Below are 56,829 nucleotides of genomic sequence, written 5' to 3'. Positions count from 1 at the left end.
GCACCATCCGGCACAGCGCATCGAGACTGCTCACGCGCATTCGCACGTCGAGCTGCCGGCCCGCGCTCGCCGCCTGTTGCGCGAGCAGACGCGTGAGCGCGCTTTCGCTGCGCAAGCCGACGAAGCTGTCGTGCAGCAGATCGTCGAAACCTACGCGCGCCGCGCCGGCGAGCCGATGCCCGCCCGGCACCAGCACCGCGAGCCGGTCCTGCCGGTACGGCAACTGCTCGAACGCCTCACTGCCCGCGACCGGATTGCAGATGCCGAAGTCCGCGCCGTGTTCGTCGACGATACGCAGCACGTCCGCGCTGTTTTCTTCTTCGAGTTCGATCGATACATCCGGAAACGCGCGGCCGAACGCGGCCACGTCTTCAGGCAGAAACTGCACGATCGACGACAGATTCGCGACCACCCGCACGCGCCCTTTAACGCCCGCCGAAAAGCGCGACAGCTCCGCGCTCATCTGCTCGATATTGCCGATGATCGCGAGCGCGTAGCGCAGCACGGTTTCGCCGACCGGCGTCACGGTTATGCCGCGCGACTGCCGCTGAATCACCGGCAGGCCGATCAGCGCCTCGAGCTCGGCAATGCGCCGGCTCACCGCCGACGACGCGATGAACTCGCGCTCGGCCGCGCGCGCGATATTGCGCTCCTGGCATACGGCGACGAACAGGCGCAGCGAAGTGAGGTCGAGTTTCTTGAGCAGGTTTTCCATGGGACGAAGCGACGGGTCTGACGACAATGGCGGCGGCTCGCCGCAATCGTGGCCGTTATCGTCTCACGGCGGCCAGGGTTGCGCCATTGCCCCGACCGCGGTCCTCACAACGCATCATGAAAGATGATGCCGATCGTATGCCGATGCCCCGAGCGCAGGCGGCTCACACCATGCCGCAGATTCACGCGATACGGTCCGCGCGTGCCCTGCACGGGCCGGCTGTTCACGGTGAACACGACCGCGTCGCCCTTCGCGAGCGGCACGACTTCAGCGCGCGACTGCATGCGCGGACGCTGCTCGGTCATCACGAACTCGCCGCCGGTGAAGTCGCGCCCCGGCTCCGACAGCAAGACCGCAACCTGCAGCGGGAACACGTGTTCGCCGTACAGGTCCTGATGCAGACAGTTGTAATCGCCCTCGCCGTATTGCAGGATCAGCGGCGTCGGACGCACCTGGCCGGCGTCGTGGCAGCGTCGAATGAAGTCCGCGTGCTTCGGCGGATAGCGCACGTCGATGCCCATTGCCAAGTTCCAGCGGTTCGCGATCGGCGCGAGGCGCGGATACAGTGCGCCGCGCAAGCCGCCGACGAGCGGCGGCAGCGGATACGCAAAGTACTTGTATTCGCCGCGGCCGAAGCCATGGCGCGCCATCACGATGCGGCTGCGATACAGCGAGTCGCGTGCATAGAGCGCGCTCAGCGCGTCGCATTCGCGCGACGTCAACAGTTGCGGCACGGCCGCGCAACCGTACTGATCGAGATCGTGTTCGATCCGCGGCCAGTCGAGTGCGTCGACGCGTTGGTGGATCGTTTGGGTCGGAGCGATTGCGTTCATCGTCGATCGGGGGCGGCCGGGCTCGTTGCCCGCGCCGTGAAAGTGGCTCGATGAGCTTAGTGTACGAGTGTGGTGGCGGGAAAACACTCCGGGTCTTGCGGTCGAATTCGGCCGCGCTGCACGGGCGAACGATTCACGCTACGCTGTTGGTATTGTGACGGCCGCATTTTTTAGGCTGCATCGCAGTTCATTTCGCCAGGGACAACCATGAAACAGCAGCTCACCATCGATTTCGTTTCGGACATCGCCTGCCCGTGGTGCGCGATCGGCTTGTCGTCGCTGCAGCTCGCGCTCGCGCGGCTTCAGGACAAGATCGACGCGCGTATCGTCGTGCATCCGTTCGAACTGAATCCACAGATGGGACCGGACGGCGAAGACATCGTCGAGTATCTCGGCAAGAAATACGGCCGCACGGCCGCGCAAATCGCCGAAACGCAGGCGATGATCCGTGAACGCGGCGCGAGCGTCGGCTTCGATTTCGGACCGCGCACACGCACCTACAACACGTTCGACGCGCATCGCCTGCTGCATTGGGCCGGCCTGAAGGGCCAACAGTTGCCGCTGAAGCTCGCGCTATTGCGCGCGTATCACGCCGACGGCAAGAATCCGGGAAATCATGACGTGCTGGTCGAAGCGGCGGAGTCGGTCGGACTCGACGCCAGCGAAGCACGTGACGTGCTGACGAGCGGCGCGTATGCCGGCGAAGTGCGCGAAGCGGAAAAGAACAATCAGGAAATGGGCATTCAATCGGTGCCGTCGATCATTTTCAACCGTCGCTATCTGGTGACCGGTGGCCAGCCGGTCGAGCAATTCGTGCAGGTGATCGAGGAGATTGTGGCGAAGGAGATGGCGTAAGATCCTGTCAATTGTATGGTTTTTTACCCTTCTTTTTTCTCTGTTTTTGAGGCGTTGGCCTTTTCTTGAATTGTTATCGGTCTATTCGCGTTGCCCCTGTGCGGGGCGGCACCTACTTTCTTTGCTGCTGCAAAGAAAGTAGGCAAAGAAGACAGCTCAAACCGCAAATTCTTAAGCGGGTCCCTCGATCCGCGCGTGGCAGTGGTGCATCTGGAATCTGTGCTCCCGCACATTCGGCGCTAGTGACAAGACAGTCATTCTTCCGGCGGCGCTGCGCGCGCCGAAACCCCGTTCCAAAACCACCGGTTGTTTCGGCGCATCGCCGAGGCGTACTCGACGGCCCCTGCCGCGCGGGCAAAACCGTTGGTTTCCCTGGCAGACCCGTCCGCGACGCACGCAGTGCAGAGTGGGAAGGATGACGGCGTTGTCACTAGCGCCGAATGTGCGGGAGCACAGATTCCAGATGCACCACTACCCCCACCAAGCCAAGGGACCCACTTATGAGTTTGCGGTTTTAGCTGTCTTCTTTGCTTACTTTCTTTGCAGCAGCAAAGAAAGTGAGTGCCGCCCCGCACAGGGGCAACGCAAATAGACCGATAACAATTCAAGAAAAGGCCAACCAAATATCCCATCGCACGCGCGTTAAAAACCGCTTACAGATAGCTGCAAACGTAGTCCAGCGTTTCAACCACATCGATATCGAAGCGGCTCTTGCCCGGCACCGAAAACGATTCGCCCGCGCCATAGGTCTTCCACTCGTCGCTGCCGTCGAGGCGGATGCGGCATGTGCCCGCCTGCACTTCCATCAGTTCCGGCGCGTCGGTGCCGAAGTTCAGCGTGCCGGGCAGGATCACGCCGAGCGTCTTGCGCGTGCCGTCGGCGAACAGCACGGTGTGCGACACGCACTTGCCATCGAAGTACACGTTGGCTCGTTTGACAACAGAAACCTGGTCGAATTGCGTTGCAGCCGTCATCGCGGTCTTCCTCTGGCTAATCGTAAATGGATGCGTTGCGGCCCGGTGGGCGCGGCAGACGGCGCGCGATCCGCGCAGGCCGCCCGCACGGGGCTCTGGTCCGGGCGCGAGCCCGCCATCATACAGGCGATTGATGGCGCCAATACGGTAAAGTCTGGCAGAACCACATCGACATCCACTCGGCCTCGATCGCATGCGCGGCATCACGCGCTAATGGAAAGACTCGCGCGTGGTTCAACCCAGGCGGTACAGGAGGACATGTGAGAAAAGACAGCGCGCGCACCATAATCGGCGCGATTGCCGCAGCAGTGATTGCAATCGGCACAGCGACCTGTGCGAATGCGCAAACCAATGGCGCGATGCCGAACGATGCATCCGCGCCAAGCCAATCCATCGCGGCGTCGACGGCTCGCAACAGACCCGATAGCGAACTCGCGCGCGACGTGCGGCGCGCGCTCGCACGCACACCGAACCTGCATTCAACGGCGATTCACGTGCAGACGCGCCACGGCATCGTGACGCTGACCGGTTGGGTGCCGCAGCGCGCTCAGGTGCAGCGCGCCGGCAGTGTCGCCAGATCGGTGCGCGGAGTCAGACAGGTGAATAACCGTCTGAATGTGCGCACGAGAGGTGCCAGCGGTCATTAGCGCCACGCGAATAATAGAAAGTACTCAGCCCGACACGAATGCGCCGGGCTGAGTACTTTCTATTGAGCATTCAATCGATGCGCGCGAGTAGTCGCCGCGGCGCCGCAGCGCTCCATTCTTGCGGAAAGCCGCCACGACACGCGTCATACCTCAACGCCACATACGATAGCTGTAGACCGGTGCGCGATACGCATACACGCGCGGCTGCGCCCAGTAGACCGGCGGACGATAAACCTGATAAGTGACAGGCGCGGCGGGTTGAACCACCGTTTCCACGACCGGCGACATTTCATCGTACTGCTGCGGATAAATCGGCACGTATTGCACGGGCGGCACGGGCGGCTGAGGATAGTCCTGCCGTACGTACACCGGCTGGTTGTCGGCATAGACCGGTTGCATCTGCGCGTAGGCCGGCGCCTGCTGGTACTGCATGGGCGGCGGCGCGTATTGCGGCTGCTGGTACACCTGCTGATATTGCTGTTGCGGCGGCGGTTGCGGCACCTGACGTTGCGCGTACTGGGCCGGCTGCGGCTTCCGAGGTTGCGGCGGAATGCTCGTGTACTTCGAGTTATCGTCTTCGGGGACGCCTGATGGCAGCGGCGGCACGTCGACCCGCGCGACATCGGTCTTGGCGGGTCGCCGCTGACCGTGATTGTGCGCGTCGATCATTGCCTGGTAATCGGCCTGATCCTGTTTGCCGCGATTGACATAGCCATTGCGATACGCGCGGGCCACGTCCGACATCTTCGCATTCGGATCTTCCTTCATGCCATCCGCATTGACCATGTACTCGTTCGGACTGAGCGAGCCGGCCGGCACCTCGTCGTCGGACGCATACGCCGCTTCGGGTCCGTCGGCCCACGCTGGATAACACTGCAGCGTTAGCGCCGAAGCGACCGTCGTCACCCCGAGCCCCCAAAGCGTCCTTGTTCTCATGATCCACCTCGCGGCCGACTAAGAGTATTGAAAGTCGAATTTTTTACTTGCATGCGTGGCTATTTCTTGTGCGCGTGCAATTGCTATTTTTTAGCACATTCCTTTGACGTCGGCATTATTTTTTCTTTGCAAATGAGCGCTGTAGCGCACGAGTGACACTGCGCGTCCAATGCGAGGCAGGAGAAACCCTGAGAGTCAAAGTTGCCGAATTGGGCCGGTCGGTACGGCGGCGCAACCAGCCGTTCTCTGCTCGCGCGAAAGTCAAACAATTTGCATAAAGGGCGGTTCGCAATCACCCCGAATACCTTCCGAAAAAATTCGCGGATGACGATCCGCTTTATCTTTGCACGCGGCATTCGCTATGCTGAATAAGGACATTTCTATTCTGTGTCGGAGACAGCCCATGAAAGATACCGCCATGCCACGCGCCGCGGACCGGGTTCCGCTGACCGCCGCGCCTGCATCGAGCGCCGGTGACGAGGGCTCGCGGCCACATCTGCGCGAGATTGCGTCGTTCGGGCATCAGGTGACCGGCGTCGCCGTCGCCCCGGACGGACGGATCTTCGTCAACTTCCCGCGCTGGACGGAAGACGCGCCGATCTCCGTCGGCGTACTCACGCCCGATGGCGACGTCCGTCCCTATCCCGACGATCGATGGAATGGCTGGCGCAATGCCAGGCGCGACGAGTTGGACCCGCGGGATCGCTGGGTCTGCGTGCAGGCGATGTCGTGCGATTCGCAAAACAACCTGTGGGTCCTCGACCCTGGCGCGCCGGTCCAGGGGTTCGTCGTACCGGGCGCCCCTAAACTGGTCCGCATCGATCTTGCGACGGATAGCGTCGTCGGCTGCATGGCGTTCACGCTCGAGATCGCGCCTCAGGGCAGTTACCTGAACGATGTGCGCGTCAGTCCCGACGGACGTTTCGCCTACATCACGGACTCCGGTACGCGCGGCGCGATCGTGGTGGTCGACCTCGGCACCGGGCATGCGCGCCGCGTGCTCGACGGGCATCCATCGACGCAAATCGATCCGGGCGTCACCGTCCATGCAGCCGGCGCACCGTTGCGGCGTCCCGATGGACGCGGCGTTGAATTTTCGGCCGACGGCATCGCGCTGACCCGGGATGGACTGTATCTGTACTGGCAGGCCATGAAGGGCAAAACGCTTTACCGCGTGCCGACCGAAGCGCTTCACGATACCGCGCTCGCGGCCGACGAAGTCGGCAGCCGCGTCGAGAAAGTGCTCGAGCATCGCCCCGCCGACGGGCTGCATATCGACCGGGCGGGACGCCTGCTGATTACCGCGGTGGAAGAGCACGCGGTGAAGGTGTGGGACGGCACGACATTGACGACACTGCTGCACGAGCCCGGCTTGCGATGGCCGGATACGTTCGCGGAGGGGCCGGACGGCACGATATACCTGACCGATTCACGCATTCCCGAGATGAACTGGTTCAAGCCGGGCCATCCCGACGCGCTGCCTTCCAGGTTGCTGGTCATTGCCGAGCCCACTTCGTCAACGGGCGCTTGAACAGGCGGCTGAACGCGCATTCGCGCGGTCTCCCGGCGTGCCGATGTCGTCCCGGGAACGCGCCTTGCTAATGGAGGACAAGAAACTGGCGCGTGCCAGCGCGCCTGCCGTGCATTCACGCGTCAAACGGCGCTGGGGGGTCGAGGGGATGATCGGCGAAGCCTCTTTCGCAACACACTGCCCGCCTGAAAACGGACAGCCGATGGAGAACGTCGCATGACGATCGGCTGCCCCGAATGTGGCGCGCTGGAAGACATCCCGCCGCTCGCCGCACATTCCTACGCGCGTTGCCGCACCTGTCACTTTCCGCTCGAGCGGCGTAACGGTCGAAGTCAGGGCGCGGCGCTCGCCTGCGCGACGTCGACCTTCGTACTGCTGTTTCCCGCCAACCTCGCGCCACTGATGTACGTCCACATGCTCGGCGCCGAGCGCTCGTCACTGCTGTCGTCGGGCATCGTCGAAATGTGGAACGGCGGCTGGTTCATTCTTGCGCTGCTGCTCGGCACGTTCGGTATCGTGCTGCCATTCATCCGTTTTGGCGGCCTCGTGGTCGTCCTCGTCGCGCTACGGCTCGGCTGGCGTACGAGGAGAATCGGCGCGCTATTTCGCTGGACCACCTCGCTCGATATCTGGGCCATGCCCGATGTCTACCTGGTCGGCTGCTTCGTCGGTTACGCGCGGGTGACGCAGAATCTGACCGGCACGATCGGCCCTGGCGGCTACTGCTTCATCGCCGCGGCACTGCTGTCGATGCTCACGCGCGCCTCGCTCGATCGAAGAACCGTGTGGCGCGCGATCGCGGCGGACAACCCGTTGCCGGAACACGAAGCGTCGTTGTGCTGCACGGTCTGCGATCTGGTCGTGCCGATGTCGCAGGAGGGGCGTCCCTGCCCTCGCTGCGGATTGATGTTGCGCGCTCGCAAAATCGACGCCGTCGTGCGCGCGTCTGCGCTGTCGCTCGCCGCGCTGGTGCTGACGATCCCGGCCAACGTCTTTCCGATGACCAGTTCGATGCAATTCGGGCAGACCCAGTCGCACCGGATCATCGACGGCGTCTACCAGCTGTTTCATGTGGGCCTGTGGCCGCTCGGCATTCTGATCATCTGTACGAGCATCGTCATTCCGGTGGCGAAGATTCTGGGCATGGCATGGTTCGTCGTCTCCGTTCGGCGCCATTCGCGTCGGCATCTGCGGGTCAAGACGCATCTGTATCGCCTGATCCACGAGCTCGGTCGATGGTCGTTCGTCGACGTGTTCACGATCGCGGCGTTCGTGCCGCTGATCCAGTTCGACAGCATCGCGTCGGCCCGACCCGCCATCGGCGCAACCGCGTTCGCGCTGGTCGTGTTGCTGACCATGGCCGCTTCGCACGCGTTCGATCCGCGCCTGATGTGGGACGTCCAAGGGCGGAGCAAGCGATGAGCGGCACCCGTCCCCGTCGCTCGCAGGCTCAGGTGCGCCGCAGCCCGTGGCCCGGCTGGATCTGGGCGGTGCCGATCGCGGCCTTCGCGATGGCCGGATGGCTCGGTGTTCGCGCGTTGATGCATCAGGGCGAGACTGTCACCGTAACGTTCGACAACGCGTACGGCATGAGGGCCGGCGACACGATCGTCACGCTGCGCGGCGTGAAGGTCGGCGCCGTATCGGACCTTACGCTCGCGCCCGATGGCCAGCATGTGCAGGCCGAGCTCAAGATAGATCGCGCCGAGAAAAAGTATCTGCGCAGCGAGACGAAGTTTTTCCTGCGCGGCGCGCACGTGGACCTCAGCGATCCGACGTCGATCAAGGGCGTGCTGTCCGGCCCCGAGATCGTGATGGAGCCGGGGGCCGGCGAACCGGCGTCGCATTTCGACGGCGTCGATCGCCGCCCGGCGCTCGCGCCGGGACACGGCCCGGTCGTCACTTATCTGGTGCGATTCGACGGCGCCGTCGGCGAACTGAAGAATGGTGCCGATGTGCAATTGCGCGGTTTCGACGTGGGCACCGTCACTAGCGTGCGCCTGAACTACGACGCGCGCACGGGCGCGCTGAGCACTCCGGTGCAGATCGCGCTGAATCCGTCGCAGCTCGGCATCGTCGGCGCGCCGCCGCCGGCCAACGGCAACTGGCGCCCGCTCGTCGACAGCATGCTCACCCGCCTCGTCGCCACAGGATTGCGCGCGCGCTTGTCGCAAGATCCGCCGGTCGTCGGCGCCGACAAGATCAACCTCGACTTCGTGGCGGGCGCGCCGGCCGCGACGCTCGCCAGCGAGGACGGCCTGCCGGTGATTCCCAGCGTCGCGCCCGCGAATCTCGACGCGACGATGGCCAAGGCCAACGAGGTGATCCAGAAAATCGACGATCTTCCGATCAGGCAAACCGGCGAACAGGTTCGCAGTATCGCCGCGCGTATCAACACGCTCAGTTCGTCGCCGCAGATCAAGGACAGCTTGACGCACATCGACCGCTCCGTCGCGCAGATCGATCGCACGTTGCAGCAGGTGTCGCCGCAGATCGGTCCGCTCGTCACGCAGCTGCACGAGACCGCGAACGCGGCCGATCGCACGGTTGCCGCGGCGAACCGAACGCTCGGCGGCGACGCGTCGAGCCAGAACGACCTGCCTGCCGCGTTGCAGGAACTGACCGACACCGCGCGCTCGATTCGGGCGCTGGCCGACTATCTCGACCGCCATCCCGAGGCGCTGGTTCGTGGCCGGCAGCAGGAGGCTCAATGATCACGAAGGTCACGTTTTCCGTCAGACGCGCCGTCGCCGCGTCGATCGCGACGCGCGCCGGGACGGCGGCGCTGGTCGCATCCGTCGCGGCGATGACGCTCGCCGGATGCGGACACAGCATCCCGACACGCTATGTGACGTTGAACCCGATGCCCGCCGACGCGCCCGCAGCCATGGCGCCGATGACACCGATTCAACTGACCGCCGTGCACATTCCCGCGGTGCTCGATCGGCTCGAAGTCGTCACGCTGGTTTCGCCGAACCGCCTGACGATCGACGAAAGCGACCGGTGGGGCGCACCGCTCGCTGAGATGATGCGCAGAACGCTTGCCCAGGACTTGCTCATGCGCCTGCCTGCCGGATCGTTCGTCGTTCCGGATGCACCGGCGCCGCCCGGCACGCGCAGGCTGGTCGTCACCGTGCTGAACGCCACGGCCGACGCGAGCGGCACGCTGACGCTGCAGGCCGAGTGGACCCTGTTGGCCGGGCATTCGGACCAGGCGACGCAGCGGCAGCAGGTGACGCTCAACGCCGCGATCCACGGACACGATGCGCCCGCGCAAGCCGCCGCGTTGAGCGACGTTCTCGGCGAGTTGGCCGACCGGATCGCGGCTTCCGTTGGCGCGCGCTGACCGAACGCATCGAGTTTCCGAACAACCCGAACGGCGCGTCGGAAAGTCAACGCTACCGCCGAACTTCAAATGGATTGCCCAGCGGACCGTGCTGCGTGGATGCGCGCCTTCGACGCCCGGCCTTTAAACAGCGTCGGGCACCTGGCGGGTCTTCAGAAACGCTTCGAGCGTTTCGCCGCGCATACTCGCGTACATGCCGAGATTCGTGATCTTCACCACGCGTGCGAACTTCTCGAGCACGAAGAAAGACACCCCATAACGGATCAGGCCAAGCCAGTCCGTGTTGTCGACCAGCGCGCGTTCTTCCGGCGTCAGGCAGGCCGCATCGTAAGAGGCCGTGCGGTTTTCGAGCCACAGTGCGCGCGCCGACGCTTCGCGCATCTGCCAGAAAAAGCGGTTCAGGCGCATCGCCTTCATGCTCTGGCGGATATCGAAAGGATAGGTGCCGGTCAGTTCTTCGACGCCAACCAGTTGCGGATTCAATACGCCACCTCTTCTTCGTAGATCGTCACGGCCATCGCAGTGCTGGTCGCGAGATAGTAGTTGCGATGCAGTTCGCGGACCTTCCGGCCCAGCGCGCCGCGCATCGCGAGCCACATGATCGTCTCGACGCTTTCGGCGCCGCCGAGGCGCACGTAGTCGACGTGCTTCATCGCGGCAAGACGCTCCGGATCGTTGACGATCAGGTCGAGGAACTCCATGTCCCATTCGGTGTTGTTGAAACCACTGCGCTCGCCATGCACCTGATGCGACAGCCCGCCCGTGCCGACCACCACGACCTTCAGATCCTGCTCGAACGATTCGATCGCGCGACGCAGCGCCTGGCCGAGCCGGTAGCAGCGATTCGCGGTCGGCAGCGGATACTGCAGCACGTTGACTTCGAGCGGCACCAGCGACACCGGCCAGCCGCCCTGATGCGGCAACATCAGCGACAGCGGCGAATTGACGCCGTGATCGAGCGCGCGGTCCTGGAAGACGGTCAGATCGAATTCGTCGGCGACCAGTTGCTCGGCGATATGGATCGCGAGATCCGGATGACCGGCGATGTCCGGCAGCGGACGCTTGCCCGCGCCTTCATCGGCGAATTCGTGGTTGGCCGACACGCCGAGCGCGAAGGTCGGATAGCAGTCGAAGAAGAAGCTGTTCGCGTGGTCGTTGTAGAACATCACCATCACGTCGGGCTTCTGCCCGGCCAGCCACTGCGCCACCGGTTCGTAGCCTTTGAAAAGGGGCGCCCATGCCGGTTCGTCCTGCTTGCCCTTGTCGTACGCCAACCCGATCGTGGGTACATGAGACGTGCCGATACCACCAATGATCCTTGCCATTTTCGTTCTCTTCCGTCACTTCGTGCTGATGCCAATTGGATAGGTCGCCGGGTTCAATGCGCTAGCCAACGCGACCGTCTTGGGATACAAACATAGAAATTGTGCAGCGATTCCGGAAGTGCGGGTATACCGCGAGCGGCACCGGGTTGATGGGTGAAAACCCGGTATCCGGGCGCTCGTCGAGCGGGTGAGCCGCGCCGCGACCCACGCCGCGCAGGGCTTCCTCGGTATCCCAACGCACGTGCGGCAAGCCTTCCGCCGCGCTCCCGCAACTCAGCACGCGATAAATAAAACAGATGGCCGGGAAAACAACTCGCAACGCACTGTTTTAAGGCTTGGAGCGGTGCTGCACGCGTGGCTATACTGCGGTGCTTCCGAAGAGCGACAAAACGATGAACGAGACGACCCAGCAAGCGATTGTGCAGACCTTACGCGAGAAGATCCTGTCGGGCGAACTGTCGCCCGGTCAGCGGCTCGTCGAAGCGCAGCTTGCGCAAATGCTCGGCGTGTCGCGCACGCCGCTCCGTTATGCGTTGAGCGTGCTGTCTTCGGAAGGCCTGCTCGATCGCTCGGGCTCGCGCGGTTACGTCGTGCGCCGCTTCAGCGTGCGTGACGTCCTCAACGCGATCGACGTGCGCGGCGTGCTCGAAGGACTCGCCGCGCGCTCGGTCGCCGAGAACGGCATGAGCCCCGCGCTAGCCGCCGCGCTCGACGAATGCCTGCGTGAAGGCGACGAGATCTTCGAGCAAAAGCATCTGCAGCCGGGCGACGACGTGCGCTACGCGCAGATGAACGGCCGCTTTCACGCGCTGATCGTCGAAGCGGCGCAGAACCAGGCGGTCACAGCCGCGCTCAGTCTCAACGACAAGGTGCCGTTCGTGTCGCCGTTCACGATCGCATTCGACGAATCCGCGCGCGATCGTCAATTGATGATGCTGATATACGCGCATCGTCAGCATCATGCGATCGTCGACGCGCTGAAAAAAGGCGAAGGCGCGCGCGTCGATGCGTTGATGAAGGAGCACACGCATATCTCGAAGGAGAGTCTGAATCTGTCGCTGCCGTCGTTGCATCTGATCGCGGGCGCGGCATGAGCAACGACACGCTTTGCGCCGCAACCAGCCAGGCGGTCGCCAAAGCGCCGCTGTCGGTCAGCGGCAAGGACCTGCTCAATCTCGCGCAGCTGCGCGCATTTCGGCTCGTCGCCGAGATGGGCAGCGCCACGCGCGCGGCGGCCGCGCTGTTTCGCGCGCAGTCGGCGGTCACGCGTTCCGTGCAGGAACTCGAGTCAGCGCTCGGCGTACCGCTGTTCGATCGCGGTCCTTCGGGCATGCTGCCGACCCCGGTCGGCCGCGCGGTGCTGCATCGCTGCGAGCGGATCTTCGCCGAACTCGAAGAACTCACGCAATGGTGCGCCGCGCGACAGACGCGCCGCCGGCCCGTCGCGGAAGGCGCATTGCCGGCGTATCTGCTCAACACGCGGCGGCTGCAACTCTTCGTGGCGCTCGCGCGGCATCGGCATATGCCGAGCGCGGCGAAAACCTTCGGCATCAGTCAGCCCGCGGTGAGCACGGCGATCCGCGTGCTCGAAAGCGGCTCGGGACTGAGTCTGTTCCATCGCAGCCCGCGCGGCATTCTGCTGACCGCCGAGGGCGAAACGTTTCTGCTGCACGTACGCCGCGCGCTGAACGAACTGCGACACGTACCCGACGATATCGCCGCATTGCACGGCAAGATTCAGGGCTCGGTGACGGTCGGCGCGTTGCCGCTCGGACGCACGCTGATCCTGCCGAAGGCGATCGCGCGGATGACGTCCGAGAATCCGGGCGTGCGGGTGGTCACCGACGAAAGCGCGTACGAGACGCTCGTGGCCGGTCTGCGCGCGGGCGACATCGACTTCATTCTCGGCGCGCTGCGCGATAACGACGCGACGAGCGGCCTGAGAAACGAGAGGCTGATGTCGGAAGACATGGTGGTGCTGGTGCGCCGCGATCATCCGCTGACCCACGTGCGTGATCTGACCATCATGGGTCTGCGCGACGCGCAATGGATTCTGCCGCGCATCAACGCGCCGGCGCGTGCGCTGTTCGAAACGCAATTCAGGCGGATGAAGGTCAAACCGCCTCTGCCGACGGTCGAGACCGCCGACCTCGCGGTGATTCGCGGTCTGCTGCTCGGTACCGACATGGCGGCGGCCTTGTCGGCGCAGCAGTTGCACTACGAGATTCAGTCCGGCCAACTGGTGGTGCTCGACGTACCGCTGCACAACACGAGGCGCGACATCGGCCTCACCATGCGCGCGGCAGGCACGCCGTCGCCGGCCGCGCGCGCGTTGATCGACGCAATCCGGCTGTCGGTCGTCGATGTGACGCGCACGGTCAGTATCCGCGCGAGCTGAGCGCTTCGAGCGCTTCAAGCGCTCAGTTTGCTCAACTATCGCTGCCGGGGTCCGGCAGGTTGTCGAAAAACGCGCGCCAGTCGAACGATTGGATCGCCACGCAAGGAACCGTGCCAGCTGCGGCGCGAACCGCATGCGGAAATAGCATAGCGAATGACGCGCAAATAACGCATGGCGATATCCGCTGTCACGACAATGCTCCGACAATAGAGGGCGCGCGAGCCTCGCCAGGACGCGCCTCAACGACACCCGGAGCAAGTGTAATGAACAAACGCCAGTTCCTGACGAGCGCCGCGGTGCTGGGCGCGGCAACCGCGCCGGCATTCGGCGCGAAGCGCGAGCACGCGCAATGCGCGCCCTCTCCCGTGATCCTGACGATCTCCGGCGCGATCAAGCACAGCAATCGCGGCGCGCTCGATCCGGCTTTCGATCAACTGCTGGCGAAACATCAGGTGAAGTTTTCGCAAGCTTATGGCGTCGATCTGCCGTTGCTCGCCAGCATGAAGACCGTGATGATCCATCCGACGACTGAATACGATTCGCGTCTGCATACTTTTAGCGGACCGCTGCTCAGCGACGTGCTCGCACATGCCGGTGCGCCCGACGCGGGCAACACACAAATCGTCATGCACGCGGTCGACGGCTACGCGGTGATGACGACGCTCGATACGGTGCGCGCGTATCGCTTCATCGTCGCGACGCAAATGGACGGCAAGCCACTGGCGCTCGGTAGCGTAGGGCCGTTATGGGCGATCTACGACGCGGACCGAATTCCCGAACTCGCGGGCAAGCCGCTGAAGGACCGCTTCGAATTGTCGCCGTGGGGCCTGTATCACATGCAGATCACAGAGGCGTCATAGCGCGCCACCGAAGCGCTCGACGCAGGCCTGCCGCACGCGCTCGACCGAGTTCGACCAATCCTCGCCCGGCCCACGCCGGAACAGACGCAGCGTATGCGGGTACCACGGCGAATCGTCGCGCTCGTGCATCCAGCGCCAATCGACATCTCTTTCGGGCAGCATCACCCAGCACAGCTTACCGAGCGACGCGGCCAGATGCGCGATCGACGTATCGACGCAGATCACCAGGTCGAGTTGTGCGACGATCGCCGCGCTGTCCGCGAAGTCCGTCACGCTCGCGCCGAGGTCGAGCAGTGGCTGCGTGACTGGCGGATTGCGCGCTTCGTCCTCGCCCTGCCCCTTCTGCAAGCTCACGAAGTTCAGACCCGGCACGCTCCACAGCGGCGCGAGCGTGGCGAGCGACGGAATCGAGCGATTCGCGTCGTTATGATGCCTGGCGTTGCCCTTCCAGACCAGGCCGACTCTGTGGCCGGGCGGCAGCGCATCGAGCGCGGGCCGCCAGCGTTCGACGAGCGCCGCATCGGCGCTCAATCGCACGGGGCGCGGAATCGTCTCCAGCGTCGTACGTAAATACAGCGGCACGCTCAGCAGACTGGTCCAGCAATCGTAGGTCGCGACACGCGCGAGCGCGCCGTCGTGGTCGAGCATCGCATCGACACCGTCCGCGTTCGCGATCAGCCGATGCAATGCCGGCACGCACGCAAACGCGATATGCGCAGCCCCCAATGCCTTCAATAAAGGAACATAGCGGCTGAATTGCAGCATGTCGCCGAGGCCGTCTTCCTGCCACAGCAGCACGGACTTGCCCGCGAGTGGCTCGCCCGACCATTGCGGACAAGTGAGCATCGTCTTCGTCTTTCGATGAATGAAATGCGGCTGCTCATAGCGGCATTCATAGAGGGGCCAGCCCTCCTCGAAGCGGCCGAGGCCGAGCAGCAACACGGCGAGGCTGAAACGCGCCTCGCCATAATCGGGTTTTAAAGCAATGGCCTTCCGATAGGCGCTTTCTGCGTCGGCAAAGCGCCCGAGTTGCGTCAGCGCGTTGGCAATGTTGGAGTGCGCCTCGGCGAGTTGCGGCGACACCGCGAGCGCTTGCCGGAACGCGTCGAGCGCTTCCGGAAAGCGTTCGAGCACGCGCAGCACGCAACCGAGATTGTTGTGCGCATGGGCAAGCGCAGGCTGACAGCGAATCGCGTCGCGGTAAGCCTGCCCGGCTTCCTCGAAACGCTCCTGCCTGAACAGTGCCACGCCGAGGTTGTAATGCGCCTCGGCGTAATCCGCTCGATGCACGAGCGCTTCGCGGTACGCGGCTTCGGCTTCGCTCACCCGATCGAGATCGACTAGCACCGCGCCAAGATTGAGATGCGCTTCCGGGTACTCGGACCGGATAGCCAGCGCGAGCCGGCAAGCCAGCTCCGCTTCCGCGAGACGCTGGGTCGCCTTCAGCACACCGCCGAGGTTATTGAGTGCTTCCGGATACTGCGGCTTCAGCGTCAGCGCCTCGCGAAATGCGGCGTCCGCTTCCGCGAGACGCCCGAGTTCCATCAGCACGCTGCCGTGGTCGTTGTGCGCTTCGGCGTGGTCGGGGCAAATCGTCACCGTCTGCCGATACGCCGCCTCCGCTTCGGCGCGGTAGCCGAGCCCGTACAGCACGTTGCCGAGCTGGTGATGCGCGTTCGCGTCGAGCGGGCGCAGCGACACCAGTTGCCGATAGGTCGATTTCGCGGCCGACAGGCGGCCGAGCGTTCTGAACAGCGAGCCGAGGCTCGCGTAGACGTCCGCGTAGTCGGGCTTCAGATACAGGCACTGCCGCCAATAGTTCTCCGCGTCGGTCCATTGAAGCAGCGCGAACGAGCACGTGCCGGCGATGTTCAACGCATCGGCGCGCTGATCGGTCGGCAACGTGCAATCTTCGAGCAGCGGCGCGACGAGCGGCAATGCGTCGGCGAACTGCCCGGCCGAACATAACGACACGGCCCGCTGGTTGATGTCGGCGATCGAAGAAGCAGGCGTCTGCGTGAGTGTCATGTGTCGTGGCGATGTTTCAGCGGCGTGGTTGTGCAGCGGGTGCGCCGCCGTTGCGCGGTTGCGCTGTTGTTCCGATACGCGCACCTCGCGCGATTTCACAGCATAAGCGACTCGCCTGTGCGTCAGCGCCTCGAAATAAGCGCATTTTTACCGTTTAATCCGCCGCTATAGCCGTCATGACGAATGAAAGGATCGCGCGGTGATGCTAGAATCGCCCCCGCCTTTTCTTCGACGATCATGACTCGACGCTCGCACAACCACCTGACCGCATGGCTTGGCCTCGTCGCCATGTGGCTCGTCGTGTTCGCGCCGCTCGTGAGTCAGTTGCTCGAATCGGGCCGCGCCCACGAGCCGGTTGCCGCGCTGTGTTCGGCCCTGCATCCGGCCGGCGCGAGCGATACGAGCGATACGAGCGTCGTCGCTCAAACCAGCCCCGCGCCCGTGCATCTGAGCCACGACGATGCATTCGGCGCGTGCGGCTACTGTCATCTGCTCGAACATCACGTCGCGATGCCGACGCTTGCCGTCATCGACCCCACGGCCGCGCTGCCGCTGGCCGGCACCGCGCCGCCCACGCTGTCCACCCGCTTCACGCCGCTTGGCGCGTTCCCGTCGGGACGTCCACGCGCCCCACCTGTCGTTTCCTGATCGCTGCCGGTCCTGATCGCGGATTCGTCGCTGATGTCGACGAGGCCTGCGATCGCCTGTTCAATGCATCGAGGAAACGCTCATGTTCAACTTCGCGCTGCGAAGGCTGTCTTCTTGCGTCCGTCGTGACGCTGTCGATTGCGCTCATCGCTCGATTCGTCGTCCCATTCGTTGGCCCGCGCTGGTGCCAGCTTTCGTGCCGGCTTTCGTGCCTGCTTTCGTCGCAACATCCGCGCAAGCCGCCGACGCAAACGCCGACGCAATGCTGCCCGCCGTCAGCGTCAATGCGAGCGCAAGCACGAGCGCCGCACCGCGTGCCGTCGACCCGAATCTCCCCGCCTCCGTCGAAACCGTCATACGCGATCAGTTCGCGAGCTGGAACGTCGTCAACAGCGAGGACGTGCTCAAGTACATGCCGAACCTGGCGGTGCGCAAGCGCTTTATCGGCGACCTGAATTCGATCATCGCCGTCCGCGGCACGAGTAATACGCAGAGCGCGCGCGGTCTCGTCTATGCGGACGGCTTGCTGCTGAGCAACCTGCTCGGCAATAGCTATTCGTTTCCGCCGCGCTGGTCGATGGTGAATCCCGACGAAATCCAGCAGGTCGACGTAATCTACGGGCCGTTTTCCGCGCTGTATCCTGGCAATTCGCTCGGCGCGACCGTGCTGATCAGCACGCGCATGCCGAAGCAGTTCGAAGCGAACGCCGACGTCAAGGCATTCACGCAGCACTTCAGCCTGTTCGGCGTGAACCGGAGTTTCAACGGCAGCGAAGCGAGTGCGTCGATCGGCGACAGGATCGGCAAGTTCTCTTATCGGCTCGGCGTCAATCATCTCGAGAACACGAGTCAGCCGCTGCAATTCGCGACGCTCGCGCAATCGACCATTCCCGCAAAGGCGGGCGACAAGCCCGTCACCGGCGCCTATTTCTACCGCAACCAGACCGATACGCCGACGGCCGTGCTCGGCGTGAACGGCGAAGGCATCGAGCACACGGTGCAGGACCTGTTCAAGCTGAAGATGCAGTATGACTTCACGCCGACACTGCAGGCCGGCTTCACGCTCGGCTACTGGCATCAGACATACAGCAGCGAAACATCGACGTTCCTGCGCGACGCGGACGGCAACGCCGTGTATAGCGGCAACGTGTCGATCAACGGTGATCACTACACGATTCCGGCGGCCGCGTTTGCGCCGGGTCTCGGGCACAGCGAGAACTGGCTCTACGGCGTATCGCTGAAAACGCGCAACGCGACCGGCTGGAACGGCGAGGCGATCGCATCGTATTACGACATCGGCAATAGCGTCGCACGCACCGCGAATGCCGGCGGCCCCGGCAATGGCCCCGGCACCGTGCTGTTCGGCGACGGCACCGGTTGGAAAACGCTGGACCTGCGCGGGACCTATACGCCCGCGATCAACCAGGCAGGACCACGCAATCACACACTGAGCTTCGGCTACCACTACGACAACTACTTCGTCGACAGCCAGACCTACAACACGCTGGACTGGCGTGACGGCGACACGACCTCGTTCGCCAACGCGTTCACCGGCAAGACGCAGACGCAGGCCCTGTATGCACAGGACGTGTGGCGCCTGGTGCCGCGCTGGAAGCTCGTCTACGGCGTGCGCTATGAAGACTGGCAAGCCTACGATGGCGCGCAGTCGCTGCCGGGCACGACCATCGCCTACGGCAATGCCAGTCAGCGTCGTTTTTCGCCGAAGGCGTCGTTATCGTTCGATGTCAGCGACGATCTGACTTTACGCGCATCGATCGGTCGCGCTTATCGCTTCCCGACAGCCAGCGAACTGTTCCAGGGGCAAATCAATGGCTCCGCGATCGTCAACAACAATCCGCATCTGCAGCCCGAAGACGATCTGTCGAAAGAGCTGAGCGCCGAATGGGCGCACTGGAATGGCGTGTTCCGCCTGTCGCTGTTTCAGGACGACGTGAAGAACACGATCTTCAGTCAGACCGACACCACCGTGATTCCGAACGTGACGAACTTCCAGAACATCGGCAAGGTCCGCTCGCGCGGCGTCGAAACGAGCTATTCGGGCGAGGACGTGTTCGTGCACAACCTCGATCTGCTGGCGAGCGTCGCCTACACGCAGTCGAAGATCCTCGAGAACGCGCAGAATCCGGCATCGGTCGGCAAGTACTTTTACCGCATTCCGCTGTGGCGCGCGACGCTCGCCGCGACCTGGCACTTCGACGCGCGCGCCGCGCTGACGCTTGCCGCACGTTACTCGGGTCGCCAGTACAACACGCTGACGAATACCGACACGAATCCCAACGTGTTCGGCGGCACCAGCACCTATACGGTCGCCGACGCGAAGTTCACGTTCAAGCCGACGAAGCTCAGCGAAATCGGCATCGGCGTCGACAACCTGTTCGATGCGCGCTACTTCGTCTACCACCCGTATCCCGGCCGCACGTTTTATGTCGAAGCGAAGCTGCGTATCTGAGTGCCGCGCAACGCGCCGCGAATCGCTTGTCGCACGCAAACACATCGCCCCATTTGCCCCACGAGGATTTCATGTCCACAACTCAAACCGCCGAACGCGCGCGCCCGCAAAACAGTACAACAGTTGCCGCGACGAGCGGCCCGGTACATCCAGGCTATCGAACACTGTGGCGCTGGCATTTTTACGCGGGCCTCTTCGTGATGCCATTTCTACTCGTGCTTGCGATCACCGGCACGCTGTACTGCTTTCAGCCGCAGCTCGAGCCGCTGCTTTATCGACAGCAAATGGTCGTCGCACCGCAAGCAGTGCCGAGGCTGCCCGACAACGCGTTGCTCGCGAAAGCGCGCGCGGCGATGCCGCCCGACTCGGTCGCGACGACCGCCGTGATCACGCGCGATCCGCAACGCAGCGCCGAATTCGTGTTTCGTCTCGCGGACCGCACGCAGCAGAGCGTCTATCTGAATCCGTACAACGGCGATGTGCTGGGCACGCTGAGCGTCGAGCGTCGCTTGATGCAGGCGGATCGCATGCTCCATCGCAAGTTGCTGCTCGGCAAGCCCGGCGAACTGCTGATGGAATTGGCCGCATGCTGGACCCTCGTGATGATCGGCACCGGCATCGCACTATGGTGGCCGCGCGGCAAAACGACCGCGCCCGCCGTGCTGCTGCCGCGCTTGGCGCTGAGAGGACGCCCGCTGTGGAAAAACCTTCACGCAGTGATCGGTATCTGGCTCGCGCTCGGCGCACTTGCATTCGTATTGACGGGTCTGCCGTGGACCGGCTCATGGGGCAAGCAGTTCAAGGCGTTCGCGACCGCGACGAAGCTTGGCGCGCCGCCGGGCGCGTGGGGCGGTTTGCCGTTGCGCTCCAGCGTGCCGGGAGCGCAAGCGGACCACGCCGACCATGCGAGCGCGACGGTCGCGCATGCCATGCACGCCGACATGGACTCGATGCCCGGCATGGTCATGGACGACCTGCCGTTGCCGCTGAAGCCGTGGGCCGCGGGCGACGCGCGTGTGCCGTCTTCCGTGGCCACCGCTGCGGCTCGGCCGCTGTCGCTCGGCCATATCGTCGCGCTCGCCGCGTCGCTCGGCCTCACGAACGGCTACAGCATCGTGCTGCCGAACTCGGCAACCGGCGTCTACACGCTTTCCTATTTCCCTGCGAATCCGCAACATGAACGCACGCTGTACGTCGACCAATACAGCGGCGCGATCCTGCGGGACATTCGCTACGGCGATTACGGCGCGATCGCGAAGGCCGTGTCGTACGGTACGTCGTTGCATATGGGTCGCTTCTTCGGCATCGCGAACCAGATACTGTGCGCGGCCATTTCGCTCGGCCTCGCCGCGCTTGCTGTGACCGGCTTCGTGATGTGGTGGAAACGTCGGCCGCAACGCTCGCTCGGCGCACCGTCGCGCGAGCGCGGCGCGCCGCCGATGCGCGGCTGGAAAACCGGCCTCGTGCTGCTCGGCATCTTGTTCCCGCTGATGGGCGCGACGCTCGTCGCGGTATGGCTGCTCGACCGGCTGGTTTTCGGCCGTGACTCACGACCCGAACCGCACCGCGTGGCGTGAGATCAAGACGAGCCGGGGCGCACCGCTTGTGCCCCACGAGCGTTTACGATACATTTTGCTCGTTTATGATCGATTTATGCGAGAACGGAGACGAGCCCCATGCAGCGAACCAGGGAAGAAGCGATCAACGGGCTACTGCCCGAGCAGCGCGAAGCGCTGATTCTGCAGCGTTTGCGCACGCATGGTCGCGTGCTCGCGGCCGAGCTTGCCGCCGAGTTGCAGACCTCCGAGCACACGGTGCGCCGCCATCTGCGCGATCTCGCGGACCAGGGCCACTGCAAACGCGTGTACGGCGGGGCGTTGCTGATGTCGCCCGCCGACAAACCCGCGGCACTGCGCATGCGCGAAGCCGTCGACCGCAAGGCACGCCTTGCCGCGGCGGCCGTATCGATCGTTCGTCCGAAGCAGATCGTGCTGCTCGACGCCGGCTCGACGAACGTCGCGATCGCGGCGGCGCTACCCGACAACGCCGGCCTGACCGTCGTCACGAATTCGCCCGAGGCCTGCGCGCGCCTGCTGAACCGCCCGGGATTCGACGTGATCCTGGTCGGCGGCCGCATCGCGGGCGGCGCGGCGGGCGCGCTCGGCGCGACCGCGCTGCTGCAGATCCAGCAGATCCGCGCGGACCTCTGTTTTCTCGGCGCCTGCGCGTTCGATCCCGACGAAGGCGTGGCCGCGTTCGACGCAGAGGATGCCGAACTGAAACGCGCGATGGTCAAAGCGAGCGGCCAGATCGCCATCGCGCTGACCTCGGAAAAGCTGATCACCGCGGCGCCGTTCGCGGTAGCGCCGGTGTCGTCGGTCGATCATCTGTTCGTCGAAGCGGACGTGCCGGGCGCTCGTGTCGCGAGCCTGCGGGCCGTCTGCGATAACGTGATGGTGGCACGCCCATGAACTCACTCGCCAGGGAACGCATCGCGACGCTCGCCGTCTTTCTCGCCAACGGTTTCGGCATCGGTGCATGGGCGGTCGAGGTGCCGCGCATCAAGGAAAGCCTGGCGCTCAGCGACACCTCGCTCGGCATCGCGCTGTTCTGCTTCGCGCTCGGCGCCATCGTTGCGATGCCGCTCGCGGGACAACTCGCGCCGCGCGTCGGCAGCGGCCGCGCCACCGCGCTGCTCGGCGCGACGTTCGCCATCGCGCTGCCGTTGCCGGCAGTCGCGCCCGGCATGCCGACTCTGTGCGTGGTGCTGCTTGCGCTCGGCGCGTCGAACGGCGCGCTCGACGTGTCGATGAACGGACATGCGAGCGCGATCGAAACCCGCTGGCGCGCACCGATCATGTCGTCGTTTCATGCCGCGTGGAGCGCGGGCGGCCTGCTTGGCGCGGCGAGCGGCGCGCTGCTGCAGAAAGCCGGCATCGGCGTCGTGGGCGGACTGCTCGCGCCCGATCTGTTCATTGCAGTCCTGATCGTTTTCGCCGCGTCGTTCGCGTTGCGCGATATCGGCCCGCGCGCGGCCGCCGCGTCGAGCGGCTTCGCATGGCCCGACAGCAGCGTGATGAAACTCGCGCTGCTTGCGTTCATGTGCATGCTCGTCGAAGGCGCGGTGGCCGACTGGAGCGCGGTGTACTTGCGCTCCGCCTTGAATCAGGAAGCGAGCGTCGCTGCGATCGGCTACTCCGCGTTCGCGTTTTCGATGGCTGCCTGCCGGATCGCCGGCGATGCGTCGGTGCGACGCTTCGGTTCGAGCAAGGTCGTCGCGCTCGGCGGACTGATCGCGCTCGCCGGACTCGCGCTCGTGCTGAGCCTGCCGACCGTGCTGACCGCGTGCGTCGGCTTCGCGATGGTCGGTATCGGTCTCGCGAATATCGTTCCGGTGATTTTTAGCGCGGCGGGTCGCTCGAGTGCAACGCCCGCGATCGGCGTGTCGATGGCGGCCACGTTCGGCTATGCGGGCTTTCTGGTCGGGCCGCCGCTGATCGGTTTCGGCGCTGGCGTGCTCGGCTTGCGTGCGGCGTTGTGCGTGCTCGTGATGGCCACGCTGATCGTGTCGCTGTTGGGCGGCAAGGCGGTGCGTGGCGCACAACCCGCGTAGCCAGCGCTATTTCGCTTCCTTGTCGAACACGGCAACCGGCTTGCGAGCGGGTAACGCATCGCGTCCCGCGTGCTGCCCCAATGGCCAGCTGAATGCGCCGAGCAATGAGTGCGGTTGCTTGCGGTCGTCGAGACCGGTGGCGGGCCATTCGTGCTTCGCAGGCACCCAGCGCGTGCCGAATACGTGATCCCACATCGGCAATAGCTGCGCGAAGTTGTGATTGAAATGCTCGGCGCGAATCGAGTGATGCAGACGGTGATACTGCGGATTGTTGATCCACGTGACGTAGCGGCCGAGGTCCACGCGCAGATTCAGATGCTCGAAGTAGTTGCCGGACATGAACACGATCGACGTCGCACCGACGATCCACGGCTCGACCTTGAACAGTACGCCGACGAGCGGATAAAGCAGGCAGCCCTTGAGCAGCACCTCAATCCAATGATGCCGCAACGTGATCGTCACATTGAAATCCACCGCGCTATGGTGCAGCGAATGCAGCTTCCACAGGATGGGCCACGTGTGCTGCAAGCGATGAAACGCGTATTCGAGGAAATCGATCGTCAGCAGCACGATCACGAACGAAGCGAGCGCGCCCCACCCGCGCGACACCAGCACCACCATCCCGCCGCCGAGCGCATTCACGATCGCGACGCTCGCGGCCGCCGTCAGCGGCTTGGTGGCTTCCACCAACGCCAGATACAGGCCCGCGTACGCCATGTTCAGACGCTGGCCCGCGCGCGATTGCAGCAACGCGGCCGGCCAGCGACGCTCGAGCAATGCGCCGAGGCCCATCATGACCAGCGCGAGCGCATAGCCTTGCAGCCACAGGCTCGCGTGGTGCAGCAATGCGGGAAATGGGCTCGACGCTAACATGGAATTCCCTGGTGCCGCCGATGCGGACCGTGTCGGGCTGTCTGTGGCAAACAGCAGACGCGCCGCGCCGGATACGACAGGAGCGTTAGCATGATCTTCGCAGTGCGCCGGTCGGCGCGCAAGCGCCCTTTGGCGGGGTCCACCGCGACTTCGGATTCGCCCGCTAGCACGGAAAAAAGGCGGGGTCATCGCTTCACGCTGTCACGATCGCGAGCGGACGGTCGATGCTGCGCATCGTCCGCTCGCGTCGTCGTTGTTTGTCGACATCCGTTTAGTGTTGGCCCCGCCGCACCTCGCAAGCCGCGCCAAGCTCCCCGAGCGCGAATCACGAAGACTTTTGCTGCCGTCGGTATTTATTCCCTGCATGAAATCCCGGCTGCAACATTTGTAGTTCTTGTGCCTTCCTTAGAGCAACGGTTATGCCATGCTGGGTCAAAGCCTTGCCACACATGGACGGATCCGTGCCGATGCACTTCGCCGCGGGCCTGATCGCACGCGATGCATCGGAAATGAGACGCCGCGCGGATGCCCCGACGCCTTCTTGCTGGCTTCGCACACGTCGTTCGACGCGCGCGGGAAAACCCGAACGCGCATTGACAGAGCAAGTTTTGCGACGCGTACCGGCGGAACCGCCGGCGCGTCATGCGACGAAACAGTGCCTGCGTCCTGCGGACTGGCGTGTCGCAAAACTGAGACGGCAAACGGCTCATAGCAGCGCGTTCAATTGCACGACGCGCGACTCGAACTGCCGAAATTCCTCGGCGGCAAGCTAAGACAACGAAGCAAGCATGTTGGACAGGCGCCGCACGTGGGCCTTGAACGCGTCGCTCGTTTCGCGGTTCGTGGTGGGATTCAGATGCGAGCTTTCGGCGAGTTGCGCCTGCTCGTGAAAGTCGTTGGCGATTCTGCGCCTGATATCGTCAGGCAGCGACCGCACGATAGAGACCAGCAAAGCCTCTTCGGCATGCAACATGCCGAGAATCGAATGGGCGTCCATACGAGAACCTCCGGGGGAACATCGTCGATGGCGGCCGGCGGTGGCGCCGGCGCTCCTCATGTTACCCCGTTGGTTCCGCGTCGTTGGCAGTGCGGGTTACTCAGCGATCGAATAGCGCGACGGACGCGCACGCGGCTGTTTCGCCTCACGCTCGACGTGCGGAGTCGCGCCACGGATCAACAGAATCGCGCAAACCGCGACCATCGCCCAGATGCAGAGAATTACGGTCAAAACGCTCATGTCAGCTTCCGGAACGTCGGAACTACGGGTTAGTACGGTGATGCTGCCGCGTGGGCAGTCAATGCAGCGTGGAGCGCTCAGGCGCACCGAACAGCAGTTCGTCGATCAGGGCGGTGGTGAACGTCAGCTGCGTCTCGAGCGATTGGCGCGCGGCTTGCGCGCCCGCTTCGTCGCTGCGAGCGACGGCCGCGTGCGCCCGGGTGGCGAGACGCAGGATGGCTTCGGAACCGCGTTGCAGTTCGCGCATCGCGTCGTCTGGACCGGGCGTCGGCTGATCCCATTCCGAGGTGGCGAGTTCCGGCAGGTCGGCGTCGAGCCGGCGGGGCTTGTTGTGACGGGAAGACATGCGGGGCTCCTGACGGAAAATCGCGATATACGCGACGGGATGAATTCAGTGTGCGCCGCCCCCGCGTGTTTCAATTCGGCGAACAGAAGCCGAATGTGAAGCCAATCCGGGAGCTTCGAGAAAAACAAGGGGTTTTTACCGAGCAATCACCGCTTGCGCGCCGCGAATCCAGTCGCCGGGGGCGGCGTTGGTTCGCGGCAGCGGGGGAAAACGTCCATCTTGGGGATGCGGAAAAAGCGGAATACGACTTTGAGCGGCCTTAAGCTGCCGGAACGACGTCGATGCGCAATGCCTCGCCGCCAGCGGCAATCGCCAGCAGGTGGTCGACGTTCGGATGCGCGCCCGGACGGTTGCGCGCGTCGGCCGTGTGCTCGGCGAACAGCGCGAGGCCGTATACGGCCGCCTTCGCATCGAGCGTGCCGAACGCGCGGCGCAGGTGGTTGTACACCGCGAGCGAGCCCTGCTTGCCCGGCTTGTTCTCGATGCTAGCGACCACGGCGCCGCTGCCATTGACCAGATCGATGCGTGCGATGCCGTCGATCGCCGGCATTCTGACGAGATTTTCCTTGAAAACGTTGCTCGGTTCGATCACTGAAACCACTCCTTCCGTTCTAAAAAATGCATGACGGGCCGTATCTTATCCGATGGACATCGAGCGGGTCACAATGGGTCGATCGGCAACAGTTGACCGAAGGCCCCCTCACCCCTTCGTCGCGCCAAATGTCAGGCCCGCGACAAAATGCTTCTGCATCGCAAAGAACATCGCGACCGACGGCAGCGCCGCCAGAATCGAGCCCGCCGAAACGAGATTCCACGCGGTCGTCCACTGTCCTTTCAGCGCGGCCACGCCAACGGTGATCGGCGCGGCGTCATCGCCTTGCGTCAGACATAACGCCCAGAAATAGTCATTCCACACGAACGTGAACACGAGGATCGCCAACGCCGCGAGCGCGGGACGAATCAGCGGCAGCACGATCCTGAAGAACACGGTCCACTCGTTCGCCCCTTCGATGCGCGCCGCCTCCACCAGTTCGAACGGCAACTGCTTGATGAAGTTGCGCAGAAACAGCGCGCAAAAGCCAGTCTGGAACGACACATGAAACAGAATCAGCGCGCTCACGGTGTTGAACAGCCCGAGTTGCAACGACAGATCGCGCACCGGAATCATCAGCACCTGAACCGGTACGAAGTTGCCCGCGACGAACGTCGCGAACAACGTCGAATTGCCGCGAAAGCGATAGATCGCCAATGCAAAGCCCGCCATCGCCGCGAGTGCGATCGAGCCCACTACCGAAGGCAACGTAATCAGCACGCTATTCCAGAAGTAATGCAGCATCGGCGACGTCGTCAATGCCTCGCGATAGTTGTCGAACATCGCGAAGTGCTTCGGCCATCCCCAGTAGTTGCCCTCGCTCAGTTCTTCGGTTGAACGCACGGACGTGACCAGCACCGCGATCATCGGCAGCAGCCAGATCACGAGTGCGATCGGCAACGTCAGTTTGTATGCGCGGCGTGTGGCCGGCTTCCATTTGTCGATCGGAATCGGAAACATCAGCGGCTCCTTATTGCTCGGCGCGCAGCATCCGCCGCAGATGGTAGACGATGTACACGAGCATGATGCCGAACAGCACCACCGCGATCGCCGCCGAATAGCCGATGCGGTAGTACTTGATCGCCTGGTCGTACATGAAATAGGCGAGCACCGTCGAGCTTTCGAACGGACCGCCGCCCGTCATCACCGAAATCAGGTCGAAACTGCGCAGCGCGCCGATGATCGTCACGACGATCGCCATGAACGTCGTGGGCCGCAACTGCGGCAGAATCACATGCCATAGCATCGACCACCCCTGCGCGCCTTCCATTCGCGCAGCTTCGATCTGCTCGGCGTTCAATGTGGTCAAGCCGGTCAGATACAGAATCATGCAGTACGCGGTTTGCGGCCACAGCGCCGCGAACACGATGCCGAACGTCGCATAGCGCGGGTCCCCGAGCACCGGCACGCCGTGGCCGAGCATCATCGCGAGCAGGCCGAAGGTCGGATCGTAGAACCACGAAAAAATCAGCCCGACCACGACGCCCGACAACACGAACGGCGCGAAAAACAGCGACTTGACGATACGGATACCCGCCACCGCCTGGTTCAGATACAGCGCAACGGCGAGCCCCATTGGCGGTGCGAGCAGGAACAGCACGAGCCAGATCAGGTTGTTCTTCAGCGCCGTATAGAACGTCTGCGTATGGACTAGCTCGATGTAGTTCGCGACGCCGACGAAGGTCGGTTCGGTCATCCCATCCCAGTTGAAGAAGCTCAGGCGGATCGTCGAGAGGATCGGCCACACCACGTACACGGCCACCATGAAGCAGGCCGGCGCGAGAAACAGGAACGCGGCGCGGCGCTGCCGCCGCGCGGTCGGCGTCGGCCCGCGCCGGCGCGATACGACGGACGCACCGCCCAGCGCACCGCCCGACGCCGGCAAGCCCGGCGCGCCGGATTCAACAGGACCGCCGACGCTATGACGGCTGACGGAATGCGACACGATCAATCTCCCAATCCGATGCATCGAACAGCGGCCCTGCGGCCGCCGCCGCTCACTTCTTGTAGATACGCTGACGCGTCTGCTCGAGCTGCGCGAGGATGTCGTCGAGTTTCGACGGATCGGAGACGAACTGCTGCATCCCCTTCATCCCTTCGTCTGCCATTTCCTTCGTCATGTCGCGATCATAGAACTGCGCGATGCCGCCCTTCGTATTCGACAAAATCTGGAAGCCGATCTTCGAAATCGGATCTTCAGGCTCCGGCGACTTGCTGTTCGCGGACAACGAGCCGAGTCCCTTCGCGAGTTGCGCGCCGATCTCGGGCGTCTCGACGAAAGCAAGGAACGTGTGCGCATCGGACTTGTTCTTCGCCTTCGACGGAATATGCAGCGATTCGACCGGCCCATCCTCGGCGGTCGGCACCTTGGCGTCGATGATCGGGAACTGGAAGTATCCCATCTGCGGCTTCACGTTATCGGGGAAACCCGCCGCGATGAACGTACCCATCAACATCATGGCGGCCTTGCCCTGGAACAGGAACGGCTGCACCGCGTCGAGATCGTAGGACAGTGAATTATTGATGAAGTAGCCGTCGTCGATCAGTTGCTTCCACGTCGTATAGACCTTCTTCACGCGCGGATCGGTGTACGGAATCTCGCCGGCCATCAGCTTCTGATGAAACGCGTTGCCGTTCAGGCGCAGATCGAGATAGTCGAACCAGCCGGCAAGCGTCCACGCATCGCGGCCCGCCACCGCAATCGGCGTAATGCCGGCGGCCTTCAGCTTTTTCGCGGCGTCGAGAAACTCGTCCCATGTTTTCGGCTCGCCCTTGATGCCGGCCTTGTCGAACAGGTCCTTGCGATAGAACATTCCCCACGAGTAGTACACGGTTGGCGCGGCATACTGCTTGCCCTTGTACGACGATGCTTCCTTCGTCGACGCATACATGTCGTTCCAGCCGTTTTTCTTCCAGTCGCCGGTCAGATCCTCGAACAGGCCGCGCTGCGCGTAGTACGCCATCCGTTCGCCGTCGTGCCAGTTGACGATATCGGGCGCGACAGTGGAAAGCCAACCCGGCAACTGAACCTTATAGGCTTCCTCATCGATGAACGACACCTTCATGTCGATCCCGGGATGCGCTTTCTTGAACTCATCGACCACCTGCTGCCACACCGCGCGCTGGCTCGCACCCTTGTAGGCGATGTTCAATGCGAGCGTGCTCGCCTGCGCGGTGCTGACGACGGAGGTGCCCGCGGCAACCGCAGCCAGCGCGAGCGCCAGCAGAACCTTGCGTGGTTTCAATTTCATTCTGACTGTCTCCTTTGCTTCATGATTTTTACGTCGTTGTCGCTTGTGGGTCGAATGACTGCGTGGGATTGCTACGGCCAGACTTCTATTGCGAGCGGTACACCGCTACACCTTGCGGCGCCACCTCGCGCGAACCTATCACGAATGCGTCGTCGGCAACGTGATCGAGCGCGTGGGCTTGATCGCCGTAGTTGAACACATACGTCAGTGCGCCGCGACGGCTGATGCGCACGCTGTCGCCGAGCGCCTGCGTTTCGAGGCCCGCTTCCTGCGCGATCCGCGCGAACAGGCGCACGGTCAACGCGTCGTCGAACAGGCTCGCGAAGTAGTGATACGCGCCGCTTCGCACGTACGCCGGATGATCGTCCGCGAAACGCGCGCGCACGTCGAATGAAGATGATGCATCGCTGTCGATGAAATCGCGCCAGTGTCGCGCGAAGCCATCGGCCGTACCGCCCTTCTGTCCGAGCACCACCGCCTCGGTCACGTTCGGCCGCATCGATTCGACGCGCCACACGCGCAGCGGCAGCACCGACGTCAATGCGCCAGGCGGCAGATTCGCCGGAATCCGCAGCTCGCGCGTCTTCGAACCGGTGCGTGGACCGAGCACGACTTGGGCGCCCGAGCGCGCGAGACGTTCGGCGAAATCGTCAGTCACGACCGGCAGCGGCGGCACGACGACAAGACGATAGCCGTCGAACGATGCATCGGCCGGCACGACATCGACGTCGAGTCCGAGCGCGCGCAAAGCCGAGTAGTACTCGAATGAGAACCGCGGATAGTGAAAGTCCGCGCCCTGCGGATGAATCTCGAACAACCACTTCGCTTCATAGTCGTAGACGAGCGCGACTTTCGAGCGGATCGACGCATTGGCATCGGCATTCGCGGCGAGGACCGTGTGAATTTCCGCCGCCACCCGCGATGCTTCATTGCCGCCGACGTCGAGCCGGTTGTCGGGCGTATTGAGCCCCGCGTGCATCTGCTCCTGCGCGAACGGCGCCTGACGCCAGCGGAAATACGACACGCAGCCCGCGCCGTGGGCGAACGCTTCCCAGCTCCACAGCCGCACCATGCCCGGCAGCGGCGCCGGGTTCCACTGCGCCCAGTTCACCGGTCCCGGCTGCTGCTCCATCACCCAGAACGGCAGCTTCGACATGCCGCGATACACGTCGTGATTGAACGACGCGAAATCCGGATGACCACTGCGCAACCAGCGCGCCTTGATGTCCGGCGCGAACCACTGCTCTTCGAGCGCGCCGAGCGGATAGCTGTCCCACGTCGCGACGTCGAGATCGGCCGCGACCTTGTAGTGATCGAACTCGGTGAAGAGCTGCATGAAGTTGTGCGCGACGGGCCGCCCCGGCGAATGTGCGCGAATGATCTCGACCTGCATGCGGTTGTAGCGCGCCACTTCGTCGGATGCGAAGCGCCGGTAGTCGAGCCGATGCGACGGATGCGCCTCGGTCACGGTGCCGACAGGCGCGTCGATTTCTTCGAAGCCGCGGTACTCCATGCTCCAGAACACCGTGCCCCACGCGTCGTTCAACGCCTGAATCGTGCGATAACGCGCCTTCAGCCACTCGCGAAAGCGCGCGACCGCGGCCGGCGAATAGCTGACGACGGTGTGATGACAGCCGAATTCGTTATCGGTCTGCCAGTACGCGACCGTCGGATGCTTGCCGTAACGCTCGGCCACCGCCGTGCAAATACGACGCGACGCCTCGAAATACGCGGGCGACGAGAAATCGTAATGACGCCGTGAGCCGAACGCGCGCGGGCGTCCATCGGCGCCGACCGGCAGGATCTCCGGATGACGATCGATCAGCCACTTCGGCGGCGTCGCGGTCGGCGTGCACATGACGACCTTCAGGCCAGCCGCGCCGAGCACGTCGACGGCGCGATCGAGCCAGCCCCAATCGTATTCGCCGGGCGTCGGCTCAATCCGGCTCCACGCGAATTCCGCAATTCGCACCTGCTCGATGCCGAGCGCTTTCATCCGCCGCGCGTCGTCTTCCCACATCGACTCGGGCCAGTGCTCCGGGTAATAACAGACTCCGATACGCATCCCTATGTCCCCAATGTTCTTCAAGCGTAGTGTTCGACGGATTCGAGCGACGCGGCCGCGAAGCCGTCCTCGGTGAACAGATGACAGGCCGTGCGCGACACGCGCAGGCTCGCGCGATCGCCAGCAACCAGGCGCGTGTTGCCGGGCGCCTTGGCGATCAGCACGGCGCCGCCCGGCTGATCGAGGTGGACGTAGCTGTGTTCGCCCAGCTGCTCGACCAGCGACACGGTGCGCGCGAGCACGCCGTCTTGCGGGGTCGCCGCGTGTGCGTCTGCCGATGCATCGACGAACTCGAGATGCTCGGGACGCACGCCGAACGTGACCGGCTGCGCTGGCTGCAAGCCCGCGCTGCTCACCGGAACGCGCACGTTCTCGCCCGTGTGATCGAGCGTGACGAGCACGCCTTGCGCATCGAGTGACGTCACCTTGCCCGGCAGGAAATTCATTCGCGGCGAGCCGATAAAGCCGGCCACGAAGCGGCTGCTGGGCTGGTGATACAGCTCGAGCGGCGCGCCGATCTGCGCGATGCTGCCGTAGCGCTCGGTGTCCTTGCCCGAATGCAGCAGCACGATCTTGTCGGCAAGCGTCATCGCTTCGATCTGATCGTGCGTCACATAGACCACGCTCGCCTTCGCAAACTGCTTATGCAGGCGCGCGATTTCGACGCGCGTTTGCCCACGCAAGGTTGCATCGAGATTGGACAGCGGTTCGTCGAACAGAAACACCCCGGGCTCGCGAACGATCGCGCGGCCGATCGCGACGCGCTGCCGCTGCCCGCCCGACAGCGCCTTCGGCTTGCGCTCGAGCAGTGCCTCGAGTTGCAGGATGCGCGCGGCTTCGCGCACCTTGCGCTCGATCTCATCCTTCGGGGTCTTCGCGAGTTTCAGGCCGAACGCCATGTTCTCGAACACGCTCATGTGCGGAAACAGCGCGTAGCTCTGGAACACCATCGCGACGCCGCGCTGCGCGGCCGGCACGTCGTTGACGATGCGCCCGCCGATCGACAGGTCGCCGTCGGTCACATCCTCGAGCCCGGCGATCATGCGTAGCAGCGTGGACTTGCCGCAGCCCGACGGGCCGAGAAACACGCAGAACTCGTTTTCGCCGATGTCCAGATCGACGTTGCGAATCACCGGCGCACCGTCGCCATACGCCTTCTGCACGCCTCGTAACGAAATGCTCGCCATTGCATCGACTCCGTGATTTAATCGGCGCGAAGTCGGAGATTAAGCGCTTAATCAGCAAGACCGAAAAATCGATCGCAAGGCGATCGTTGGGTCTGTCTCCGATATCGTTTTGTATGTTGGTGACGACAGATGTTGCCGCGCCTCGCGCCGTGATGCAAATGTCGGACAGCCATCCCAGATATTGACAACATCATGCCCACACTCAGCGAAGTTGCGCGTCATGCCGGCGTCACGCCGGCCACGGTGTCCAACGTGCTGCGCAATCGCGGCCGGGTCGGCGAAACGACCCGGCAACGCGTGCTCGACGCGGTCGCGGCGCTCGGCTACCGCCCGCATCTCGCAGCGCGCGCGCTCGCCGAGGGCCGCGCGCCGACGCTTGCGCTGATGGTGTCGAGCATCGCGAATCCGTTCTATCCGGAGTTCGCGCTCGCGGTCGAACGTGCCGCGCGCGCGAGCGGCCACTTCGTGATCATCTGCAATACCAACGAAGATCCGCTGACCGGCCGCGCGTACCTCGACCAGATCGCCGGCACCTTGTCCGAAGGCGTGCTCGTGACGAACGCGAACCTCGATTTAGCCGATCTGCACAAGACCGAAGCGCGCGGCACGCCGGTCGTCCTGTGCATGTGGGAACGGCCCACCGAGCCGCCCGGGCTGCCGTGCGTCGCGGTCGACTTCCGGCTTGCCGGCAGGCTCGCCGGCGAGCACCTGCTCGAACTCGGCCATCGGCGCGTTGGTGCGATCGTCGGCAGCAAGGCGTCGGGCATTCATGCGGCGCGCTACGAAGGTTTCGTCGACGCGTTGCGCGCGGCCGGCGTGACGAAGAATCGCGTGCGGCACGCGCTCGACACGATCCACGGCGGCTACCTCGCGACGCGCGCGCTGCTCGAAGCCGATCCGCAACTGAGTGCGATCTTCGCGACCAACGACCTGCCCGCGCTCGGCGCGATGCACGCGGCCGCGGATCTGGGCCTGCAGGTGCCGCACGATCTGTCCGTAATCGGCATCACCGACATCCAGCTCGCGCGCGAGTCGCGCCCCGCTCTGACGACGGTGGCCGTGCCGACGGTCGAGGTCGCCGGACTTGCGGTGGAACTGCTGCGCGAGTTGATCGAGACGTCGTACGGACAGGCGGGACGCGCCGCGACAGGCGTGCCGGCGCGCGTGCCGATGCGGATTTCGTCCGAGCCGAAATTGATCGTTCGCGCATCGACCGCCGCGCCGCGTTCGCGTTGAGGTGGCTGTCACCACCGCGACCTGACGTTGCAATCGACGGGGTTCGGTCAGCTTGCGGTGCGTCAACTCGCGTGACGAGGCTCGCGCGCCCCGACCGCCAACGCAATGACGGCCAATACCGCGGAAACCACCGCGAACGCGACGTTCGCCCACAAATGTCCGACCCGGGTCGACAGCAGCGCAATGCCGACCGCCGGCAGCGAGTTGCCGGTGTAACAGCAGAGCAGATACGCCGATAGCATTTCGGCACGTTGGTCCGCGGGCGCGAGCCGGTTGATCTCCTGCAAACTGCCGCGAAACCCGAGCGCCGCGGCGATTCCACACAGCGCCGTCGCCGCGATCAGCACGATGATCGACGCGACGACCTGCGCCGACAGCAGCAACGCGAGGCTCGGTGGCAGCAGCCACAGTCCGGCGAACATCGCGGTGCGGGCGGCGAGTTTCGATGTGACGATCACCGTGATCGCGCTCGCGGCGAACAGTTCGGCGACGAGCGCCCCACTCAGCGCGGGGCTGTGCAGATGCATACTGTTCGCGATCAGATTGGGCAACAGCGCCGCGAAAAAACCGAGCAGTGCGAACGTCGCGAATGCGGTGACAGCAGGCACGACGAATGCGATGCGCAATTGCGCGGGCACGCCGATGCGAGGCGCGAACGACACCTGTGCAAACGACCGGGCGCGCGCCTGCACCGTTTCGCACGCGAGCGCCGCCAAAACCACGGTCGCCACAAGCGTCATCAGATAAACGGCGAACCCCGTGCGCAACGGCCAGGGCGCGAATTGCGCGAGCAGACCGGTCAGCAGCGACCCCACTGCGAGCCCAGCCAGATTGACCGCCGCGGCAAGGCGGCTAGCGGGCGCCTTGTCGGCGCCGGCGTGCAATTCCGCGATCCACGCAGTCGCCGTGGCCGCACCGACACCGATCGCGAGACCGCTCACGGCACGAGCGATGAACAGCCACGCCGCATGCGTCGCGAACAGGAAGCACAGCGTGCTCGCGATCGCCGCTGCGAGCACGACCAGGCTGACCGATCGGCGCCCGGCTTGATCGGACACGCGACCGAATAGAAACAACGCGCCGAGATTGCCGATCACGTAAGTCGCGTACACGAGCGTGATCGTCAGCTCGGACAAGCCGAAGCGGCGTTGGTAGAGCGGATAAAGCGGCGTGACCATCGTGCTGCCCGCGTACAGCACGCCGAGCACAGCGGCGGCGGCGATCAGTGATGCGCGGGCGCCGAGCCGTCGCTGCGACCAGGGCAAATGCATCGGTCTCTCCGACAGGTTGACGTTCTGTCGATGCGAGCAAGTGCTGTTCCGCCGCGCCGTCTCGTCGGCACTCAGCGGTCAGCGAAAAAACGCGGGACGCGCCGCAAATTGCGTGGAAAGCCACTACTAAGCATTCAAATAGCTTTCAATCGAGCCAGGGATTTTCCCGAAGCCGAGGCGCACCATTGCGCACCGCAAGACGGCGTCAAAGCCTTGCCATACAAGGCTGTCAGCCTGCACGTTGTCGCCAGCGCGGCAAATTTCCGCGTTCACATTGCCTTGACGACCGGTCGCGCACCTGCTGTACTAAATCAACCAAAGTGATTTAGGCGATTCCCTTCGAACGAACATTGCGTCGAAGCGTCATCGCCGAACGTGGAGCCCACGGCTTCGCGGCTTCGGTCCATCTGCAGTACCAAAAGTCGTTGCCAATAACCGGAGGAGCGTCTCATGAATCTGAATTCCCGCAGGCGTCCTGTCGCCAGGACAATCGTATCGATGTGCGCCGCGGCAGCGGCGCTGTGGTGCGCGAGCGCGAGCCAGGCCGCCGACCAGCCCGTCATCGGCCTGATCACGAAGACCGATACGAACCCGTTCTTCGTCAAGATGCGCCAGGGCGCGGACGCGGCCGCGTCGAAAGACGGCGCGAAGCTGATCACGGCCGCCGGCAAGTTCGACGGCGACAACGCCAGTCAGGTCACCGCGATCGAAAACATGATGACGGCCGGTGCGAAAGCGATCCTGATCACGCCGAGCGACACCAGAGCGATCGTGCCCAGCATCAAGAAGGCGCGCGCGGCCGGCGTGATGGTCGTCGCGCTCGATACGCCGACCGATCCGCAGGACGCCACCGATGCCCTGTTCGCCACCGACAACTTCAAGGCTGGCGTGCTGATCGGCAAATACGCGAAGGCCGCGCTGAACGGCAAGCCCGCGAAGATCGCGACGCTCGATCTCGCGCCGGGCGTGTCGGTCGGCGTGCTGCGTCACAACGGCTTCCTGGAAGGCTTCGGCGTCAAGCAAGGCGATCCGTCGATCGTCTGCAGCCAGGACACGCGCGGCGATCAGGCGAAAGGCCAGACGGCGATGGAAAACTGCCTGCAGAAAGCGCCCGACATCAACGTGGTCTACACGATCAACGAACCGGCCGCGGCCGGCGCGTATCGCGCGCTGAAGGCAGCGGGCAAGGACAAGGGCGTGATGATCGTGTCGATCGACGGCGGTTGCGAAGGCGTACGCAACGTGAAGGCCGGCGCGATCGCGGCGACCTCCCAGCAGTATCCGCTGAGGATGGCCGCGCTCGGCGTCACCGCCGGCGTCGACTACGCGAAAACCGGCAAGAAAGTGTCCGGCTATCAGGACACCGGCGTCACGCTGATCACCGACAAGCCGATGTCCAGCATCGACAGCAAAGACACGAAGTTCGGCCTCGACAACTGCTGGGGCAACAAGTAACACGCATTGCACAGCGGCCCGTTGCGCGTCGTACCGGGCCGCCATCTGAATTGCCGCGTGACCCTCGTGTCACGCTCATGTATCGAGGATTGCCATCATGTCGACTCCCTCCGCGCCCGCCGGCCGCCCGCGCCAGTCTTTCACCGAGCACCTGCCGTCGCTTTCCGAAATCGGACCGCTGATCGCACTGGTACTGGCCTGCGCATTCTTTATCTCGCAAAGCAGCCGCTTTCTATCGTTCCAGAACCTGTCGCTGATCCTGCAACAGACGATGGTCGTCGCGGTCATCGCGATCGGCCAGACGCTGATCGTGCTGACCGGTGGCATCGATCTGTCCTGCGGCATGGTAATGGCCTTTGGCTCGATCATCATGACGAAGTTCGCGGTCGTGCTCGGCGTGCCGCCGATCCTCGCGATTCTGTGCGGCATCGGCGCCAGCACCTTGTTCGGCTTACTGAACGGTCTGTTGATCACGCGCATCAAGTTGCCGGCGTTCATCGTCACGCTGGGTACGCTGAACATCGCGTTTGCGCTCACGCAGATCTACTCGAACGCGGAAAGCGTGTCGAACCTGCCCGATGCGATCATGTTCCTCGGCAGCACGTTCAGGCTCGGACCGGCGGAAGTCACGTACGGCACCGTGCTGACGCTGCTGATGTATCTGGCCACGTGGTTCGTGCTGCGCGACACGGTGCCCGGCCGGCATCTGTACGCGCTCGGCAACAACGCCGAGGCCGCGCGACTGATGGGCCTGTCGTCGCAGCGGATTCTGCTGTCCGTCTACACGCTTGCCGGCGCGATCTATGGCATCGCCGCGCTGCTGTCGGTGGCGCGCACCGGCGTCGGCGATCCGCAGGCCGGGCAAACCGAGAACCTCGACAGCATCACCGCGGTCGTGCTCGGCGGCACGAGTCTGTTCGGTGGACGCGGCTCGATCGTCGGCACCTTGCTTGGAGCGCTGATTGTCGGCGTATTCCGTAACGGCCTGACGCTGATCGGTGTTTCCTCGGTGTACCAGGTATTGATCACCGGCATCCTCGTGATTCTCGCGGTCGCCGCCGATAAACTCTCGCACCGCGGCCGTTGATCCCGCACAGGAGCCTTGTCATGTTGACCTCCACCTCCTCTTCCACGTCCGCTGCGATGCCGGTTCTGCAGGCACGCGGGCTCGTCAAACGTTACGGCAACGTGACCGCGCTCGACGGTTGCGATTTCGAAGTGCTGCCCGGCGAGATCCTCGCGGTGATCGGCGACAACGGCGCGGGCAAATCGTCGCTGATCAAGGCGCTTTCGGGCGCGACGGTGCCCGACGAAGGCGAGATTCTGCTCGACGGCAAACCGGTCAAGTTCCGCAGTCCGCTCGACGCCCGCGCACAAGGCATCGAGACCGTGTACCAGGAACTCGCCGTCGCGCCGGCGATGAGCATCGCCGAAAACCTGTTTCTCGCCCGCGAATTGCTGAAGCCCGGCTGGCGCGGCTCGCTGTTCAAGATGATCGACAAGCGCCGCATGCTCGACGAAGCGACCGCGGCCATGAAGGATCTGCAAATCGGCATCCGCTCGATGCGCCAGGCGGTCGAAACGTTGTCCGGCGGCCAGCGCCAGGGCGTCGCCGTTGCACGCAGCGCGGCATTCGCGCGCCACGTGGTGATTCTGGACGAGCCCACCGCCGCGCTCGGCGTGAAGGAAGGCAACATGGTGCTCGAACTGATCCGGCGCGTGCGCGATCGTGGCCTGCCGGTAATTCTGATCAGCCACAACATGCCGCACGTGTTCGAGATCGCGGACCGCATCCATATCCAGCGGCTCGGCCGGCGCGCGGCGCTCGTCAATACGAAGGATGTGCACATGTCGGAAGCGGTCGCGATCATGACCGGCGCGAAGACAGCCGACGTGAAGGCGATCGCATGACGCGCCGCTCAATCCGCTGAGCCACGAGGCCGGTACACGACAATGGACACCCCCAGCACCAGCAGGCGTTCGCCGGTCAAACGCACGGTCGGTTCGAATCAGGTCGGCATGCGGCAATTCAACGAGCGCATCGTGCTGCAAACGATCCGCTTGCATGGACCACTGCCGAAGGCCGAGGTCGGCCGCCTCACGCGTCTTTCGATGCAGACGGTGTCGATGATCGTCGACCGGCTGATTGTCGACGGCCTGCTCGAAAAACTGGCGCGCGTGCGCGGCCGCATTGGCCAGCCGTCGGTGCCGATCGCGTTGCGCGGGGACGGCGCCTACACGATCGGCGTCAAGGTCGGACGCCGCAGTCTCGACGTGCTCGCGATGGACTTCGCCGGGCGCGTCGTGTGCCGCGATGTGTTCGAGTATGCGTATCCCGATCCGCGTACGCTGTTCCCCGCGCTCGAACACAAACTCGCGCGCGTGAACGAGATGCTCGGCGCGAAGGCCGGCAAGCTGGTCGGCGTGGGCGTCGCGGCGCCGTTGTGGCTCGGTGGCTGGCGCGATTTTCTCGGCGCGCCGCCCGACGCGCTCGACGCCTGGAACGACATCGATCTGCGCGCGCGCATCGCGACGATGACCGGCCTACCCGTCGAGTTCGCGAAAGACACCACGGCCGCGTGCGCGGCCGAACTCGTGATGGGCCAAGGCCGCGGCATCCACAACTTCCTGTATCTGTTCGTCGGCACGTTCATCGGCGGAGGTCTGGTGATCGACGGCCGTCTGCATGGGGGCCCGCACGACAATGCGGGCGCGGTCGGTTCGATCCCGCTGCGCGACGGCGGCGCACGCAAACCCGCGCGGCAGTTGCTGCACGCGGCATCGGGCTTCGTGCTCGAACAACTGTTCAGCGATGCGGGCGCGCCAGCCGCCGCGGCGCACGATCATCGCGCGCTATCGCCCGAGTTATGGCGGCATACCGAGCAATGGCTCGACGGCGCGTGCCCGGCGATCGCGAACGCGCTAACCAATGCAGCCGCGTTGCTCGATCTCGAAGCGGTCGTGATCGACGGCGAGTTCGACCGGCTATTGCTGCGCGAGATCATTCGCCGCACCGAGCGCGTGCTCGATCGTTTCGAATGGGAAGGCATGGTGCGGCCGCAATTGCTCGAAGGCGCGATCGGCGCCGATGCCCGCGCGATGGGTGGCGCAATTCTGCCGCTGTATGCGCATTTCGCGCCGGTGCATGAACTGTTTCTGAAGCCGGCGGCGTCGGAGGCGGGTTATGACGAGCGGTGAGTCACGATCCCGCTTTTGCCTCGCATGACGAAATGAATCGACTCACTTCGAGGCAAGCTTCGCCGCGGGCGGCGTCGATTCCGCCTGCGGCGCCGTCACCGTTTTCTCGACCGGCCTATCGAGCAACGGCTGCAACGCCGGTGCCATCGACTTCAGCAACTGCACAGCCAGCGCACTCGTGAAGTCGTAGCGCGCGGCATACGGCTCATGCACCCAGGCGGTCAGCGTGCCGTAAAAGCGGTCGCCAAGCGCGAACACAAAGGTCGCACAGCGATTCACCTTGCGTGACTCGATGAGCCGCGCGCCCTTCGCGTACACGTTCAAGCGCTGATCGCCGGTGCCGGTCTTGCCGTAGACGGTGAACGTTTCGCCGTTCGGGAACGTCATGCCTTGCGCAAGACGCCTCGCGGTACCGCCCGTCACGACGTCGCGCAACAGCATCCGCACTTCGCCGGCGATCTCCGGCGACACCTGCTGTTGCGGCGCGACCACCGCGCGCCTGAAATGCGTTTCGTACGGCGTGTCTTTCGCGAAGTCGATTTGCGTCAGCGTTTCGGTCGGCACCTTGTTGCCGTCGTTCGCGATCACGCCGATCAGTTGCGCGAGCGCCGCCGGACGATCGCCCGACGCGCCGATCGCCGCCGCATACGACGGCGTCAGCGACGCGAACGGGTAACCGAGCGCCTGCCACGATTTGCCGATCGCGTCGTACGCGCGCAGCTCGACCATGCGCTTGATGCGGTGATCCTGCGTCACGTGATAGCGTGTCTTGAAGAGCCACGAGTAGGTGGACAGGCGCACGTCCTGGCTCGCGCTTTCGGCTTGCGCGAGCGTCGCGTCGGGATGCGAGCGCAGATAGTTCAGCGTCCACAGTTCGAGCGGATGCACGCTCGAAATATAGCCGCGGTCGTTCAGATTGAAGCGATTGATGCCGTACTTGTCGTAGAGATTCGCGAGGTCTTCGTCGTCGAGCATCGAAGCCGCCGGCGTGTTCTTCAGCGCCGCGTACATTATCTTGTTGAACCACGCATTCGATTGATCCGGCGCGACGCTGCGCAACGCGGTCGCCACTTTCGGCGGCGACTTGCGCACGCCAAGCAGCAACAGCGTGATCTGCTGGTCAGGCGTCTTGCCGTGGTATTTGGTGTAGAAACGCTTCATGTACACGCGGCTTTCCTGATCGGCGAAGCGCGTCAAGTACATCTTGCGGGTCGCCGGATCGCCGAGCCATTGCGACGACGGCCCGGTGGTCTGCACCATTTCGTAGTGCACGATATCGCGCATCAGCCGCACGAACACGAGGTTCACCGAATGCTGGAACGCACGATGCACGGTCAGGATGCGGCTGTTGTCGTCCGACTCGAAGTTCGCGAAGGTCTGCGCGCCGCCGCCGGTAAAGAACGTCTCGCCCGGGCTCGCCGAGTATTTACGCTCGACGGCCGCGTCGAGCATAGGCTGCAGCGAATGATCGCGGGTGTGCAGCAGATAGTCGATCGCCCAGTGCGTCAGCCGATCGTTCGGATCGGGTGTGATCGCCTTCAGCTCGGCCGTGCTCAGCGACGCGTAACGGGTGTGCAATTCGGTGACGATCTGCAGATACGTGATGACGGTGCGTAGTTTCGCGGTCGAGCCGAGATTGAGGCGCGCACCCGAATTGATGTCGAACGGCTGGTTCACGCTGTCGGTCTGCACACGCACGAAGTTCGCGTCGCCGTGCCGCTCGAACAGCGTGAAGCTATAGGCGATATGCGACGGATCGTCGGACGCGCGCAACATTTCATAGCCGACGAGACCCGCGGCCTTCGCGCCGTCTTTGGTCGCGGCGGCGGCGAGGCGCTCGGCAACGGCTTGTTGCACGTCATTGTCCAGCGTGCCCGTCGCCTGCGCATCGAGGCGGTCCAGTTCATAGAAGCTGCGCACGCCGAGCGCGGCGAGCAGATGCGAGCGCATCGACGTGACCGCCTTGCGCGACACGAACGAGCCGATATCCGGTGTGCTGCGCGACGCGCGGTGCAGATCGACGTGCGCCGCCAACGCCGCATCGCGCAACTGCGCGGTGATCACACCGCCACTCGAGAGCAGTCGCAAATAGCTGTCGGTCAGCCGTTCGAGTTCGGGATAGCCGCGCTGCAGGAAATACGAGGGCGCGCGCTGCGCGATCATCAGCGACAGCACTTCGCGAAACGCCAGGCCCTGGTCGGGCAGATTCGCGTCGGTGGACGGCGCTTTCAGCAGCCGGTTGGTCTCGCGGAAATCGCGCCCATACCAGGCGGCGAGGCCATCGCCGATACCGTTGATTTCGCCGACGCCAGGCTGCGCGGCAAGCGGCACCGAGTTCAGATAATGGACCACGATCTGTTCGCGCGCGGGCAGCGTTTGCGGTCCGTTCAGATAAGCGCGCACCGACGCGGACGCGATTTGCCGCAGCTTTTCGGCCGGCGTCGCGGTGCGGCCGCCCGCCGAGTGACGGAATTTCTCGATCTGCGTCGCGAGCGTGCTGCCGCCAGGCGTCTGTTGATGACGATCGAAAACGCGCACGCCCTGGTCGACGAGCGCGCGGCTGAAGCGCCCCCAGTCGATCGCCGGATTGCGGTTCGGTTGAGTCGGATCGAGCAGATAGCGGTCCTCGATGAACAGTAGCGAGTTCACGACCAGCGGCGGAATGGCGTCGAAGCTGTCGTACACGCGGCCTGGAAACCGCACGCTGTACAGCGGCGCGCCGGTGCCGTCGAACAATTGCAGGCCCGCCGTGTCTTTTTCGTCGTAAGGCGGGAACAGGCCGTCATCGGCTAGCGACAGCATGCGTTCGGAATCGCGCGCCTGTGAGCTGATTTCGAAGCCATGTTGCAACAGACGCTGCTGGAAATCCGGCAATAGCGCGTAGCCGAGGCGCGCGTCGTACGGCCCCTTGTCGGCTTGCGGAAAGCGGATGGAATGGCTGGGCCCCTCGGCGATGGAAAAACCGACGTCGCGTGTCAGCTCGGAAAGGTATCGCGCCTGCAGCCGCGAGGTTTCGATCTCGATCTGCACGAGACGCGCGACCAGCGCCGCCGCCAGCAGCAAGAAAACGGCCAGCCCCCATTTGAGCCAACGCCAATTCCGGACGGGCGCGGTGCCGGTCGCGCGGAGCGGAAACCGAAGCGGTGGCCGATTCATGGCTGCTCTCCCCGAGCGATGGCCAGGGCGTGGCGCCTGGCTCACTTCATTTAAATCAGTGTAGCTCGGATCGTGAAACCGTCACTGGTTGCAATTTCTCCGTCAGTGTCGCAACTACAACACCTGCCGGCGGCGGATGACAAAACGCGAACTGGCATGAGATATTGAAGGTCTTTTCAGAGGAAGACGGAGCCGCCTTTTCGGGCGGTTTTGCCGTTTCTGGCGGGCACTGCCGGAATCTAGTCGCTTTTTTGCTGGGTTTCTTACCGGCAACCGCGCGGACGGCTCGACAACCGTTCGGGCCGTGCCTAAGCTCGCGCTTTCGGTTGTGCTCGTTGTGTCTGCGCGCGCAGCAGCGCGATCAACCGTTCCGCCGGCGGCGACAGCACGCCGCCCTTGCGCGTGACGATGCCGAAAGTCTGCGATGGCGATTTGAGCCTGACCGGCACGATGCGCAGCATCTTGTGCCGCACGAACGGCCCCGCAATCGCGCTCGGCAGCAGCGAAACGAGTTCGGCGCTGCTTTGCAGCATGGCGACGGTCACGAAAGTGGACGCCGTCGAAATCGGATTGTCGGGCATGTCGAGGCCGGCGAGATCCAACTCGCGTTCGAGCAGCGCGTGCAGCGGCATGTGCGACGGATACATGACCCAGCGATGCCCGGCGAGATCGTGCAGCGTCATCTCGCGGCGCGGCAACGGCGCATGCTGATAACCGACCACCACCGCCAATGGCTCGTCGCCGAGCGGACGATACTGATACTTCGACGGGTCGGCCGCGACCGCCGCGCGGCCCACCACCAGATCGAGCCGGCCGTCGTCGAGTTGCGCGAGCATCCGCGCGCTGGTGTCCTCGACCACCTCGATCGACAGATCAGGTTGCGCCACATGCAATTGATTCAGCGCGGGCACCACGCAATTGGGAATGGCGCCCATGATCGCACCGAGCGCGAGCCGCCCGCCGCGCCCGGAACGTATTTCGGCGACGTCCTGGCAGAGCGCGGTGAGATCCGTCGTCACGACGCGCGCATAGCGAATCACGCAATGGCCGAGCTGGTTGGGGATCATGCCGCTTTTCGAGCGTTCGAAAAGCGGCGCGTCGAGCATCGATTCGAGCTCCTGCAGCGCCTTGCTCGCGGCCGATTGCGTCATGGCCATCACGCCTGCCGCTTTGTGCAGCGATTTGTGATCGTCGAGCGCGATCAGCAGATGCAGCTGCTTCATGCGCAGCTTCGACAGCAGGACGTTGAGCGTGTCTTTCATCGGTCGGGTGAGTCGCAAAAGCGATCACGATATGGAAACAATTCAATATACCCGCGAGGCCTCGCGCCGTATAGTCAGCAACGGAGACAAGCATCGAATTGCGCCGCTCATCCGCTTATTCGCTCGTTTGCGAGCCCACGCGCAACCCTTCCATTCCAGCACGGACCACATCGCCATGAGCCAACCGTCACATTCCCCCGCCCTGCGCGGCGTCTTCCCCGTCGTGCCGACCATCTTCGACGACGCGGGCCGCCTCGACCTCGAAGGCCAGAAGCGCTGCCTCGATTTCATGATCGACGCCGGCTCGAACGGCCTGTGCGTTCTCGCGAACTTCGCCGAGCAGTTCGCGCTGTCCGACGACGAGCGCAACACACTGATCCATGTCGCGCTCGAACACGTCGCGGGCCGCGTGCCGGTGATCGTCACGACCACGCATTTCAGCTCGTACCAGTGCGCGGAGCGCAGCCGCGCCGCGCAGGCCGCGGGCGCCGCGATGGTGATGGTCATGCCGCCGTATCACGGCGCGACGATCCGCATCGGCGAGCGCGGCATCTACGAGTTCTATCGTACGGTGTCCGATGCCATCCAGATTCCGATCATGATCCAGGATGCGCCGGTCAGCGGCACGCCGTTGTGCGCGCCGTTCCTTGCCCGCATGGCGCGCGAGATCGACAACGTGTCGTACTTCAAGATTGAAACGCCGCAGGCCGCTAACAAGCTGCGCGAGCTGATCGAACTGGGCGGCGACGCGATCGTCGGTCCGTGGGACGGCGAGGAAGCGATCACGCTGATGGCCGATCTCGATGCGGGCGCGACCGGCTCGATGACAGGCGGCGGGTACGCCGACGGCATCCGCCTGATCGTCGATACCTATGCGGCCGGCGATACCGAAGCCGCCGCCGCGCACTATCAGCAGTGGCTGCCGCTGATCAACTACGAGAATCGCCAGGGCGGCCTCGCATCGTGCAAGGTGCTGATGAAGGAAGGCGGCGTGATCCGTTCGGACGCGGTGCGTCATCCACTGCCGCAGATGCACCCGGCGACGCGCGAAGGGCTGTTGAAGATCGCGCGTCGGCTGGACCCGCTCGTGTTGCGCTGGGGTCGATAATGCACACTGAAGCGCAGCGGGGCGCCTGCCGACGGGCGGACTGACGCGGGCTGGACGGCGGCATACGATTGCCGCTACGCTAGGGTCTGTTTACAAGCCCGCGCCCCATGCAAAGTTTCTACGAAGCCACCGCCACCCGTTCGTCCGCTTACGCGCCGCTCCCCGGCCGACGCAGCGCGCACGTCTGCATCATCGGCGGAGGACTCGCGGGACTCTCCACCGCGTTGGGACTCGCGGAGCGCGGCGTGAAAGACGTCGTCGTGCTCGAAGCGCAGCAGGTCGGCTTCGGCGCATCGGGACGCAACGGCGGCTTCGTGTTCGGCGGCTACAGCCTCGATTGCGCCGACCTGCTGAAGACGCTCGGTCCGACTCGCGCGCGCGAACTCTACGCGTTGACCACCGACGCGGTCGAACTGATGCGCAAACGCATTGCGCGCTACCGGATCGATTGCGACGCGACAGATGCCGGCGTGATCCTCGCGAACTGGTTCGACGAACCCGCGCGTCTCGAAGCGCAACGGCGTCTGATGCGCGATTCGTTCGGCATCGACTGGGAACCGATCGCTGCCGGCGAACTCGCCGCGCAACTGAAAACGAGTCGCTATCACGGCGGCCTGTTCGAGCGCAACGCGTTCCATTTTCATCCGCTGAGGTACGTTGTCGGCATCGCTGCGGCGGCCGCGCAAGCGGGCGTGACGATCCACGAGCGCTCCCCGGTCGTGAGCTTGCGGCGCGACGGCGCGGGCTTCGTCGTCGAGACGCCGCAAGGTGCGCTCGATGCGCGCCACGTCGTGATGGCGGGCGGTGGCTATGCGCGCAACGTGTACGCGCGCGTCGAGCGCGCGGTGCTGCCGATCGCCACCTACGTGATGGCGACCGAGCCGCTCGGCGAACGCTTGCACGACGCGCTTGCGACGCGCGCCGCGATCTACGACACCCGCTTCGCGTTCGACTACTACCGCCCGCTCCCCGACACGCGCATCCTTTGGGGCGGCCGCATCTCGGTGCGCGACCGCGAGCCCGCAGCTATCGCGCGACTGCTGCGACAAGATCTGCTGAAGGTCTATCCGCAGCTACGCGACGTGCGCATCGAGCATGCATGGGGCGGCCTGATGAGCTATGCGCGGCACAAGATGCCGCAGATCGGCCGCAGCCCGGATGGCGTCTGGTACGCGATCGGTTTCGGCGGACACGGCATGGCCCCGACTACGGTGTCGGGCGAACTGCTGGCCGCGGCCATCGCCGGTGAACGCCCGCTGCCCGACGCGTTCGCGACCTTCGGCCTCACGCGCACGTACGGCGCGCTCGGTCTGGCCGCCGCGCAACTCACGTACACCGCGATGCAAACACGCGACGCGCTCGCCGCGCGCCGCCGTCCCACACGCCCGGTCGCGTAAGCGTCACGCAAGCTCCGTCGAAATGCCTCCGCCGATGCCCGAGACCCGCGCCAGACGCCCATTTCGCCATGCTAGAATGCGCCGTCACTGCCGCTCGAAATCACAATGAAAAAGGGAAGCAAGGCCGCCGAGCCTGATACCAACGGCGTCGTGTCCAACGCGCCGCGCGCCGAAGGCCGACGTGTCGACGCCCGCCGCAAATACGATCCCGAGCAGACGAAGCGCAATATCCTCGACGTCGCGACGCAGGAATTCTCCGCGATGGGACTGACGGGCGCACGCGTCGATGCAATCGCGGAACGCACGAACACCACCAAGCGCATGCTGTACTACTACTTCGGCAGCAAGGAAGGGTTGTACCAGGCGGTGCTCGAAAAGGTGTATGGAGACATTCGCGCACTCGAACAGGACCTGCACATCAGCGAACTCGATCCGATCGAGGGCATGCGCGCGCTGGTCGAATTCACGTTCGACTACCACGATCGCCAGCGCGACTTCGTGCGCCTCGTGACGATCGAAAATATTCATGGCGCGAAGTACGTCGAGCAGGTGAAGACGTTCAAAGGCCGCAACGTCACCGTGATTCACACGATCGAGGATCTGCTCGCGCGCGGCATCGCGGCCGGCCAGTTCCGCAGCGACATCGATCCGATCGATCTGCATCTGATGATCAGCTCGCTGTGCTTTCATCGCGTGGGCAACCGGCATACCTTCGGCACCGCGTTTGGGCGCGATCCGTCACATCCGCGGCTGCGGGCGCGGCATCGGGCGATGATCGTCGATGCGATCTTGCGGTTCGTGAAGAAGGACGATTGAGGCGGTTGCGTAGCGCCCGACTGAAAAGGAAACGGGCTGCGGTGAAAGCCACATCCCGTTTTTTTTATCGCTTCCAGAAACGAAGCGCGTTCAACAATTTACTGTCCCGGCAAACCGGTGACGGCCGTCGACGTGGTCGCCAACGTCGGCACGAGGTTTGCCCCCGCGGCGTTCTTGATCGTGCTGTTGGTAAAGGTCCAGTTGCCCGCATTGGCGATCGAACCGGCGCCCACGGAGGTGCCCGACGATTTGACGGCCGTGATGTTCACGTTGTTGAACGTGAAATTGGTAAACCGGCCCTTTTCCGCTTCACCCGCGATCGTATAACCCGCGACGCCGAACACCGCGCTCTCGACGTGCTTCATCGTGATGTTCTCGAACCTGAAGTTGCGGAAGATCGGATAGCCGTCCGACGCGTTGGCCGGCATCACGAGAATCGACGGCCAGTACGGCGGTTCCACATACGTCGTGCCGAACGTGGCCGGCACCGTGCCGCCGGCCGGCCAGTTTTCGTTGCCTTGCATGAAGTAGTACGCGTCGTCGACGTTGATGTCGTGGATATAGACGTTTTCCATCACGCCGCCGCGCGTCGGCGCGGATTTGAACACGAACACGCTGTAGACAGCCGGCCCGCCCGTCTTGTAGCCGACGTTGCTGTTGATCTGCGCGGTCAGCGGCGAGACCTGAATGTTCGACACCTCGATATTGTTCGCGCCGCCCGACGTTTCGCTGCCGATCGTAAACGCAGTCGCGCCGGCGCGCACCGTCGAGTTGCGGATCACGACGTTCGCTGTCGGCTTGTTCACGCGCAGCCCGTCGCCGTCACGGCCCGACTTGATCACGAAGCCATCGTCGTTCGCGACAATGTCCGCGTTCTCGACCAGAATGTTCGTCGAAGAGTCCATGTCGATGCCGTCGGTACTCGGCATGATGCCGGTCGCGGCGGTCGGGAAGTTGTAGACGTGGACGCCGTCGAGATGCAGTTGGTCCGAGTAGCACAGGTGGATGGTCCAGAACGGCGAATTCTGCACGGTCACGTCCTTGATCGTTACGTTCGTCGACTTGTACGTTTCGATACCGCGCGGCCGCTGCTCGTCCCAGTTCAGCGCCCATGTGATACGCAGCGACGAATGGAACGTCGTGCCATCGGCGTAATAGTGCGACCACCACGATTGCCCGTTGCCGTCGATCACTCCCTTGCCGGTGATCGTCACGTTGTCGGCGTCGCGAACGTTGATGATCGCGGATGCCCAGTTCATCTCGATGCCCTGCACGCGGGTCGGCACCTGCGGATACAGCGAAAGACCATCGGGATAGAAACCGTTCGTCGCGCCGGACGCGATGGTGGTTTCGATATTCCACCAGCTCTGCGCCTGGATGGCCTTCAGCGTCACGCCTTCATCGATCTGCAACGTCGTGTTCGAACCGACGAACAGCGCGCCGGTCATGAACGTGCCCTGCGGAAATACGACCGTCCCCTTCGCGGCACTCGCGGCATTCAGTGCTTTCTGGATCGCGGCGGTGTCGTCCGTCGAACCGTCGCCTTTGGCGCCGAACTCCGCGACGCTGAACGTCGTCTTGACGCTCGGTGAAGACGCCGGCGTCGCGGGCGCGGCCGTCGCGTCCGAATCACTGTTCGATATCCCACCACCGCCGCAGCCCGCCACCGTCATGCATGCCAGTGCAATCGCCAACCATCCCGTCCTCATGTCCCCTCCCACGGTTTGAAGATACGACTCGGAATTTATGTTGTAGGCATTCTCTTCATTGATGGGATGTCATACAAGATGGTTTATCCTGCGCTCCAGAAAGTCTTTCTGGGTCGCGCAGATGTGATAAGACATCGTATAACGTGGGATGCGACGACCCGGTCACCAAACGCAAAAAATCCCCGGTTGCCGCCGCACTGCGACGACAACCGGGGATTCGAATGGAACAGCGACCGTCAGATGAAACCAAGGCTCAGCAGGAAGACTTAATCCTCCAGTACGATCCGCTTGATATCGCCGACGATGAAGATGTACGACAGCGCACCGATCAACGCGACGACGCCGATAAATACCAGCGCACCCACGAACGAACCGGTGGCCGCGACGACCAGGCCCACCACGAGCGGCGTCACGATACCGGCCAGATTCGCGGCGAAGTTGAAGATGCCGCCGGTCACGCCAAGCAAGCCCTCGGGCGCGATATCCGACACGAGCGTCCAGCCGAGCGCGGCCATCCCCTGCGCGAAGAACGCCACCGACAGAATCGCGATCACCACGACGTTGCTCTCGACATAGTTGGCCAGAATGATCGTCGACGCGAGCAGCAGACCCGCGATGATCGGCAGCTTGCGCGCGACGTTCGGCGATTTGCCACGACGCAGCAGCCAGTCGGACAACACGCCGCCGAACATCACGCCGATCGACGCCGCAATGAACGGCATGATCGCGAAGAAGCCGATCTTCAGCCACGCCATATGACGCTCGGTGGCGAGATACGTCGGGAACCACGTGAGGAAGAACACCAGCGTCGAATTGCCCGCGAACTGGCCGAGGCAGATGCCGGTCAGCTGACGATGCTTGAGCAGCCGACCAATCGTGCGCCATTCGAAGCCAGGCTTCTTCGACGCGGCTGAATCGACCGTAGCCGCGACATCCTTGTTGCGATGCGTAAGACCGCCGCCTGCCTCGATATAGTCGAGCTCTTCCTGATTCGCCGACGGATGATCGCGCGGCTCGCGATACAGCAGCCACCACACCACGCCAAACGCGATACCGACGCCGCCGACCACGAGGAACAGCGAGCGCCAGCCGAACGCGCCCATCAGCATGAACAGAAACGGGCTGAAAAACGCGAGACCGATATATTCGCCGACCGTGTAGGTGCCGGTCGCCATCGCGCGTTCGCTTTGCGGGAACCAGGTGGCGACCACGCGGCTATTGGTCGGAAAGCACGGCGCCTCGGAAACGCCCAGCCCCAGACGGAAAGCGAACAGGCCGCCGATGCCCTGCACGAGTCCCTGCGCGAGCGTGCACAGCGACCAGAACGTCATCGACAGGAAGTACGTGAGCTTGCTGCCGAACCGGTCGAGAAACAGGCCGCCCGGAATCTGCGAGGCCACGTAGCTCCACGAAAACACCGAGAACAGCAGGCCCATCAGCGCGGCGTTGATGCCGAGTTCCTTGGTCAACTGCGGTGCCGCGATGCCGAGCACGGTGCGGTCGAGATAGTTGATCATCGTGCCGACCGCGAGCAGCGCGAGGATCTGATAACGGGCTTTCGAACGGCGCGCGGGGCTCGCCGTCCTGTTCTGTGCGGGTGAGCCCGCGGAACTGGATTGGAATGGTTGCGTCATGTCGTGCTTGTCTCCTCGATCAGCTTGGGTGCCGGTCTTTACGCGGCCGGTTAGCGTTGCAACAGCGATTGAAAGTGGGCGTAGACGCGCTCGGCGTCCGGCTCGAGGCCCGTGAAAATGCGCATGGCATCGACCGCCTGGTAGACCGCCATGCCGCCGCCGCTCAGCGTGCGGCAGCCGAGCGCCTCGGCCGCCTGCAACAGCGCCGTGCGGATCGGGAAATAAACGATGTCGGCAACCCACAGGTCGCGGTGCAGCAATTCGGCCGGCAGCGGCAGGCCCGGCATTTTGGCCATGCCGGTCGGCGTCGCGTGAATCAGCCCTTGCGCGGCCGCGAGCGACTGTTCGAGCGACGTGCCCGCGCTGACCTTGGCTTTAGGGAAACGCGCCTGCAACTCGTCGGCCAGCGACCGCGCACGCGCGGCATCGACGTCGAACAGCGTCAGAGATAGCGCGCCAAGGTTCAGCGCCGCGTGCGCGACCGCCGCGCCCGCACCGCCGGCGCCGAGTTGCACGACGCGCTCCAGCGACACGTCAGGCAGGCCGCGCTGGAATGCGCGCGCGAAGCCGGACCAGTCGGTGTTGTGACCGATGCGCTTGCCGTGCTGGAACAGCACGGTGTTGACCGCGCCGAGCGCGCGGGCGTCGTCGGACAGTTCGTCGAGCAGCGGGATCACCGCCTGCTTGCACGGATACGTGATGTTCAGGCCGTTGTAGCCCATCCGTTCGGCTGCCGTCAGCAGTTCCGGCAGCGCGGCGGTATCGAGCTGTAGCGCATCGAGATCGATACGTCGATACACATAGTGCAGACCGAGCTTGCTGCCCTCTTCCTCGTGCATTGCGGGCGTGAGCGAACCGCTAATGCCGGAGCCGATCAGGCCGACCAGAAAGGAGTGGGGCGTCGCCCGCGAGCAGGCCTGCGCATTGGCCAACGCGGCAATCTGCGCGTCGCTCCGGGTATTTCCCCGAGGGTTCGCTTGAGTGTTCGCTTGAGTGTTCATTTCGCCGCCCTATTCTTAAGAATCGTCGCCATCCGTTCCAGCGCGAGCACATAGCCCTGCGTGCCGCAGCCGATGATGACCGCGTCCGCGACAGCCGACACGTACGAGTGATGCCGGAACGCTTCGCGCCGATGCACGTTCGAGATATGCACCTCGATGACGGGCTTCTCGATCGCGGTCAGCGCGTCGGCGATCGCGACCGACGTATGCGTGTACGCGGCCGGATTGATCACGACGCCGTCGACCTTGGTGCGTGCCGCGTGGAGCCAGTCGATCAGCTGATGCTCGGCGTTCGACTGACAAAAGTCGACCGCGAGGTCGAGGCGCTCGCCCGCGTCGCGGCACAGCTTCGCGACGTCGTCGAGCGTTTCCGCGCCATAGATGGCCGGCTCGCGCGTGCCGAGCAGGTTGAGGTTCGGTCCGTTCAGGACCAGTACGGAGGCAAAGCTCATGACAACGACTCCCGCAGAATAAGGCGCGACTCGAACCGCGGCACCCGCGGCGGTTCGTCGACGCATGGCGAAGTGTGCGCGCATCGGCCGTCGCCGTCATTCGGGGTTTCTACGAATTTGTACCATCTAGTTAGTTTGTATAGACTGTCGAAACTCCCGACTAGCGTGGGGGATTCCGGCCTGCGTCTTGCTGCGGTGCGTAACGAAGTGGCTCATTTTGCGCATCGCAGCAAGTCCGGCAGGCAGCGCCCGCAGGCGCGCCGCAGTGGTTTGCCTGTTCCTTTTCCCTCGTTTGTCTGTTTCCGCAGGAGCCGTTCATGCAACGTTCGATTGCCACCGTGTCGATTAGCGGCACCCTCGTCGAGAAGCTGAGCGCGATCCGCGCGGCGGGCTTCGAAGGTGTCGAAATCTTCGAGAACGATCTGCTGTACTTCGACGGCTCGCCCGCCGACGTGCGCCGCATCGCCGACGACCTCGGCCTGAAGATCATGCTGTTCCAGCCGTTTCGCGATTTCGACGGCGTCAGTCCCGAGCGGCTCCAGCGCAATCTCGACCGCGCAAAGCGCAAGTTCGACGTGATGCACGAGCTCGGCACGGACCGCATCCTCGTGTGCAGCAACGTGTCGCCGGACACCATCTGCGACGACTCGCTGATGATCGACCAGCTCGGCGCGCTGGCCCGCGCGGCCGAGGCGGCCGGCGTGATCGCCGGTTATGAGGCGCTGGCGTGGGGCACGCACGTGAAGACCTACCGCCACGCGTGGAAGCTTGTCGATGCAGTCAACCATCCGAGCCTCGGGCTCGTGCTCGACAGCTTTCATACGCTATCGCTGAACGACACGCCGGACGCTATCGTCGACATTCCCGGCGAGCGCATCGCGTTCGTGCAGATCGCGGACGCGCCGAAGCTCGCGATGGACGTGCTCGAGTGGAGCCGCCACTACCGCTGCTTCCCCGGCCAGGGCGACTTCGATCTGGCGAACTTCACCGCGCAGGTCGTCAAAGCTGGCTACAAGGGTCCGCTTTCGCTGGAAATCTTCAACGATGGCTTTCGGGCCGCCCCCACCACGAGCACGGCCGCGGATGGCCATCGCTCGCTGCTGTTCCTGGAAGAGCAAACCCGCGCGCTGCTGGAAGAGCAACAGCAGCCGCAGAAGACGACGAGCGACCTGTACCGCTCGCCCGCGGCGCCCGCGCACGTCGGCTATCAGTTCCTCGAATTCGCGGTCGATCACACGACGCGCACGCAGCTCGCCGACTGGCTCGGCAAGCTGCGCTTTCGCCAGGCCGGCCAGCATCGCTCGAAGGACGTGACGCTGTATCGGCACGGCGCGGCATCGATCGTGCTGAACGCCGAGCCCGATTCATTCGCGAACGCGTTTTTCCAGCAGCACGGTTTGTCGCTGTGCGCATCGGCGTTTCGTGTCGATGACGCGAGCCAGGCATTCGAGCGCGCGGCCGGCTTCGGCTACGCGCCGTTCTCCGGCCAGATCGGGCCGAACGAGCGCGTGTTGCCGGCCGTGCAGGCACCGGACGGCAGCCTCGACTATTTCGTCGACGAAACACCGGATCAACCCACGCTATTCGAAGCCGATTTCGTGCTCACCGACGTCAACGGGCCGAGCGAGGTCGGACCGCTCGAGCGCATCGATCACGTGTGCCTGTCGGTGCCGGCGAATGCGCTCGATACGTGGGTGCTCTTTCTGCGCACGGCGCTCGGCTTCCTGGCCGAGCCGGGTGTGCTTGTGCCCGATCCTTACGGCCTCGTGCGCAGCCGCGCGCTGCGCAGCCCCGACGGCTCGGTGCGGATCGCGCTGAACGCGTCGGTGGACCGCCATACGGCGGTCGCCGAGGCGCTGCATACGTACCACGGCTCGGGCCTGAACCACGTCGCCTTCAGCACCGGCGACATCTTCAGCGCGATCCCTGAGTTCGTCGCCGATGGCGTGCCGCTCCTGCGCATTCCGCGCAATTACTACGACGACCTCGCCGCCCGCTACGCGCTGTCCGACACGCTGCTCGAAGCGATGCGCGCGAACCATATCCTGTACGACCGCGACGAACGCGGCGGCGAGTTTTTCCACGCTTATACCGAGCAACTTGACCAGCGCTTCTTCCTCGAGATCGTCGAGCGGCGCGGCGGCTATGACGGCTATGGCGCGGCCAATGCGGCGGTGCGGCTCGCGGCGCAGGCGCAGCGGCGCAAGTAACGGCGAGGCGCCGGAGGCACGACGGCGGCGCCTTCACTGGAAGTCGCCGCGTCGATACTGACTTCGTCTTTTCAGGCACGCGATCTGCGTCTCCGATCGAGGCAGGTTCGCCGTCTCGATATAATGACGCCTGTTATGCGGTCCAGCCCGCGCGTTTGCCTTGCATCATGCGCGCCGCAATGCGGTGCAATGCGGCGCATGGGCCCTAAGCCGAATCAACGCCAGGAGACATATGAAGAAGTTCGCTGCAGTCCTGTCCCTTTCGCTACTGCTCAGCGCGTGCGCGTATTTCCAGAAGGACCCCGATTCCGGCGAGCCCGTCACGGACACGGCGACCCAGCGTTCCGTCGACGACGTGGTCGCCTGTCTGACGCAAATGGCCAATCATCACAACGCCGCCTTCAAGTCGACCGGGATCCCGCAAGGTCAGATGCTCGACTTCGGCGACTCGAACATCGTCAAGGTACGCAGCGACAACGGCGCGACAACTTACCGTTTCTATGCGGGCAAGCGTCATGTAAGCAACCTGTGGATCGAATCGGCAGGCAAAACCTGCGCGCCATAAGGCTTTGTGGCGCATACAGGCGAAGTTCCGGGCGCCGGAATCTGATCCATTGAAACGTTCATGTCACGGTGTTACAGGACAATGGAGTCTTAAGAATCGTTTAAGACTTCGTCCGCATGATCCCCGGACACGTCCCCGCACAAGGTGCGCTCCATGAACCAGCCCGAACCGAATACCAACGAAACACCGGCCAGACGGCCCACTATCCTGCGCCGTCTCCTGAGCCATCATGAACTCGCGACGCTGCTGCTGTTGCTGCACGCGCCGATCGATGCATCCGCAAAACCCGAAATTCCGCAGCTTTACGAAGCGGGTCTCGTCGAGACCGTTTCGAACGATGCCGGCACGTCGCATATCCGTCTGACGTCCGAGGGTAATGCGGTGTTGCGGGGGCTTGGGGTGAAGTAACGACTTCAATCGCGACTCGGTCATCTGAGGCCGCGTCAACGCTTTGCGTTGATGCGGCCTTTTCTTTTCGGTTGAGGCGCAGGCATTCGAGCGTGGCCAATGTTTTTTGGCGGTGCTTCAGACTGATGCGCTTCTGCAAACAGTTTCGTAGATTATCCGAGGCACCTTTAAGAACGCTCCGATTGTGCGGCACAGACGTACAGGCAATAGTCATCGCTCCGCCACCTCAGGGACTTTTGGAGCAAAGAGCAATGACTGTAAGCTGCCGTCAGTTCCCGCCAACGCTGCCAATTCCAGGAAGTGATATGCGAGCTGATGGGCGAGTACAGGTGCGATGACGCACGCCCGTTTGTTTCGACGGTGCGTCAATGCGCTCGGGATCTGGCTCGCATTGGGCACTGCTCTCGCATGGGGTACCCAACGATTATCGTTCGAGATACCGTTATGGTTCGCCGATTTCGTTCGGTGGCTATTACGTTATTTATATCCCGATTGGATGCCCGATGCCTACGATGTCGAAGCTTGGAGCAACTTTGTGCTGATCGTTTCAGCATTTATCGTCGCTGCCGCGATCGTGGCGCCGGTAAGCGTCATCGGGTCGCGCACGAAGCGATTCGCCTGAATCCCGGATTTCACACTCTACCAATTTGCCATATCAAGCAAATCCTTTAAAAACTGATTTTGTGCTTTGCGAAGATTGTAGATGCACTCCTGTTGCAAAGCTGGAAACATCGATCCATCGTGCTCCGTTTCCCACTTTGCGCCGGCGTTACGTGGCAATTCGCAGTACCTCACGGATGCATCTTGCGTTGCCATGTACTGGTCCAGCAATTTCGCATGCACGTTGCCGTTCGGCATGGTCGCACGCAACTCGTTATAGATAATTTTGTTCTGGGCCATCAGGTCTTTCTGTAACTCGGAATAGCATACAGCGTCACCGTAACCGCCCCCCAAATGCTGTAGGCAATCGGGGGTCGACTTAGCGACCGCAAGACTAAAAAATAACACGCCTGAGATCAGAATAAGTACCCAATTCCTAATGCGATGCATCGTAGACTCCTGAGACAAATAAACGGGCTTCGGCAATCCGACGATTCTTAACGCCCCGATTTGTTCCCACCCGATACGTCAGTATGAAACCATGCATATCGTCATAATGACCTGTATTAACTTTTCTAATAATTTCGCTGGCGCCGTCCCCGGAGCCACAGTTATATACGA

At 63.7% G+C, this 56,829-nt stretch carries 53 protein-coding genes (2 of these 53 only partly in view); 27 read left to right on the top strand and 26 right to left on the bottom strand.

Annotation, left to right across the window (positions count from 1 at the left end; all coding sequences use genetic code 11):
- Both F6X42_RS19725 and F6X42_RS19720 read right to left on the bottom strand, forming a co-directional pair.
- Nucleotides 1-715, bottom strand: partial view of a LysR family transcriptional regulator gene (locus F6X42_RS19725; RefSeq protein ID WP_187635827.1) — the 5' portion only. It extends 188 nt beyond the left edge of the window; only the first 715 of its 903 coding nucleotides appear in the window; it begins with the start codon at nt 713-715; its stop codon lies off the left edge, out of view.
- 104 nt (nt 716-819) lie between these two features.
- A complete protein-coding gene (locus F6X42_RS19720; RefSeq protein WP_187635826.1) occupies nt 820-1,548 on the bottom strand; it encodes a 2OG-Fe(II) oxygenase in 729 nt (242 codons plus the stop codon).
- Between the two features lie 207 nt (nt 1,549-1,755).
- On the opposite strand from F6X42_RS19720, the gene F6X42_RS19715 reads away from it, so the two are divergent.
- Nucleotides 1,756-2,403: a DsbA family oxidoreductase gene (locus F6X42_RS19715; protein WP_187635825.1), complete on the top strand. Its 648-nt coding sequence runs from the start codon at nt 1,756-1,758 to the stop codon at nt 2,401-2,403.
- Between the two features lie 653 nt (nt 2,404-3,056).
- Here F6X42_RS19715 and ppnP read toward each other — a convergent pair.
- Nucleotides 3,057-3,377 (bottom strand): pyrimidine/purine nucleoside phosphorylase, encoded by a 321-nt coding sequence (gene ppnP, locus F6X42_RS19710; RefSeq protein ID WP_187635824.1) that lies wholly within the window; start codon nt 3,375-3,377, stop codon nt 3,057-3,059.
- A gap of 260 nt (nt 3,378-3,637) precedes the next feature.
- Between ppnP and F6X42_RS19705 the strand changes: the two genes are divergently transcribed.
- Entirely contained in the window at nt 3,638-4,024 is a 387-nt protein-coding gene (locus F6X42_RS19705; protein ID WP_187635823.1) for a BON domain-containing protein, read from the top strand.
- A 150-nt stretch (nt 4,025-4,174) separates the two neighbouring features.
- Here the strand turns inward: F6X42_RS19705 and F6X42_RS19700 are convergent, their stop codons facing one another.
- Nucleotides 4,175-4,960, bottom strand: a complete 786-nt coding sequence (locus tag F6X42_RS19700; RefSeq protein ID WP_187635822.1) for a hypothetical protein — start codon at nt 4,958-4,960, stop codon at nt 4,175-4,177.
- A gap of 403 nt (nt 4,961-5,363) precedes the next feature.
- On the opposite strand from F6X42_RS19700, the gene F6X42_RS19695 reads away from it, so the two are divergent.
- The 5 genes from F6X42_RS19695 (at nt 5,364) to F6X42_RS19675 (ending at nt 9,837) form a co-directional block, all read left to right on the top strand.
- On the top strand, nt 5,364-6,491 hold the full coding sequence (locus tag F6X42_RS19695; protein ID WP_187635821.1) for an L-dopachrome tautomerase-related protein: 1,128 nt from the start codon (nt 5,364-5,366) through the stop codon (nt 6,489-6,491).
- A 70-nt stretch (nt 6,492-6,561) separates the two neighbouring features.
- Nucleotides 6,562-6,711: a hypothetical protein gene (locus F6X42_RS19690; protein WP_187635820.1), complete on the top strand. Its 150-nt coding sequence runs from the start codon at nt 6,562-6,564 to the stop codon at nt 6,709-6,711.
- Nucleotides 6,708-7,913 carry a paraquat-inducible protein A gene (locus tag F6X42_RS19685; RefSeq protein ID WP_187635819.1) on the top strand — a complete coding sequence of 402 codons (1,206 nt, stop codon included), beginning with the start codon at nt 6,708-6,710 and terminating at the stop codon, nt 7,911-7,913. Before F6X42_RS19690 ends, F6X42_RS19685 begins: the two co-directional genes overlap by 4 nt.
- Complete coding sequence (locus F6X42_RS19680) at nt 7,910-9,205, top strand: MlaD family protein (protein ID WP_187635818.1); 1,296 nt, start codon at nt 7,910-7,912, stop codon at nt 9,203-9,205. The genes F6X42_RS19685 and F6X42_RS19680 overlap by 4 nt, the downstream gene beginning before the upstream one ends.
- Nucleotides 9,202-9,837, top strand: coding sequence for a PqiC family protein (locus F6X42_RS19675; protein ID WP_187635817.1), 636 nt, complete (start codon nt 9,202-9,204; stop codon nt 9,835-9,837). The genes F6X42_RS19680 and F6X42_RS19675 overlap by 4 nt, the downstream gene beginning before the upstream one ends.
- A gap of 123 nt (nt 9,838-9,960) precedes the next feature.
- Here F6X42_RS19675 and F6X42_RS19670 read toward each other — a convergent pair whose 3' ends face one another.
- Both F6X42_RS19670 and F6X42_RS19665 read right to left on the bottom strand, forming a co-directional pair.
- Complete coding sequence (locus F6X42_RS19670; protein WP_187635816.1) at nt 9,961-10,320, bottom strand: protocatechuate 3,4-dioxygenase; 360 nt, start codon at nt 10,318-10,320, stop codon at nt 9,961-9,963.
- On the bottom strand, nt 10,317-11,162 hold the full coding sequence (locus F6X42_RS19665) for a gallate dioxygenase (protein WP_187635815.1): 846 nt from the start codon (nt 11,160-11,162) through the stop codon (nt 10,317-10,319). The genes F6X42_RS19670 and F6X42_RS19665 overlap by 4 nt, the downstream gene beginning before the upstream one ends.
- A 392-nt stretch (nt 11,163-11,554) precedes the next feature.
- Here F6X42_RS19665 and F6X42_RS19660 point away from each other — a divergent pair, with 392 nt between their 5' ends.
- The 3 genes from F6X42_RS19660 (at nt 11,555) to F6X42_RS19650 (ending at nt 14,420) form a co-directional block, all read left to right on the top strand.
- Nucleotides 11,555-12,256: a GntR family transcriptional regulator gene (locus F6X42_RS19660; protein WP_187635814.1), complete on the top strand. Its 702-nt coding sequence runs from the start codon at nt 11,555-11,557 to the stop codon at nt 12,254-12,256.
- Nucleotides 12,253-13,560: a LysR family transcriptional regulator gene (locus F6X42_RS19655; RefSeq protein ID WP_187635813.1), complete on the top strand. Its 1,308-nt coding sequence runs from the start codon at nt 12,253-12,255 to the stop codon at nt 13,558-13,560. The genes F6X42_RS19660 and F6X42_RS19655 overlap by 4 nt, the downstream gene beginning before the upstream one ends.
- A 263-nt stretch (nt 13,561-13,823) precedes the next feature.
- Nucleotides 13,824-14,420, top strand: a complete 597-nt coding sequence (locus tag F6X42_RS19650; RefSeq protein ID WP_187635812.1) for a putative pterin-binding protein — start codon at nt 13,824-13,826, stop codon at nt 14,418-14,420.
- On the opposite strand, the gene F6X42_RS19645 is transcribed toward F6X42_RS19650, so the two are convergent.
- Nucleotides 14,415-16,448 (bottom strand): tetratricopeptide repeat protein, encoded by a 2,034-nt coding sequence (locus tag F6X42_RS19645; protein WP_187635811.1) that lies wholly within the window; start codon nt 16,446-16,448, stop codon nt 14,415-14,417. The two genes, F6X42_RS19650 and F6X42_RS19645, sit on opposite strands and share 6 nt — an antisense overlap.
- A gap of 237 nt (nt 16,449-16,685) precedes the next feature.
- Between F6X42_RS19645 and F6X42_RS19640 the strand changes: the two genes are divergently transcribed.
- From F6X42_RS19640 to F6X42_RS19620, 5 genes are all read left to right on the top strand, one after another.
- Nucleotides 16,686-17,096 (top strand): DUF2946 domain-containing protein, encoded by a 411-nt coding sequence (locus F6X42_RS19640; RefSeq protein ID WP_187635810.1) that lies wholly within the window; start codon nt 16,686-16,688, stop codon nt 17,094-17,096.
- 82 nt (nt 17,097-17,178) lie between these two features.
- Nucleotides 17,179-19,566, top strand: a complete 2,388-nt coding sequence (locus tag F6X42_RS19635) for a TonB-dependent receptor (protein ID WP_187635809.1) — start codon at nt 17,179-17,181, stop codon at nt 19,564-19,566.
- A 71-nt stretch (nt 19,567-19,637) separates the two neighbouring features.
- Entirely contained in the window at nt 19,638-21,143 is a 1,506-nt protein-coding gene (locus tag F6X42_RS19630) for a PepSY-associated TM helix domain-containing protein (RefSeq protein ID WP_187635808.1), read from the top strand.
- 99 nt (nt 21,144-21,242) lie between these two features.
- Nucleotides 21,243-22,037 carry a DeoR/GlpR family DNA-binding transcription regulator gene (locus F6X42_RS19625; RefSeq protein ID WP_187635807.1) on the top strand — a complete coding sequence of 265 codons (795 nt, stop codon included), beginning with the start codon at nt 21,243-21,245 and terminating at the stop codon, nt 22,035-22,037.
- Nucleotides 22,034-23,179 carry an MFS transporter gene (locus F6X42_RS19620; protein WP_187635806.1) on the top strand — a complete coding sequence of 382 codons (1,146 nt, stop codon included), beginning with the start codon at nt 22,034-22,036 and terminating at the stop codon, nt 23,177-23,179. Before F6X42_RS19625 ends, F6X42_RS19620 begins: the two co-directional genes overlap by 4 nt.
- A gap of 6 nt (nt 23,180-23,185) precedes the next feature.
- Here the strand turns inward: F6X42_RS19620 and F6X42_RS19615 are convergent, their stop codons facing one another.
- The 10 genes from F6X42_RS19615 to F6X42_RS19570 all read right to left on the bottom strand — a co-directional run bounded on the left by F6X42_RS19615 (nt 23,186) and on the right by F6X42_RS19570 (nt 32,730).
- Nucleotides 23,186-24,052, bottom strand: coding sequence for a sterol desaturase family protein (locus F6X42_RS19615; protein ID WP_187635805.1), 867 nt, complete (start codon nt 24,050-24,052; stop codon nt 23,186-23,188).
- Between the two features lie 769 nt (nt 24,053-24,821).
- The gene (locus F6X42_RS19610) at nt 24,822-25,049 is read right to left on the bottom strand and encodes a hypothetical protein (RefSeq protein ID WP_187635804.1); all 228 of its coding nucleotides are present in this window, start codon (nt 25,047-25,049) and stop codon (nt 24,822-24,824) included.
- A gap of 96 nt (nt 25,050-25,145) precedes the next feature.
- Nucleotides 25,146-25,289 carry a hypothetical protein gene (locus F6X42_RS19605; RefSeq protein WP_187635803.1) on the bottom strand — a complete coding sequence of 48 codons (144 nt, stop codon included), beginning with the start codon at nt 25,287-25,289 and terminating at the stop codon, nt 25,146-25,148.
- A 58-nt stretch (nt 25,290-25,347) separates the two neighbouring features.
- The gene (locus F6X42_RS19600) at nt 25,348-25,635 is read right to left on the bottom strand and encodes a hypothetical protein (RefSeq protein ID WP_187635802.1); all 288 of its coding nucleotides are present in this window, start codon (nt 25,633-25,635) and stop codon (nt 25,348-25,350) included.
- 259 nt (nt 25,636-25,894) lie between these two features.
- On the bottom strand, nt 25,895-26,227 hold the full coding sequence (locus F6X42_RS19595; protein ID WP_187635801.1) for a DUF2322 family protein: 333 nt from the start codon (nt 26,225-26,227) through the stop codon (nt 25,895-25,897).
- A gap of 108 nt (nt 26,228-26,335) precedes the next feature.
- Complete coding sequence (locus tag F6X42_RS19590) at nt 26,336-27,187, bottom strand: carbohydrate ABC transporter permease (RefSeq protein WP_187635800.1); 852 nt, start codon at nt 27,185-27,187, stop codon at nt 26,336-26,338.
- Between the two features lie 10 nt (nt 27,188-27,197).
- The gene (locus F6X42_RS19585; protein WP_187635799.1) at nt 27,198-28,172 is read right to left on the bottom strand and encodes a carbohydrate ABC transporter permease; all 975 of its coding nucleotides are present in this window, start codon (nt 28,170-28,172) and stop codon (nt 27,198-27,200) included.
- A 52-nt stretch (nt 28,173-28,224) separates the two neighbouring features.
- Complete coding sequence (locus tag F6X42_RS19580; RefSeq protein ID WP_187635798.1) at nt 28,225-29,478, bottom strand: ABC transporter substrate-binding protein; 1,254 nt, start codon at nt 29,476-29,478, stop codon at nt 28,225-28,227.
- Nucleotides 29,479-29,563: 85 nt separating this feature from the next.
- Nucleotides 29,564-31,543 carry a beta-galactosidase gene (locus tag F6X42_RS19575; RefSeq protein WP_187635797.1) on the bottom strand — a complete coding sequence of 660 codons (1,980 nt, stop codon included), beginning with the start codon at nt 31,541-31,543 and terminating at the stop codon, nt 29,564-29,566.
- A gap of 20 nt (nt 31,544-31,563) precedes the next feature.
- A complete protein-coding gene (locus F6X42_RS19570) occupies nt 31,564-32,730 on the bottom strand; it encodes an ABC transporter ATP-binding protein (protein WP_187635796.1) in 1,167 nt (388 codons plus the stop codon).
- A gap of 192 nt (nt 32,731-32,922) precedes the next feature.
- Here F6X42_RS19570 and F6X42_RS19565 point away from each other — a divergent pair, with 192 nt between their 5' ends.
- Entirely contained in the window at nt 32,923-33,966 is a 1,044-nt protein-coding gene (locus F6X42_RS19565; RefSeq protein WP_187635795.1) for a LacI family DNA-binding transcriptional regulator, read from the top strand.
- Between the two features lie 62 nt (nt 33,967-34,028).
- On the opposite strand, the gene F6X42_RS19560 is transcribed toward F6X42_RS19565, so the two are convergent.
- Nucleotides 34,029-35,237, bottom strand: a complete 1,209-nt coding sequence (locus tag F6X42_RS19560; protein WP_187635794.1) for an MFS transporter — start codon at nt 35,235-35,237, stop codon at nt 34,029-34,031.
- A 450-nt stretch (nt 35,238-35,687) separates the two neighbouring features.
- On the opposite strand from F6X42_RS19560, the gene F6X42_RS19555 reads away from it, so the two are divergent.
- From F6X42_RS19555 to F6X42_RS19540, 4 genes are all read left to right on the top strand, one after another.
- Complete coding sequence (locus tag F6X42_RS19555; RefSeq protein WP_187635793.1) at nt 35,688-36,692, top strand: sugar ABC transporter substrate-binding protein; 1,005 nt, start codon at nt 35,688-35,690, stop codon at nt 36,690-36,692.
- A 97-nt stretch (nt 36,693-36,789) separates the two neighbouring features.
- Nucleotides 36,790-37,779: an ABC transporter permease gene (locus F6X42_RS19550; RefSeq protein WP_187635792.1), complete on the top strand. Its 990-nt coding sequence runs from the start codon at nt 36,790-36,792 to the stop codon at nt 37,777-37,779.
- A 20-nt stretch (nt 37,780-37,799) separates the two neighbouring features.
- A complete protein-coding gene (locus F6X42_RS19545) occupies nt 37,800-38,603 on the top strand; it encodes an ATP-binding cassette domain-containing protein (RefSeq protein ID WP_187635791.1) in 804 nt (267 codons plus the stop codon).
- A gap of 42 nt (nt 38,604-38,645) precedes the next feature.
- Complete coding sequence (locus F6X42_RS19540) at nt 38,646-39,890, top strand: ROK family transcriptional regulator (protein ID WP_187635790.1); 1,245 nt, start codon at nt 38,646-38,648, stop codon at nt 39,888-39,890.
- Nucleotides 39,891-39,932: 42 nt separating this feature from the next.
- Here F6X42_RS19540 and F6X42_RS19535 read toward each other — a convergent pair whose 3' ends face one another.
- Nucleotides 39,933-43,046, bottom strand: coding sequence for a transglycosylase domain-containing protein (locus F6X42_RS19535; RefSeq protein WP_187635789.1), 3,114 nt, complete (start codon nt 43,044-43,046; stop codon nt 39,933-39,935).
- Between the two features lie 308 nt (nt 43,047-43,354).
- Complete coding sequence (locus F6X42_RS19530) at nt 43,355-44,308, bottom strand: LysR family transcriptional regulator (protein ID WP_187635788.1); 954 nt, start codon at nt 44,306-44,308, stop codon at nt 43,355-43,357.
- Between the two features lie 175 nt (nt 44,309-44,483).
- Here F6X42_RS19530 and F6X42_RS19525 point away from each other — a divergent pair, with 175 nt between their 5' ends.
- The 3 genes from F6X42_RS19525 (at nt 44,484) to F6X42_RS19515 (ending at nt 47,629) form a co-directional block, all read left to right on the top strand.
- Nucleotides 44,484-45,416 (top strand): dihydrodipicolinate synthase family protein, encoded by a 933-nt coding sequence (locus F6X42_RS19525; protein ID WP_187635787.1) that lies wholly within the window; start codon nt 44,484-44,486, stop codon nt 45,414-45,416.
- A 107-nt stretch (nt 45,417-45,523) separates the two neighbouring features.
- A complete protein-coding gene (locus tag F6X42_RS19520) occupies nt 45,524-46,813 on the top strand; it encodes an NAD(P)/FAD-dependent oxidoreductase (RefSeq protein ID WP_187635786.1) in 1,290 nt (429 codons plus the stop codon).
- A gap of 105 nt (nt 46,814-46,918) precedes the next feature.
- The gene (locus tag F6X42_RS19515; protein ID WP_187635785.1) at nt 46,919-47,629 is read left to right on the top strand and encodes a TetR/AcrR family transcriptional regulator; all 711 of its coding nucleotides are present in this window, start codon (nt 46,919-46,921) and stop codon (nt 47,627-47,629) included.
- Nucleotides 47,630-47,727: 98 nt separating this feature from the next.
- On the opposite strand, the gene F6X42_RS19510 is transcribed toward F6X42_RS19515, so the two are convergent.
- The 4 genes from F6X42_RS19510 to aroQ form a co-directional block, all read right to left on the bottom strand.
- Nucleotides 47,728-49,323: a glycoside hydrolase family 28 protein gene (locus tag F6X42_RS19510; protein WP_187635784.1), complete on the bottom strand. Its 1,596-nt coding sequence runs from the start codon at nt 49,321-49,323 to the stop codon at nt 47,728-47,730.
- Between the two features lie 281 nt (nt 49,324-49,604).
- Nucleotides 49,605-50,972: an MFS transporter gene (locus F6X42_RS19505; protein ID WP_187635783.1), complete on the bottom strand. Its 1,368-nt coding sequence runs from the start codon at nt 50,970-50,972 to the stop codon at nt 49,605-49,607.
- A 50-nt stretch (nt 50,973-51,022) separates the two neighbouring features.
- Complete coding sequence (locus tag F6X42_RS19500; RefSeq protein ID WP_187635782.1) at nt 51,023-51,973, bottom strand: shikimate dehydrogenase; 951 nt, start codon at nt 51,971-51,973, stop codon at nt 51,023-51,025.
- Nucleotides 51,970-52,425, bottom strand: a complete 456-nt coding sequence (gene aroQ / locus F6X42_RS19495; protein ID WP_187635781.1) for a type II 3-dehydroquinate dehydratase — start codon at nt 52,423-52,425, stop codon at nt 51,970-51,972. Before aroQ ends, F6X42_RS19500 begins: the two co-directional genes overlap by 4 nt.
- A 317-nt stretch (nt 52,426-52,742) precedes the next feature.
- Between aroQ and F6X42_RS19490 the strand changes: the two genes are divergently transcribed.
- From F6X42_RS19490 to F6X42_RS19475, 4 genes are all read left to right on the top strand, one after another.
- Nucleotides 52,743-54,635 carry a bifunctional sugar phosphate isomerase/epimerase/4-hydroxyphenylpyruvate dioxygenase family protein gene (locus tag F6X42_RS19490; RefSeq protein WP_187635780.1) on the top strand — a complete coding sequence of 631 codons (1,893 nt, stop codon included), beginning with the start codon at nt 52,743-52,745 and terminating at the stop codon, nt 54,633-54,635.
- 232 nt (nt 54,636-54,867) lie between these two features.
- Nucleotides 54,868-55,200: a hypothetical protein gene (locus F6X42_RS19485; RefSeq protein WP_187635779.1), complete on the top strand. Its 333-nt coding sequence runs from the start codon at nt 54,868-54,870 to the stop codon at nt 55,198-55,200.
- Nucleotides 55,201-55,353: 153 nt separating this feature from the next.
- A complete protein-coding gene (locus F6X42_RS19480) occupies nt 55,354-55,608 on the top strand; it encodes a hypothetical protein (RefSeq protein WP_187635778.1) in 255 nt (84 codons plus the stop codon).
- 334 nt (nt 55,609-55,942) lie between these two features.
- The gene (locus tag F6X42_RS19475; RefSeq protein ID WP_187635777.1) at nt 55,943-56,230 is read left to right on the top strand and encodes a hypothetical protein; all 288 of its coding nucleotides are present in this window, start codon (nt 55,943-55,945) and stop codon (nt 56,228-56,230) included.
- A 17-nt stretch (nt 56,231-56,247) separates the two neighbouring features.
- Here F6X42_RS19475 and F6X42_RS19470 read toward each other — a convergent pair whose 3' ends face one another.
- Nucleotides 56,248-56,658 carry a hypothetical protein gene (locus tag F6X42_RS19470; protein WP_246530145.1) on the bottom strand — a complete coding sequence of 137 codons (411 nt, stop codon included), beginning with the start codon at nt 56,656-56,658 and terminating at the stop codon, nt 56,248-56,250.
- Nucleotides 56,645-56,829, bottom strand: partial view of a lysozyme gene (locus F6X42_RS19465; RefSeq protein WP_187635776.1) — the 3' end only. 391 nt of this gene lie beyond the right edge of the window; 185 of the gene's 576 nt are visible here — the last part of the coding sequence; its start codon lies off the right edge, out of view; it ends in the stop codon at nt 56,645-56,647. The genes F6X42_RS19470 and F6X42_RS19465 overlap by 14 nt, the downstream gene beginning before the upstream one ends.

It is taken from the genome of Paraburkholderia podalyriae (genome assembly GCF_014397785.1).
GTDB classification, from domain to species: domain Bacteria; phylum Pseudomonadota; class Gammaproteobacteria; order Burkholderiales; family Burkholderiaceae; genus Paraburkholderia; species Paraburkholderia podalyriae.
Note: the sequence above shows the minus strand (reverse complement) of the source record. Positions and strands in the feature narration are given on the sequence as shown.

Excerpts from the sequence above, each read along its gene's own strand:
- F6X42_RS19720 (WP_187635826.1), bottom strand. The coding sequence starts at position 1,548 with ATGAACGCAATCGCTCCGACCCAAACGATCCACCAACGCGTCGACGCA.
- F6X42_RS19715 (WP_187635825.1), top strand. The coding sequence starts at position 1,756 with ATGAAACAGCAGCTCACCATCGATTTCGTTTCGGACATCGCCTGCCCG.
- ppnP (WP_187635824.1), bottom strand. The coding sequence starts at position 3,377 with ATGACGGCTGCAACGCAATTCGACCAGGTTTCTGTTGTCAAACGAGCC.
- F6X42_RS19700 (WP_187635822.1), bottom strand. The coding sequence starts at position 4,960 with ATGAGAACAAGGACGCTTTGGGGGCTCGGGGTGACGACGGTCGCTTCG.
- F6X42_RS19695 (WP_187635821.1), top strand. The coding sequence starts at position 5,364 with ATGAAAGATACCGCCATGCCACGCGCCGCGGACCGGGTTCCGCTGACC.
- F6X42_RS19690 (WP_187635820.1), top strand. The coding sequence starts at position 6,562 with ATGGAGGACAAGAAACTGGCGCGTGCCAGCGCGCCTGCCGTGCATTCA.
- F6X42_RS19685 (WP_187635819.1), top strand. The coding sequence starts at position 6,708 with ATGACGATCGGCTGCCCCGAATGTGGCGCGCTGGAAGACATCCCGCCG.
- F6X42_RS19680 (WP_187635818.1), top strand. The coding sequence starts at position 7,910 with ATGAGCGGCACCCGTCCCCGTCGCTCGCAGGCTCAGGTGCGCCGCAGC.
- F6X42_RS19675 (WP_187635817.1), top strand. The coding sequence starts at position 9,202 with ATGATCACGAAGGTCACGTTTTCCGTCAGACGCGCCGTCGCCGCGTCG.
- F6X42_RS19665 (WP_187635815.1), bottom strand. The coding sequence starts at position 11,162 with ATGGCAAGGATCATTGGTGGTATCGGCACGTCTCATGTACCCACGATC.
- F6X42_RS19660 (WP_187635814.1), top strand. The coding sequence starts at position 11,555 with ATGAACGAGACGACCCAGCAAGCGATTGTGCAGACCTTACGCGAGAAG.
- F6X42_RS19655 (WP_187635813.1), top strand. The coding sequence starts at position 12,253 with ATGAGCAACGACACGCTTTGCGCCGCAACCAGCCAGGCGGTCGCCAAA.
- F6X42_RS19650 (WP_187635812.1), top strand. The coding sequence starts at position 13,824 with ATGAACAAACGCCAGTTCCTGACGAGCGCCGCGGTGCTGGGCGCGGCA.
- F6X42_RS19645 (WP_187635811.1), bottom strand. The coding sequence starts at position 16,448 with ATGACACTCACGCAGACGCCTGCTTCTTCGATCGCCGACATCAACCAG.
- F6X42_RS19640 (WP_187635810.1), top strand. The coding sequence starts at position 16,686 with ATGACTCGACGCTCGCACAACCACCTGACCGCATGGCTTGGCCTCGTC.
- F6X42_RS19635 (WP_187635809.1), top strand. The coding sequence starts at position 17,179 with ATGTTCAACTTCGCGCTGCGAAGGCTGTCTTCTTGCGTCCGTCGTGAC.
- F6X42_RS19630 (WP_187635808.1), top strand. The coding sequence starts at position 19,638 with ATGTCCACAACTCAAACCGCCGAACGCGCGCGCCCGCAAAACAGTACA.
- F6X42_RS19625 (WP_187635807.1), top strand. The coding sequence starts at position 21,243 with ATGCAGCGAACCAGGGAAGAAGCGATCAACGGGCTACTGCCCGAGCAG.
- F6X42_RS19620 (WP_187635806.1), top strand. The coding sequence starts at position 22,034 with ATGAACTCACTCGCCAGGGAACGCATCGCGACGCTCGCCGTCTTTCTC.
- F6X42_RS19615 (WP_187635805.1), bottom strand. The coding sequence starts at position 24,052 with ATGTTAGCGTCGAGCCCATTTCCCGCATTGCTGCACCACGCGAGCCTG.
- F6X42_RS19610 (WP_187635804.1), bottom strand. The coding sequence starts at position 25,049 with ATGGACGCCCATTCGATTCTCGGCATGTTGCATGCCGAAGAGGCTTTG.
- F6X42_RS19605 (WP_187635803.1), bottom strand. The coding sequence starts at position 25,289 with ATGAGCGTTTTGACCGTAATTCTCTGCATCTGGGCGATGGTCGCGGTT.
- F6X42_RS19600 (WP_187635802.1), bottom strand. The coding sequence starts at position 25,635 with ATGTCTTCCCGTCACAACAAGCCCCGCCGGCTCGACGCCGACCTGCCG.
- F6X42_RS19590 (WP_187635800.1), bottom strand. The coding sequence starts at position 27,187 with ATGTTTCCGATTCCGATCGACAAATGGAAGCCGGCCACACGCCGCGCA.
- F6X42_RS19580 (WP_187635798.1), bottom strand. The coding sequence starts at position 29,478 with ATGAAATTGAAACCACGCAAGGTTCTGCTGGCGCTCGCGCTGGCTGCG.
- F6X42_RS19575 (WP_187635797.1), bottom strand. The coding sequence starts at position 31,543 with ATGCGTATCGGAGTCTGTTATTACCCGGAGCACTGGCCCGAGTCGATG.
- F6X42_RS19570 (WP_187635796.1), bottom strand. The coding sequence starts at position 32,730 with ATGGCGAGCATTTCGTTACGAGGCGTGCAGAAGGCGTATGGCGACGGT.
- F6X42_RS19565 (WP_187635795.1), top strand. The coding sequence starts at position 32,923 with ATGCCCACACTCAGCGAAGTTGCGCGTCATGCCGGCGTCACGCCGGCC.
- F6X42_RS19560 (WP_187635794.1), bottom strand. The coding sequence starts at position 35,237 with ATGCATTTGCCCTGGTCGCAGCGACGGCTCGGCGCCCGCGCATCACTG.
- F6X42_RS19555 (WP_187635793.1), top strand. The coding sequence starts at position 35,688 with ATGAATCTGAATTCCCGCAGGCGTCCTGTCGCCAGGACAATCGTATCG.
- F6X42_RS19550 (WP_187635792.1), top strand. The coding sequence starts at position 36,790 with ATGTCGACTCCCTCCGCGCCCGCCGGCCGCCCGCGCCAGTCTTTCACC.
- F6X42_RS19545 (WP_187635791.1), top strand. The coding sequence starts at position 37,800 with ATGTTGACCTCCACCTCCTCTTCCACGTCCGCTGCGATGCCGGTTCTG.
- F6X42_RS19540 (WP_187635790.1), top strand. The coding sequence starts at position 38,646 with ATGGACACCCCCAGCACCAGCAGGCGTTCGCCGGTCAAACGCACGGTC.
- F6X42_RS19535 (WP_187635789.1), bottom strand. The coding sequence starts at position 43,046 with ATGAATCGGCCACCGCTTCGGTTTCCGCTCCGCGCGACCGGCACCGCG.
- F6X42_RS19530 (WP_187635788.1), bottom strand. The coding sequence starts at position 44,308 with ATGAAAGACACGCTCAACGTCCTGCTGTCGAAGCTGCGCATGAAGCAG.
- F6X42_RS19525 (WP_187635787.1), top strand. The coding sequence starts at position 44,484 with ATGAGCCAACCGTCACATTCCCCCGCCCTGCGCGGCGTCTTCCCCGTC.
- F6X42_RS19520 (WP_187635786.1), top strand. The coding sequence starts at position 45,524 with ATGCAAAGTTTCTACGAAGCCACCGCCACCCGTTCGTCCGCTTACGCG.
- F6X42_RS19515 (WP_187635785.1), top strand. The coding sequence starts at position 46,919 with ATGAAAAAGGGAAGCAAGGCCGCCGAGCCTGATACCAACGGCGTCGTG.
- F6X42_RS19505 (WP_187635783.1), bottom strand. The coding sequence starts at position 50,972 with ATGACGCAACCATTCCAATCCAGTTCCGCGGGCTCACCCGCACAGAAC.
- F6X42_RS19500 (WP_187635782.1), bottom strand. The coding sequence starts at position 51,973 with ATGAACACTCAAGCGAACACTCAAGCGAACCCTCGGGGAAATACCCGG.
- aroQ (WP_187635781.1), bottom strand. The coding sequence starts at position 52,425 with ATGAGCTTTGCCTCCGTACTGGTCCTGAACGGACCGAACCTCAACCTG.
- F6X42_RS19490 (WP_187635780.1), top strand. The coding sequence starts at position 52,743 with ATGCAACGTTCGATTGCCACCGTGTCGATTAGCGGCACCCTCGTCGAG.
- F6X42_RS19485 (WP_187635779.1), top strand. The coding sequence starts at position 54,868 with ATGAAGAAGTTCGCTGCAGTCCTGTCCCTTTCGCTACTGCTCAGCGCG.
- F6X42_RS19480 (WP_187635778.1), top strand. The coding sequence starts at position 55,354 with ATGAACCAGCCCGAACCGAATACCAACGAAACACCGGCCAGACGGCCC.
- F6X42_RS19475 (WP_187635777.1), top strand. The coding sequence starts at position 55,943 with ATGACGCACGCCCGTTTGTTTCGACGGTGCGTCAATGCGCTCGGGATC.
- F6X42_RS19470 (WP_246530145.1), bottom strand. The coding sequence starts at position 56,658 with ATGCATCGCATTAGGAATTGGGTACTTATTCTGATCTCAGGCGTGTTA.